Annotated in this window: 45 protein-coding genes, 4 tRNA genes, 3 rRNA genes, 2 pseudogenes and 1 riboswitch (2 of these 55 only partly in view); of the genes and pseudogenes, 18 read left to right on the forward strand and 36 right to left on the reverse strand. The window is 56.9% G+C overall.

Annotated features, from left to right (window positions below; genetic code table 11):
- Positions 1 to 2,809: the 3' portion of a CheR family methyltransferase gene (locus tag PFAS1_RS04190; protein WP_076028306.1), read on the forward strand. The gene continues 1,328 nt to the left of window position 1, outside the view; 2,809 of the gene's 4,137 nt are visible here — the last part of the coding sequence; its start codon lies beyond the left edge, outside the window; the stop codon is at positions 2,807 to 2,809.
- Between the two features lie 7 nt (positions 2,810 to 2,816).
- Here PFAS1_RS04190 and PFAS1_RS04195 read toward each other — a convergent pair whose 3' ends face one another.
- From PFAS1_RS04195 to PFAS1_RS04215, 5 genes are all read right to left on the reverse strand, one after another.
- Positions 2,817 to 3,356, reverse strand: coding sequence for a hypothetical protein (locus PFAS1_RS04195; protein WP_076028307.1), 540 nt, complete (start codon positions 3,354 to 3,356; stop codon positions 2,817 to 2,819).
- A gap of 190 nt (positions 3,357 to 3,546) precedes the next feature.
- Positions 3,547 to 3,662, reverse strand: a 5S ribosomal RNA gene (gene rrf / locus PFAS1_RS04200).
- A gap of 169 nt (positions 3,663 to 3,831) precedes the next feature.
- Positions 3,832 to 6,723 (reverse strand): 23S ribosomal RNA (locus PFAS1_RS04205).
- 314 nt (positions 6,724 to 7,037) lie between these two features.
- Positions 7,038 to 8,576: ribosomal RNA gene (locus PFAS1_RS04210) — 16S ribosomal RNA — on the reverse strand.
- Together the 16S, 23S and 5S rRNA genes form the textbook arrangement of a ribosomal RNA operon.
- A gap of 676 nt (positions 8,577 to 9,252) precedes the next feature.
- Positions 9,253 to 9,329, reverse strand: a tRNA-Arg gene (locus PFAS1_RS04215).
- Positions 9,330 to 9,615: 286 nt separating this feature from the next.
- Here PFAS1_RS04215 and PFAS1_RS04225 point away from each other — a divergent pair.
- The gene (locus PFAS1_RS04225; RefSeq protein ID WP_074879198.1) at positions 9,616 to 9,849 is read left to right on the forward strand and encodes a hypothetical protein; all 234 of its coding nucleotides are present in this window, start codon (positions 9,616 to 9,618) and stop codon (positions 9,847 to 9,849) included.
- Between the two features lie 22 nt (positions 9,850 to 9,871).
- Positions 9,872 to 10,051 (forward strand): PA3371 family protein, encoded by a 180-nt coding sequence (locus PFAS1_RS04230; protein WP_076028309.1) that lies wholly within the window; start codon positions 9,872 to 9,874, stop codon positions 10,049 to 10,051.
- On the opposite strand, the gene phnN is transcribed toward PFAS1_RS04230, so the two are convergent.
- Both phnN and PFAS1_RS29710 read right to left on the reverse strand, forming a co-directional pair.
- A complete protein-coding gene (phnN, locus tag PFAS1_RS04235) occupies positions 10,026 to 10,598 on the reverse strand; it encodes a phosphonate metabolism protein/1,5-bisphosphokinase (PRPP-forming) PhnN (RefSeq protein ID WP_076028310.1) in 573 nt (190 codons plus the stop codon). The genes PFAS1_RS04230 and phnN overlap by 26 nt on opposite strands.
- Positions 10,599 to 10,718: 120 nt before the next feature.
- Positions 10,719 to 10,874: a hypothetical protein gene (locus tag PFAS1_RS29710; RefSeq protein ID WP_198044951.1), complete on the reverse strand. Its 156-nt coding sequence runs from the start codon at positions 10,872 to 10,874 to the stop codon at positions 10,719 to 10,721.
- Positions 10,875 to 10,984: 110 nt separating this feature from the next.
- Here PFAS1_RS29710 and PFAS1_RS04240 point away from each other — a divergent pair, with 110 nt between their 5' ends.
- Entirely contained in the window at positions 10,985 to 11,311 is a 327-nt protein-coding gene (locus PFAS1_RS04240) for an Arc family DNA-binding protein (RefSeq protein ID WP_028620557.1), read from the forward strand.
- A 101-nt stretch (positions 11,312 to 11,412) separates the two neighbouring features.
- Here the strand turns inward: PFAS1_RS04240 and mgtE are convergent, their stop codons facing one another.
- Complete coding sequence (gene mgtE / locus PFAS1_RS04245) at positions 11,413 to 12,855, reverse strand: magnesium transporter (RefSeq protein WP_076028311.1); 1,443 nt, start codon at positions 12,853 to 12,855, stop codon at positions 11,413 to 11,415.
- 321 nt (positions 12,856 to 13,176) lie between these two features.
- Between mgtE and PFAS1_RS04250 the strand changes: the two genes are divergently transcribed.
- The gene (locus PFAS1_RS04250) at positions 13,177 to 13,695 is read left to right on the forward strand and encodes a cell envelope protein SmpA (RefSeq protein ID WP_076028312.1); all 519 of its coding nucleotides are present in this window, start codon (positions 13,177 to 13,179) and stop codon (positions 13,693 to 13,695) included.
- Positions 13,696 to 13,714: 19 nt separating this feature from the next.
- Here PFAS1_RS04250 and PFAS1_RS04255 read toward each other — a convergent pair.
- From PFAS1_RS04255 to ltaE, 7 genes are all read right to left on the reverse strand, one after another.
- Positions 13,715 to 13,791 (reverse strand) — tRNA-Arg (locus PFAS1_RS04255).
- Positions 13,792 to 13,862: 71 nt separating this feature from the next.
- Positions 13,863 to 13,939: transfer RNA gene (locus tag PFAS1_RS04260), tRNA-Arg, on the reverse strand.
- 107 nt (positions 13,940 to 14,046) lie between these two features.
- A tRNA-Ser gene (locus PFAS1_RS04265) sits at positions 14,047 to 14,137 on the reverse strand.
- A gap of 62 nt (positions 14,138 to 14,199) precedes the next feature.
- A complete protein-coding gene (gene csrA / locus PFAS1_RS04270) occupies positions 14,200 to 14,388 on the reverse strand; it encodes a carbon storage regulator CsrA (protein WP_002554426.1) in 189 nt (62 codons plus the stop codon).
- Between the two features lie 186 nt (positions 14,389 to 14,574).
- Positions 14,575 to 15,816 (reverse strand): aspartate kinase, encoded by a 1,242-nt coding sequence (locus tag PFAS1_RS04275; protein ID WP_074879205.1) that lies wholly within the window; start codon positions 15,814 to 15,816, stop codon positions 14,575 to 14,577.
- Positions 15,817 to 15,907: 91 nt separating this feature from the next.
- On the reverse strand, positions 15,908 to 18,532 hold the full coding sequence (gene alaS, locus PFAS1_RS04280) for an alanine--tRNA ligase (RefSeq protein WP_076028313.1): 2,625 nt from the start codon (positions 18,530 to 18,532) through the stop codon (positions 15,908 to 15,910).
- A 146-nt stretch (positions 18,533 to 18,678) separates the two neighbouring features.
- Complete coding sequence (ltaE, locus tag PFAS1_RS04285; protein WP_076028314.1) at positions 18,679 to 19,683, reverse strand: low-specificity L-threonine aldolase; 1,005 nt, start codon at positions 19,681 to 19,683, stop codon at positions 18,679 to 18,681.
- A 196-nt stretch (positions 19,684 to 19,879) separates the two neighbouring features.
- A riboswitch (FMN riboswitch) is annotated at positions 19,880 to 20,050 on the forward strand.
- Between the two features lie 114 nt (positions 20,051 to 20,164).
- Between ltaE and PFAS1_RS04290 the strand changes: the two genes are divergently transcribed.
- Positions 20,165 to 20,674 (forward strand): 6,7-dimethyl-8-ribityllumazine synthase, encoded by a 510-nt coding sequence (locus PFAS1_RS04290; RefSeq protein ID WP_076028315.1) that lies wholly within the window; start codon positions 20,165 to 20,167, stop codon positions 20,672 to 20,674.
- Positions 20,675 to 20,787: 113 nt separating this feature from the next.
- Here the strand turns inward: PFAS1_RS04290 and astE are convergent, their stop codons facing one another.
- The 7 genes from astE to PFAS1_RS04325 form a co-directional block, all read right to left on the reverse strand.
- A complete protein-coding gene (gene astE, locus PFAS1_RS04295) occupies positions 20,788 to 21,798 on the reverse strand; it encodes a succinylglutamate desuccinylase (protein ID WP_076028316.1) in 1,011 nt (336 codons plus the stop codon).
- Positions 21,799 to 21,810: 12 nt separating this feature from the next.
- Positions 21,811 to 22,098 (reverse strand): topoisomerase II, encoded by a 288-nt coding sequence (locus PFAS1_RS04300; protein ID WP_074879212.1) that lies wholly within the window; start codon positions 22,096 to 22,098, stop codon positions 21,811 to 21,813.
- 20 nt (positions 22,099 to 22,118) lie between these two features.
- Positions 22,119 to 23,465, reverse strand: a complete 1,347-nt coding sequence (gene astB / locus PFAS1_RS04305) for an N-succinylarginine dihydrolase (protein WP_076028317.1) — start codon at positions 23,463 to 23,465, stop codon at positions 22,119 to 22,121.
- Positions 23,466 to 23,558: 93 nt separating this feature from the next.
- A complete protein-coding gene (astD, locus tag PFAS1_RS04310) occupies positions 23,559 to 25,028 on the reverse strand; it encodes a succinylglutamate-semialdehyde dehydrogenase (RefSeq protein ID WP_198044970.1) in 1,470 nt (489 codons plus the stop codon).
- Positions 25,025 to 26,050, reverse strand: coding sequence for an arginine N-succinyltransferase (gene astA / locus PFAS1_RS04315; RefSeq protein WP_008154313.1), 1,026 nt, complete (start codon positions 26,048 to 26,050; stop codon positions 25,025 to 25,027). The genes astD and astA overlap by 4 nt, the downstream gene beginning before the upstream one ends.
- Before the next feature lie 74 nt (positions 26,051 to 26,124).
- Positions 26,125 to 27,144, reverse strand: coding sequence for an arginine/ornithine succinyltransferase subunit alpha (aruF, locus tag PFAS1_RS04320; protein WP_074879219.1), 1,020 nt, complete (start codon positions 27,142 to 27,144; stop codon positions 26,125 to 26,127).
- Between the two features lie 224 nt (positions 27,145 to 27,368).
- Positions 27,369 to 28,589: an aspartate aminotransferase family protein gene (locus PFAS1_RS04325; RefSeq protein WP_076028319.1), complete on the reverse strand. Its 1,221-nt coding sequence runs from the start codon at positions 28,587 to 28,589 to the stop codon at positions 27,369 to 27,371.
- A 288-nt stretch (positions 28,590 to 28,877) separates the two neighbouring features.
- On the opposite strand from PFAS1_RS04325, the pseudogene PFAS1_RS04330 reads away from it, so the two are divergent.
- Positions 28,878 to 33,742 (forward strand): annotated as a pseudogene (locus tag PFAS1_RS04330) (dermonecrotic toxin domain-containing protein).
- A gap of 30 nt (positions 33,743 to 33,772) precedes the next feature.
- Here PFAS1_RS04330 and argR read toward each other — a convergent pair.
- The 7 genes from argR to acs all read right to left on the reverse strand — a co-directional run bounded on the left by argR (position 33,773) and on the right by acs (position 41,811).
- Entirely contained in the window at positions 33,773 to 34,753 is a 981-nt protein-coding gene (gene argR / locus PFAS1_RS04335) for a transcriptional regulator ArgR (RefSeq protein ID WP_074879226.1), read from the reverse strand.
- A 245-nt stretch (positions 34,754 to 34,998) separates the two neighbouring features.
- The gene (locus PFAS1_RS04340; protein ID WP_074879228.1) at positions 34,999 to 35,763 is read right to left on the reverse strand and encodes an ABC transporter ATP-binding protein; all 765 of its coding nucleotides are present in this window, start codon (positions 35,761 to 35,763) and stop codon (positions 34,999 to 35,001) included.
- 27 nt (positions 35,764 to 35,790) lie between these two features.
- The gene (locus PFAS1_RS04345; RefSeq protein WP_076028320.1) at positions 35,791 to 36,903 is read right to left on the reverse strand and encodes a succinylglutamate desuccinylase/aspartoacylase family protein; all 1,113 of its coding nucleotides are present in this window, start codon (positions 36,901 to 36,903) and stop codon (positions 35,791 to 35,793) included.
- 1 nt (position 36,904) lies between these two features.
- The gene (locus tag PFAS1_RS04350) at positions 36,905 to 37,603 is read right to left on the reverse strand and encodes an ABC transporter permease (RefSeq protein WP_074879233.1); all 699 of its coding nucleotides are present in this window, start codon (positions 37,601 to 37,603) and stop codon (positions 36,905 to 36,907) included.
- Entirely contained in the window at positions 37,600 to 38,289 is a 690-nt protein-coding gene (locus tag PFAS1_RS04355) for an ABC transporter permease (RefSeq protein WP_008154330.1), read from the reverse strand. Before PFAS1_RS04355 ends, PFAS1_RS04350 begins: the two co-directional genes overlap by 4 nt.
- Before the next feature lie 91 nt (positions 38,290 to 38,380).
- The gene (locus PFAS1_RS04360; RefSeq protein WP_076028321.1) at positions 38,381 to 39,154 is read right to left on the reverse strand and encodes an ABC transporter substrate-binding protein; all 774 of its coding nucleotides are present in this window, start codon (positions 39,152 to 39,154) and stop codon (positions 38,381 to 38,383) included.
- Between the two features lie 701 nt (positions 39,155 to 39,855).
- Positions 39,856 to 41,811, reverse strand: a complete 1,956-nt coding sequence (gene acs, locus PFAS1_RS04365; RefSeq protein ID WP_076028322.1) for an acetate--CoA ligase — start codon at positions 41,809 to 41,811, stop codon at positions 39,856 to 39,858.
- A gap of 414 nt (positions 41,812 to 42,225) precedes the next feature.
- Here acs and PFAS1_RS04370 point away from each other — a divergent pair, with 414 nt between their 5' ends.
- The 3 genes from PFAS1_RS04370 to PFAS1_RS04380 all read left to right on the forward strand — a co-directional run bounded on the left by PFAS1_RS04370 (position 42,226) and on the right by PFAS1_RS04380 (position 44,760).
- Entirely contained in the window at positions 42,226 to 42,489 is a 264-nt protein-coding gene (locus PFAS1_RS04370) for a DUF2790 domain-containing protein (protein WP_008145979.1), read from the forward strand.
- Between the two features lie 188 nt (positions 42,490 to 42,677).
- Positions 42,678 to 42,992 carry a hypothetical protein gene (locus PFAS1_RS04375; RefSeq protein WP_076028323.1) on the forward strand — a complete coding sequence of 105 codons (315 nt, stop codon included), beginning with the start codon at positions 42,678 to 42,680 and terminating at the stop codon, positions 42,990 to 42,992.
- Positions 42,993 to 43,509: 517 nt separating this feature from the next.
- The gene (locus tag PFAS1_RS04380) at positions 43,510 to 44,760 is read left to right on the forward strand and encodes a ribonucleotide-diphosphate reductase subunit beta (RefSeq protein ID WP_008034875.1); all 1,251 of its coding nucleotides are present in this window, start codon (positions 43,510 to 43,512) and stop codon (positions 44,758 to 44,760) included.
- A gap of 516 nt (positions 44,761 to 45,276) precedes the next feature.
- Here PFAS1_RS04380 and PFAS1_RS04385 read toward each other — a convergent pair.
- The 4 genes from PFAS1_RS04385 to tnpA form a co-directional block, all read right to left on the reverse strand.
- The gene (locus tag PFAS1_RS04385) at positions 45,277 to 45,786 is read right to left on the reverse strand and encodes a GNAT family N-acetyltransferase (protein WP_076028324.1); all 510 of its coding nucleotides are present in this window, start codon (positions 45,784 to 45,786) and stop codon (positions 45,277 to 45,279) included.
- Positions 45,787 to 46,005: 219 nt separating this feature from the next.
- Positions 46,006 to 47,583, reverse strand: coding sequence for an IS66 family transposase (tnpC, locus tag PFAS1_RS04390; protein WP_076028325.1), 1,578 nt, complete (start codon positions 47,581 to 47,583; stop codon positions 46,006 to 46,008).
- A 61-nt stretch (positions 47,584 to 47,644) separates the two neighbouring features.
- A complete protein-coding gene (gene tnpB / locus PFAS1_RS29855; protein ID WP_076028326.1) occupies positions 47,645 to 47,980 on the reverse strand; it encodes an IS66 family insertion sequence element accessory protein TnpB in 336 nt (111 codons plus the stop codon).
- Positions 47,977 to 48,309 (reverse strand): IS66-like element accessory protein TnpA, encoded by a 333-nt coding sequence (gene tnpA / locus PFAS1_RS04400; protein WP_076028327.1) that lies wholly within the window; start codon positions 48,307 to 48,309, stop codon positions 47,977 to 47,979. Before tnpA ends, tnpB begins: the two co-directional genes overlap by 4 nt.
- Before the next feature lie 105 nt (positions 48,310 to 48,414).
- Between tnpA and PFAS1_RS04410 the strand changes: the two are divergent.
- Positions 48,415 to 48,947 (forward strand): annotated as a pseudogene (locus tag PFAS1_RS04410) (BRO-N domain-containing protein).
- Between the two features lie 205 nt (positions 48,948 to 49,152).
- Here the strand turns inward: PFAS1_RS04410 and PFAS1_RS04415 are convergent.
- Complete coding sequence (locus PFAS1_RS04415; RefSeq protein WP_076028328.1) at positions 49,153 to 49,974, reverse strand: HNH endonuclease; 822 nt, start codon at positions 49,972 to 49,974, stop codon at positions 49,153 to 49,155.
- Positions 49,975 to 50,233: 259 nt separating this feature from the next.
- On the opposite strand from PFAS1_RS04415, the gene PFAS1_RS04420 reads away from it, so the two are divergent.
- The 3 genes from PFAS1_RS04420 to PFAS1_RS04430 all read left to right on the forward strand — a co-directional run bounded on the left by PFAS1_RS04420 (position 50,234) and on the right by PFAS1_RS04430 (position 53,308).
- Entirely contained in the window at positions 50,234 to 51,223 is a 990-nt protein-coding gene (locus tag PFAS1_RS04420; protein ID WP_076028329.1) for a hypothetical protein, read from the forward strand.
- 168 nt (positions 51,224 to 51,391) lie between these two features.
- Positions 51,392 to 52,351, forward strand: a complete 960-nt coding sequence (locus PFAS1_RS04425; protein ID WP_232252203.1) for a response regulator — start codon at positions 51,392 to 51,394, stop codon at positions 52,349 to 52,351.
- A 3-nt stretch (positions 52,352 to 52,354) separates the two neighbouring features.
- The gene (locus tag PFAS1_RS04430; RefSeq protein ID WP_076028331.1) at positions 52,355 to 53,308 is read left to right on the forward strand and encodes a sensor domain-containing diguanylate cyclase; all 954 of its coding nucleotides are present in this window, start codon (positions 52,355 to 52,357) and stop codon (positions 53,306 to 53,308) included.
- A gap of 143 nt (positions 53,309 to 53,451) precedes the next feature.
- Here the strand turns inward: PFAS1_RS04430 and PFAS1_RS04435 are convergent, their stop codons facing one another.
- Positions 53,452 to 54,267: a sulfite exporter TauE/SafE family protein gene (locus tag PFAS1_RS04435; protein ID WP_076028332.1), complete on the reverse strand. Its 816-nt coding sequence runs from the start codon at positions 54,265 to 54,267 to the stop codon at positions 53,452 to 53,454.
- A gap of 110 nt (positions 54,268 to 54,377) precedes the next feature.
- Between PFAS1_RS04435 and PFAS1_RS04440 the strand changes: the two genes are divergently transcribed.
- Entirely contained in the window at positions 54,378 to 55,145 is a 768-nt protein-coding gene (locus tag PFAS1_RS04440) for an AraC family transcriptional regulator (RefSeq protein WP_076031488.1), read from the forward strand.
- A 93-nt stretch (positions 55,146 to 55,238) separates the two neighbouring features.
- A complete protein-coding gene (locus tag PFAS1_RS04445; protein WP_033056760.1) occupies positions 55,239 to 55,556 on the forward strand; it encodes a helix-turn-helix domain-containing protein in 318 nt (105 codons plus the stop codon).
- A gap of 48 nt (positions 55,557 to 55,604) precedes the next feature.
- Here PFAS1_RS04445 and PFAS1_RS04450 read toward each other — a convergent pair whose 3' ends face one another.
- Positions 55,605 to 56,663: an MBL fold metallo-hydrolase gene (locus PFAS1_RS04450; RefSeq protein ID WP_076028333.1), complete on the reverse strand. Its 1,059-nt coding sequence runs from the start codon at positions 56,661 to 56,663 to the stop codon at positions 55,605 to 55,607.
- A 213-nt stretch (positions 56,664 to 56,876) separates the two neighbouring features.
- Between PFAS1_RS04450 and PFAS1_RS04455 the strand changes: the two genes are divergently transcribed.
- Both PFAS1_RS04455 and PFAS1_RS04460 read left to right on the forward strand, forming a co-directional pair.
- Entirely contained in the window at positions 56,877 to 57,485 is a 609-nt protein-coding gene (locus PFAS1_RS04455) for a TetR/AcrR family transcriptional regulator (RefSeq protein WP_076028334.1), read from the forward strand.
- Between the two features lie 138 nt (positions 57,486 to 57,623).
- Positions 57,624 to 57,671, forward strand: the 5' end (the start) of a protein-coding gene (locus PFAS1_RS04460; protein ID WP_074879264.1) for a DUF1003 domain-containing protein. 495 nt of this gene lie beyond the right edge of the window; 48 of the gene's 543 nt are visible here — the first part of the coding sequence; the start codon lies at positions 57,624 to 57,626; its stop codon lies beyond the right edge, outside the window.

Here is a 57,671-nt window from a genome sequence, read left to right on the forward strand (position 1 = left end):
CCTGATCGTTTGCCGCAACCTGTTGATCTATCTGGATCGCGAAGTGCAACGCGAAATCCTCCAGATGTTCCACTTTGCCCTGCGTCCCGGCGGTTTCCTGTTCCTCGGTTCTTCCGAGAGCGCGGACGCCTGCCACGAATTGTTCGCACCGGTGGATAAACGCAACCGGATTTTCCGCGCCAAGACCGGCACGGCCAACAGTCGGCGCACACCAACCATGCCGCGTGGAGGCTATGTGCGGACCAACACTTCCCAACAGGTCCCGCAAAGCAGCGCGCCTCGCAAACTGTCATTCGCCGATATCCATCAACGCGCCCTCGAACAGTCCGCACCACCAAGCGTGATCGTCGATGCCAACGCCGACATCCTGCACATGAGCGAGAGTGCCGGGCGTTTCCTGCGTCATGTTGGCGGCGAGTTGTCGCGTAACTTGCTGACGCTGATTCTTCCGGAACTGCGCCTGGAAATCCGCACCACGCTGTTCCAGGTCCAGCAGAGTGGCTTGCCGGTCAAGTCCCGCGAGGTACCGATCAAGCGTGACAAGCGCAGTTACCTGATTGATCTGGTCGCACATCCCTACAAGGATGAAGATTCGGACGGCGAGTACGTCCTGGTGATTTTCGAGGAAGTCGAGGTCGACCCTGCCGAACGGGCGGCCACCACCGTGCTACAGACTGAAAGCCAAGTGCTGTCCAACCTTGAGCGCGAACTGCAACGCACCAAATTGCACCTGCAGGACACCATCGAACAATCGGAAGTCTCCAGCGAAGAGCTCAAGGCTTCCAATGAAGAAATGCAGGCCATCAACGAAGAACTGCGTTCGGCCACTGAAGAACTGGAAACCAGCAAGGAAGAGCTGCAGTCGATCAACGAAGAGCTGTTGACGGTCAACTACGAACTGAAAACCAAAGTCGAAGAAACCGACAAGATCAACGACTACCTGACCAACCTGATTGCCTCCACCGACATCGCCACGGTGTTTGTCGATCGCAGCATGCGCATCAAGTGGTTCACTCCGCGTGCCACTGACATCTTCAGCATGTTACCGGTGGATACCGGGCGCTCCTTGCTCGACATTACCCATCGCCTGCATTACGAGGAAATCGTCGCAGACGCGGCGCAAGTGTTCGAATCGCTGAACATGATCGAACGCGAAGTCAGCAGCACCGACAATCGCTGGTACATCGCCCGCCTGCTGCCCTATCGTTCCAGCGAAGACCACATCGACGGCACCGTGCTGACGTTCATCGACATCACCAAACGACGGGCGGCTGAAGAAGAGTTGCGGCTGGGCGAAGAACGCATGCGCCTGGTCGCTGAAAGCACTCGCGACTACGCCATCATTACCCTTGATGAGCAGGGTGTGATCACCACCTGGAACAAAGGCGCCGAATTGATCTTCGGCTACAGCAAGGCCGAGGCCGAGGGCGCCTATTACGACTTCATTTTCTCGCCTGAGGATCGTGCGTCCGGCGTGCCTGAAAACGAATTGCTGGCGGTGCGCACCCACGGTCGCAGCGAAGATGAGCGATGGCACGTGCGCAAGGATGGCAACCGCTTCTTTTGCAGCGGCGAGGTGACCTTGCTTAGCGGCGACAATCTCAAAGGCTACGTCAAAATCGCCCGCGACCTGACCGGCCATAAACGCCAGCATGAAGAACAGAGCCAACAACTGGCCGAAACGCGCAACACCAATTACCTCAAGGATGAATTCTTCGCGGTCATGTCCCACGAACTCAAGCATCCGTTGAACCTGATTCAGCTCAATGCAGAACTGCTGCGTCGCTTGCCGGTCACCAAATCGGTTGCGCCGGCCGCCAAGGCCGTCAACACCATCTGCGATGCCGTCAACAGCCAGGCAAGGATCATCGATGACCTGCTGGATGTCGCCCGGGTCCGAACCGGCAAACTCAAACTGAAATCCATCGCCGTCGATCTGGTCAGTGTCTTGCGCGACATTCATGCTGTCGTGCTCAGCGACCGACACGACGCCACAGTCGAACTGCACGTGCCTTCAGGCGCCTTGATGGTCCATGCCGACCCGACGCGCCTGGAGCAAATCATCTGGAACCTGGTGAATAACGCGCTGAAATTCACGCCCTCCAACGGCCACGTGCAATTGATCGCCAGCCAGGCTGGAAACATGGCGCGGCTGGACGTCAAAGACAACGGAGCAGGCATCGCACCCGAGAACCTCGATCACGTGTTTGACCTGTTCGGCCAGGCTGAAAAACAGCACATCAACCACAATCGTGAAGGGCTGGGGATCGGCCTGTCACTGGTCCGCCAACTGACCGAGGCCCAGCGGGGAACGGTTGAGGTGAGCTCTGCCGGGGTGGGAACAGGTTGTACCTTCACGGTTTACCTGCCCTTGGCCCATTCCAAGGATGAGCCGCAATCCCCGACTCAGATCGAAGAATCCTCTGGCAGGCTGAGCGGCTTGACGATCTTGCTGGTCGACGACTCCGCCGATGTACTGGAAACCTTGAAAATGCTGCTGGAAATGGAAGACGCGCAAGTGATTGCGTTCGACCGTCCGGTGGCGGCTTTGGATGCGGCAAAAAGCACGCGCTTCGACCTGATCATTTCTGACTTGGGCATGCCGATCATGAACGGTCACGAGCTGATGAGCGCATTGCGTCAGTTGCCGCTGGTCAAGGATGTGCCGGCCATTGCACTGACGGGCTATGGCGCTCACAGCGACATTCAAAAATCACGGCAATCGGGCTTTGACCAGCACATTGGAAAACCGGTGTCCTACGATGATCTGATCGAAACCATTGAGAATCTGCGACGCTCCCAGACCTGAGGCAGGGTCAGCGCAGATACGCCCGTTGCACGCAGGCTCGTCGATCGATGGCTTGCCTGAGCCGCTCCTTGTGATCAGCCCAGACCTTGGGGTCGACTTTGGTTGAACGCATCAGCTCCAGCATGGCTGCCTTGGCAGCCATGTACTCCGACCAGGCATCTGCGGACCTGAGTTTCAAAGACTCGCGCTCGGTCATTTCCATCCGTCGCAGAGCCAATTCCGGCTCATCGGTAATCACAGGACTCAAGGTCAACTGCACGCGATGCGGCGCAACAAACTCCTGGGTGTCCGCGACAATCTGCCTCGCCCGCTGAGCGCCCCACTTCAACGCCGTGCAGTAATGCTCCTCGGCGTGTCGGTCATGAAACTCCTCGCAAACCGCCCAACCATTGGTGCCGTAGACGCCTATAAACACCTGGACAACCCCTTCATGGCTGACACGCGTCTGCACCTCGATGTGCAGCCCATTGCTGAGTACCTCTTCATGCGTATGAAGGGGTAATTGCGTGTTGGTCCATAACCAGAATTTTGCGCCTCTTCGCCGCATCGACGTCGCCCCATGAGTTGTGTCTGGAGTAAGGCACAGCAATGTCAGACTTTCCATGTAGATCGTCGGGTGGTTAGGCCGTAGAAAGAGCAACCGATAGCTGGAGCAAAACCACTGGCACACTGGTGTTTTTTCGAGGACAAAAACAAAACCCCTACCTGCATACGCAGATAGGGGTTTCGGAATTTAATCTTGACGATGACCTACTCTCACATGGGGAAACCCCACACTACCATCGGCGATGCATCGTTTCACTGCTGAGTTCGGGATGGGATCAGGTGGTTCCAATGCTCTATGGTCGTCAAGAAATTCGGTAGCCAGGTCGTGGGCCTTTGCAGGTTCACGCTCCAGCGAATGGGTATGCGATAGATTTGTGTGTTTCGATTCGAACTTTCGACATGTATCGTCTTCACACACCGCAATCTGGTGCCCTTTCGCCTTTCAGCTCGAAGCATGCAAATTGCTTGGGTGTTATATGGTCAAGCCTCACGGGCAATTAGTATTGGTTAGCTCAACGCCTCACAGCGCTTACACACCCAACCTATCAACGTCGTAGTCTTCGACGGCCCTTCAGGGGACTCAAGGTCCCAGTGAGATCTCATCTTGAGGCTAGTTTCCCGCTTAGATGCTTTCAGCGGTTATCTATTCCGAACATAGCTACCCGGCAATGCCACTGGCGTGACAACCGGAACACCAGAGGTTCGTCCACTCCGGTCCTCTCGTACTAGGAGCAGCCCCTCTCAAATCTCAAACGTCCACGGCAGATAGGGACCGAACTGTCTCACGACGTTCTAAACCCAGCTCGCGTACCACTTTAAATGGCGAACAGCCATACCCTTGGGACCGGCTTCAGCCCCAGGATGTGATGAGCCGACATCGAGGTGCCAAACACCGCCGTCGATATGAACTCTTGGGCGGTATCAGCCTGTTATCCCCGGAGTACCTTTTATCCGTTGAGCGATGGCCCTTCCATACAGAACCACCGGATCACTAAGACCTACTTTCGTACCTGCTCGACGTGTCTGTCTCGCAGTCAAGCGCGCTTTTGCCTTTATACTCTACGACCGATTTCCGACCGGTCTGAGCGCACCTTCGTACTCCTCCGTTACTCTTTAGGAGGAGACCGCCCCAGTCAAACTACCCACCATACACTGTCCTCGATCCGGATAACGGACCTGAGTTAGAACCTCAAAGTTGCCAGGGTGGTATTTCAAGGTTGGCTCCACGCGAACTGGCGTCCACGCTTCAAAGCCTCCCACCTATCCTACACAAGCAAATTCAAAGTCCAGTGCAAAGCTATAGTAAAGGTTCACGGGGTCTTTCCGTCTAGCCGCGGATACACTGCATCTTCACAGCGATTTCAATTTCACTGAGTCTCGGGTGGAGACAGCGCCGCCATCGTTACGCCATTCGTGCAGGTCGGAACTTACCCGACAAGGAATTTCGCTACCTTAGGACCGTTATAGTTACGGCCGCCGTTTACCGGGGCTTCGATCAAGAGCTTCGCGTTAGCTAACCCCATCAATTAACCTTCCGGCACCGGGCAGGCGTCACACCCTATACGTCCACTTTCGTGTTTGCAGAGTGCTGTGTTTTTAATAAACAGTCGCAGCGGCCTGGTATCTTCGACCGGCATGGGCTTACGCAGTAAATGCTTCACCCTCACCGGCGCACCTTCTCCCGAAGTTACGGTGCCATTTTGCCTAGTTCCTTCACCCGAGTTCTCTCAAGCGCCTTGGTATTCTCTACCCAACCACCTGTGTCGGTTTGGGGTACGGTTCCTGGTTACCTGAAGCTTAGAAGCTTTTCTTGGAAGCATGGCATCAACCACTTCGTCACCCAAAGGGTAACTCGTCATCAGCTCTCGGCCTTGAAATCCCGGATTTACCTAAGATTCCAGCCTACCACCTTAAACTTGGACAACCAACGCCAAGCTGGCCTAGCCTTCTCCGTCCCTCCATCGCAATAACCAGAAGTACAGGAATATTAACCTGTTTTCCATCGACTACGCTTTTCAGCCTCGCCTTAGGGACCGACTAACCCTGCGTCGATTAACGTTGCGCAGGAAACCTTGGTCTTTCGGCGTGGGTGTTTTTCACACCCATTGTCGTTACTCATGTCAGCATTCGCACTTCTGATACCTCCAGCAAGCTTCTCAACTCACCTTCACAGGCTTACAGAACGCTCCTCTACCGCATCACCTAAGTGATACCCGTAGCTTCGGTGTATGGTTTGAGCCCCGTTACATCTTCCGCGCAGGCCGACTCGACTAGTGAGCTATTACGCTTTCTTTAAAGGGTGGCTGCTTCTAAGCCAACCTCCTAGCTGTCTAAGCCTTCCCACATCGTTTCCCACTTAACCATAACTTTGGGACCTTAGCTGACGGTCTGGGTTGTTTCCCTTTTCACGACGGACGTTAGCACCCGCCGTGTGTCTCCCATGCTCGGCACTTGTAGGTATTCGGAGTTTGCATCGGTTTGGTAAGTCGGGATGACCCCCTAGCCGAAACAGTGCTCTACCCCCTACAGTGATACATGAGGCGCTACCTAAATAGCTTTCGAGGAGAACCAGCTATCTCCGAGCTTGATTAGCCTTTCACTCCGATCCACAGGTCATCCGCTAACTTTTCAACGGTAGTCGGTTCGGTCCTCCAGTTAGTGTTACCCAACCTTCAACCTGCCCATGGATAGATCGCCCGGTTTCGGGTCTATTCCCAGCGACTAGACGCCCTATTAAGACTCGCTTTCGCTACGCCTCCCCTATTCGGTTAAGCTCGCCACTGAAAATAAGTCGCTGACCCATTATACAAAAGGTACGCAGTCACCCAACAAAGTGGGCTCCCACTGCTTGTACGCATACGGTTTCAGGATCTATTTCACTCCCCTCTCCGGGGTTCTTTTCGCCTTTCCCTCACGGTACTAGTTCACTATCGGTCAGTCAGTAGTATTTAGCCTTGGAGGATGGTCCCCCCATATTCAGACAAAGTTTCTCGTGCTCCGTCCTACTCGATTTCATGACTAAGAGATTTTCGCGTACAGGGCTATCACCCACTATGGCCGTACTTTCCAGAACGTTCCGCTAATCTCAAAGCCACTTAAGGGCTAGTCCCCGTTCGCTCGCCACTACTAAGGGAATCTCGGTTGATTTCTTTTCCTCAGGGTACTTAGATGTTTCAGTTCCCCTGGTTCGCCTCTTAAGCCTATGTATTCAGCTTAAGATAACCATCTTATGATGGCTGGGTTCCCCCATTCAGACATCTCCGGATCAAAGTCTGTTTGCCGACTCCCCGAAGCTTTTCGCAGGCTACCACGTCTTTCATCGCCTCTGACTGCCAAGGCATCCACCGTATGCGCTTCTTCACTTGACCATATAACCCCAAGCAATCTGGTTATACTGTGAAGACGACATTCGCCGAAAATTCGATTCTTGCTCCAAAGAGCAACTCACAAATTTTACCTTAGCCTGATCCGTTACCAGTGAAAGTAACGTCCAGTCTATCTTTCTATCACATACCCAAATTTTTAAAGAACGATCTAATCAAAGACTAGAAATCAATATTCACACCGGAATATTCATTTCTAAACTCTAACGACAACTGCCACCGTACTGGCTGGCTTCTCGTCTTCTTCAATGAATCAAGCAATTCGTGTGGGAACTTATGGAGCAGCTGATGTCGTCGATTAAGGAGGTGATCCAGCCGCAGGTTCCCCTACGGCTACCTTGTTACGACTTCACCCCAGTCATGAATCACACCGTGGTAACCGTCCTCCCGAAGGTTAGACTAGCTACTTCTGGTGCAACCCACTCCCATGGTGTGACGGGCGGTGTGTACAAGGCCCGGGAACGTATTCACCGCGACATTCTGATTCGCGATTACTAGCGATTCCGACTTCACGCAGTCGAGTTGCAGACTGCGATCCGGACTACGATCGGTTTTCTGGGATTAGCTCCACCTCGCGGCTTGGCAACCCTCTGTACCGACCATTGTAGCACGTGTGTAGCCCAGGCCGTAAGGGCCATGATGACTTGACGTCATCCCCACCTTCCTCCGGTTTGTCACCGGCAGTCTCCTTAGAGTGCCCACCTTAACGTGCTGGTAACTAAGGACAAGGGTTGCGCTCGTTACGGGACTTAACCCAACATCTCACGACACGAGCTGACGACAGCCATGCAGCACCTGTCTCAATGTTCCCGAAGGCACCAATCCATCTCTGGAAAGTTCATTGGATGTCAAGGCCTGGTAAGGTTCTTCGCGTTGCTTCGAATTAAACCACATGCTCCACCGCTTGTGCGGGCCCCCGTCAATTCATTTGAGTTTTAACCTTGCGGCCGTACTCCCCAGGCGGTCAACTTAATGCGTTAGCTGCGCCACTAAGAGCTCAAGGCTCCCAACGGCTAGTTGACATCGTTTACGGCGTGGACTACCAGGGTATCTAATCCTGTTTGCTCCCCACGCTTTCGCACCTCAGTGTCAGTATCAGTCCAGGTGGTCGCCTTCGCCACTGGTGTTCCTTCCTATATCTACGCATTTCACCGCTACACAGGAAATTCCACCACCCTCTACCATACTCTAGCTCGACAGTTTTGAATGCAGTTCCCAGGTTGAGCCCGGGGATTTCACATCCAACTTAACGAACCACCTACGCGCGCTTTACGCCCAGTAATTCCGATTAACGCTTGCACCCTCTGTATTACCGCGGCTGCTGGCACAGAGTTAGCCGGTGCTTATTCTGTCGGTAACGTCAAAACACTTACGTATTAGGTAAATGCCCTTCCTCCCAACTTAAAGTGCTTTACAATCCGAAGACCTTCTTCACACACGCGGCATGGCTGGATCAGGCTTTCGCCCATTGTCCAATATTCCCCACTGCTGCCTCCCGTAGGAGTCTGGACCGTGTCTCAGTTCCAGTGTGACTGATCATCCTCTCAGACCAGTTACGGATCGTCGCCTTGGTGAGCCATTACCTCACCAACTAGCTAATCCGACCTAGGCTCATCTGATAGCGCAAGGCCCGAAGGTCCCCTGCTTTCTCCCGTAGGACGTATGCGGTATTAGCGTCCGTTTCCGAGCGTTATCCCCCACTACCAGGCAGATTCCTAGGCATTACTCACCCGTCCGCCGCTCGCCACCAGGTACAAGTACCCGTGCTGCCGCTCGACTTGCATGTGTTAGGCCTGCCGCCAGCGTTCAATCTGAGCCATGATCAAACTCTTCAGTTCAAACATCTTTGGGTTTTTAAGAAACCCTAAACTTGGCTCAGCAATCGTTGGTTACATCTTTGATTTCTCGCGGAGTAACTTGTGATGCTGATAATCTTGTTGACTATCAGTCTGACTCCACAAGCACCCACACGAATTGCTTGATTCAGTTGTTAAAGAGCGGCTGGTTAAGATCTTTCGTCTCAACCGAGGTGCGCACTGTACAGCACACATCCTCAAGTAGCAACCTTAAAAGCTCATGATTTTTTAATCAAATCAATTACTTACGACTAAAAGCAACATCAAGCTGCTCGTTAGCGGGAGGCGAATAGTACAGGATTAAATTACTCGGTCAACCCCCACCCAAATTTTTTTATCAAATAGCTTGAGGCGTCGCCGTGACAACATCCAAGGCATGGTGCCAACGTTCAGGCGCCCTCCCTTTCCAGATCCAGAACAACCATTCAAGAGCATCTAAATAGAACAGCACCGCTCGCCGGTAAACGCAATTATGGTCAGAGCGAACCCATCAGCGCATTCATCCCCCTCCTTGATATGACAGAACGGTCATGAAAAAGCCCCGCCAGATATTAATCCAAGCGGGGCTTTTTATGTTCAAGCAATCCGTTCGTCCTTTCCTGCCCTCCATGAGGGTCTAGCAGAGGGATCTCATGAATGCCTGGAGACTTTCAATTATTGGTGTCCCAGGGCAGGTTCGAACTGCCAACCTTCCCCTTAGGAGGGGGATGCTCTATCCAATTGAGCTACTGAGACACAGATCGACCAGCACGGCGTGATGGACGGCGTGCATGTTAACGGGCAAGCCTGCTTTTGTCATGTCGTCCATTGGGCTTTTTAAGTGTAGGCAGACGCCTCCCAGGAACGTGGCTTTATTTACCGTGCAAATTGCATCACCGCTAAAGGCCATCATTGCAAAATGCAATGCATCGATCCTGAGGAAATTCTTTAAATCCTTGTTTTTAAAGAATTTAATTACCATTAGACTGTTGGCATGCGGGCTGCTTTAACCGTTCCTAGAAGAACAATGGAGGCCAGCCTCATGAACAGCACCCTTTTACTCTCGAACGCAATCGCTCTGGCGATTCTGCTGGGCTTTCATTTTGCCCCCGAAAGCGGTGGCGAGCCGGTTGCTCAACGGATACCTCATTACCTTCAGGTGCAAAGAACACCTCAATTGGCGGCAATGAGCGATCAGCGCAGCTTTATCAGCCAAGACGTGCGCCAGGAAGACATTCTGCTACCGGCTAAATCTTCAGAACGTTTGGTATTTTGAATCACCCCATCGGGAGCATCGCATGTCCAAATCAGCCGCAGGTTTTTTCATCCTCGCCTTACTGAGCGGCATTCTTCATCTGTCAGTGGTCCAGGATACAGGCGTCACCCTGCCTCTGATCGCCTGCGGCGTGTTCGGCGCGCTGTTTGTACTGGCGCTGATTGCCGGGCGCAAGATCAAGTTCGATCCGGTACTGCGTTGATCCTCAACAGGTCCAGAAAATTGGCAAATGTAGTGGACAATTCACCTGAATTGTCGAGTCGATGGATCTGTGTGTCGCCGATTGAATCCTCTGCCGCAAATACCCCATTGCGATGCAGCCTCGCTTCAATTTCAGCAAAACTTTCGCGACCACGGCGCAGCAGACGCTCTCGCAAGACTTCATCCTTGACCGTCAAAAGAGTCGGCAATAGCGTTGGATACCGATGCAGCGCCTCAATCAAATGGCCGCGCGAACCGTTGACCAAGACATTCCGACCATCATTGAGCCATTGATCTATTTCGATCGGAATACCGTACTCCAAGCCATTGGCGCTCCAGCACAACGCGAAGTCGCCCTCGACCCGGCGCTTCTCGAACTCTTCCCGGGAAACGCCTATTGCATCCTCGCCAACTGATTCGGCCGACCGCGTGATGACCCGACGGACCACTTCACAACCGAGCATCTGCAACGGCTTTCGAGCGGCTTCGATAAGGCTGTCCTTGCCGGACCCAGACGGCCCCATCAAGTAAATCAGCCTGCCATCCATCTTGAAATCACCTCCCACTGCATGTCTTCCCCTAGTAAATCGGCCAATTGCCACTATCCTGTACTAGTAAGGAACACTGATCGAATCTGCACAGCATGCACCTTCAGGCGTCTCAGAACATCACCTGTCGGGCAAAAGGAGGCGGTCAGTAATACGGACCACGGCAATCTTTTCAAACCAGTCCGCATTTCTGATGATTGGTGCTGGCATAACGCCTTTATCCAGTTCAATATTTGTCACAGAATTGACGCCAATGAACTGGCTACTTTGAGGCATGATGCGAGCCTCTATCAATTCAGGTTGAACATTTGGCCAGAGCGCTTGTCCTAAGAGACATCCTGCGGCCAATCCCGAGAACCGCTCCCCTGAACTAACCGGTTAAATATATGCGCCCATTGAAACAGGCAATTTATTCCAGCCGTACGGCTGACAAGTTCGTCGTACGTCTGCCAGACGGAATGCGTGAACGCATTGCCGAGGTGGCTCGCAATCATCATCGCAGCATGAACTCCGAAATCATCGCGCGCCTCGAGCAGAGCCTTATTCAGGAAGGCGCGCTGGGCGAAGAATTGAGCATGCGTTTGGACAGCCCGGAGCTGTCACTGCACGAACGCGAACTGCTGCAACGCTTCCGTCAACTCTCCCACCGTCAGCAGAACGCTCTTGTTTCGCTGATTGCGCATGATGCCGAATTGGCCGCAGACGCTTCCTGATTTCATCCGAAAGTTCAAGCCAGCTTAATCGCTGGCTTTTTTTTGCCTGAAATACGAGCATAAAAAAACCCGCCGATTGGCGGGTTTTTAATGTCGATAAGTCAGAGCAGGAAGATCGTCGCCAATCCGAGAAAGATGAAGAACCCACCACTGTCTGTCATGGCAGTGATCATCACACTGGCGCCCATCGCAGGATCGCGCCCAAGCCGCGCCAGGGTCATGGGAATCAAAACTCCCATCAACGCCGCAAGCAGCAGGTTTAGCGTCATGGCAGCAGTCATCACCACCCCCAGCGACCAACTGCCATACAGCAGATAAGCGACGACACCGATCACACCACCCCAGACCAGGCCATTGATCAGACCTACCGCCAATTCCTTGCGCATCAGGCGCGAAGTATTACCGGTGCTGACCTGATCCAGCGCCATCGCCCGAACGATCATGGTGATCGTCTGGTTACCCGAGTTGCCACCGATACCCGCCACGATCGGCATCAGTGCCGCCAGCGCCACCAGTTTCTCGATGGAGCCTTCGAAAAGACCGATCACCCGGGATGCAATGAATGCCGTGATCAGGTTAACTGCCAGCCAGGCCCAACGGTTACGCAGGGATTTCCAGACTGACGCAAAAATATCTTCCTCTTCGCGCAGACCCGCCATGTTGAGAACTTCGTTTTCGCTCTCTTCACGAATCAGGTCGACCATTTCATCGATGGTCAGACGGCCGATCAGCTTGCCGTTCTTGTCGACTACAGGCGCCGAGATCAAGTCGTAACGCTCGAACGCCTGAGCAGCGTCATAGGCGTCTTCGTCCGGGTGAAAACTCACCGGGTCACTGGCCATGACTTCAGAGACCTGCTTTTCCGGGTCGTTAACCAGCAAGCGCTTGATCGGCAATACGCCCTTGAGTACGCCGTCGTAATCGACCACAAACAGTTTGTCGGTGTGGCCGGGCAACTCTTTGAGGCGCCGCAGGTAACGCAAAACCACTTCGAGGCTGACATCCTCACGGATCGTCACCATCTCGAAGTCCATCAATGCACCGACCTGATCCTCGTCGTAAGACAACGCAGAGCGGACGCGCTCACGCTGCTGACCATCGAGGGTTTCCATCAGTTCGTGGACGACATCTCGCGGCAGCTCGGAGGCCAGGTCAGCAAGTTCGTCGGCATCCATGTCCTTGGCCGCAGCCAGGAGCTCGTGATCGTCCATGTCGGCGATCAGCGTTTCACGAACCGAATCGGATACTTCGAGCAGAATGTCGCCGTCGCGATCGGCCTTGACCAATTGCCAGAGCGTCAGACGATCGTCCAGCGGCAAGGCTTCAAGGATGTAGGCGACGTCGGCGGAGTGCAGATCATCGAGCTTGCGTTGCAACTCGACGAGGTTTTGCCGGTGAACCAGGTTCTCGACCCGGTCGTGATGCGGACCTTCCTGGCGGTGAGTCAGGTCTTCGACCACCCGCTGACGCTGCAGCAGCTCAACAACTTGAGCGAGGCGGTCCTGCAAGCTTTCCTGCGTTTTCTTTACTTCAACTTCAGACATAGGCGAACTCCACTCCCAGCAGCGGGGCACGCCGGAAGGATCAATCAGTCAATTCATGATTGGAAAAACGGGTTACTGAGTAACTACTGGGTAAGTCCATGGAGGTATTCCACAAGCCCCGGCGGGGCTGACGGGCGCAATGATACACCGCCCGACGGTTTTAAACGTTAAAAAATCGCGGCTGAAACAAGCGCTTGCAAGACAATCCTGAGCGCCGCCCTGATCCATGAAACTGCGACGACTCATCCTGAAAAGAAAACACACCACAGCCGAAAAATGTAACGACTACTCTTGGAATTGGACCGTCATGGAGGACGTTTAATGCCATCGAATGCACATTACTTCCTGTTGATCACTCTGCTCTGCCCTTCGCCCTGGGTGCTTGCGACAACCGTTCACCGCTGCGAGGCTGCTGATGGGCGCATCACCTTCACCACGCTGAGCTGTACCACCGGAGACAGCCTTTCGCTTCAGGACGTGCGCACCTTCACACCGGGCAGCACAACCGCTCTCATGCCGGAAGCCGGAATTCGCGAAACATCAGGTACGAAAATCAAAAGGAGAGATCCGACCGTCGTCGGCATGACCGAGGACAAATGTGGAAACCTCATCAGCGCCAAAGAACGCCGCAAAGCGATCATCAATCAACGGATTGTCGCCGGCATGAGTCAGCAGGATGTCGAGAGCGCCCTTGGCAAGCCAGACAAGATCAGTATTCGCAATTCGGCCACGAGCTACCGTTACGACACCCAGCGAGGTCGTAGCGCCCACATCGAGTTCGATGAGAAAGGATGCACCAAAGGAAAAGCCAAATCCCAGACGGCAAAAAGCCCGCGTTAAACGCGGGCTTTTTGGTGTTTGGTGCACTCGACAGGATTCGAACCTGTGACCGCTCGGTTCGTAGCCGAGTACTCTATCCAGCTGAGCTACGAGTGCATTTGTGTTTTTATACCAGATCACAACTGGTTGAAGCCAAGTCATTCACATTACTGCAGATGACTCTTAAATGGTGCACTCGACAGGATTCGAACCTGTGACCGCTCGGTTCGTAGCCGAGTACTCTATCCAGCTGAGCTACGAGTGCATTTGTTGCCGCGCATTATAGGCCGTCTAATCTCTATGTCAAACACTTTTTCTAGTAATTTCAAACACTTACCGAAGAAGCTAGATTACAACGTACTACGCAAATAATGGCGGAGAACGGGGGATTCGAACCCCCGACACCCTTTTGAGGTGTACTCCCTTAGCAGGGGAGCGCCTTCGGCCACTCGGCCAGCTCTCCGCAACACGGGGCGTATATTAACCAGCTTCTTCCCCGTTTGCAAACATAAAAAACGATAAAAATTAATGGCTTGGTTCTTCGTCCTTCTCTTTCTTTATACGCAGGTAAATTTCCTCACGGTGGACCGCAACCTCTTTCGGGGCGTTGACACCGATACGCACTTGATTTCCTTTGACGCCGAGCACGGTCACGGTGATTTCGCCATCACCAATAATCAGGCTTTCTGCGCACCGACGAGTCAGAATCAGCATACCTTTCTCCTCACGCATTTCATTTCAGGGACAACAGTCTGCAAAAAAAAGGCACTCGACCTACAACCGGAGCGATCGCAGCCCTACATGCCTGAGTATTGACCAGCGCGAGCAAAAGAACAGCCTCGGGTCGCGCCATTCAAAAAAACAAAGGGCGCGGTCAGACCGCGCCCTTCGGTTAACGCATCACTCGCCCTGTCGGGCCGGTGCGTCCAGTTCGAAAGCCGTGTGCAGAGCGCGCACAGCCAGTTCCAGGTACTTCTCTTCGATCACTACGGAGACTTTGATCTCCGAAGTCGAGATCATCTGGATGTTGATGCTTTCCTTGGCCAGGGATTCGAACATGCGGCTGGCCACGCCTGCGTGGGAGCGCATGCCGACACCGACGATCGACACCTTGGCAATCTTGATGTCGCCGACGACTTCGCGGGCACCGATCTCGCGAGCGGTGTTTTCCAGCACGGTTTGCGCCGCCTGGAAGTCATTGCGATGCACGGTGAAGGTGAAATCGGTGGTGTTATCGTGCGCAACGTTCTGCACGATCATGTCGACTTCGATGTTCGCGGCGCTGATCGGGCCGAGAATCTTGAATGCAACGCCCGGGGTGTCTGGCACGCCACGGATGGTCAGCTTGGCTTCATCGCGGTTGAAAGCGATGCCGGAAATGATCGGCTGTTCCATGGTTTCCTCTTCATCAATAGTAATGAGGGTGCCCGGACCCTCCTTGAAGCTGTGCAGTACGCGCAGCGGAACGTTGTACTTGCCGGCGAATTCCACCGCACGGATCTGCAACACCTTGGAACCGAGACTGGCCATTTCCAGCATCTCTTCGAAGGTAATCTTGTCCAGGCGCTGAGCCACGGACACCACACGCGGGTCGGTGGTGTAGACGCCGTCGACATCGGTGTAGATCTGGCATTCATCAGCCTTCAGGGCTGCTGCCAGCGCCACGCCGGTGGTGTCGGAACCGCCACGACCAAGAGTGGTGATGTTGCCGTGCTCGTCGACGCCCTGGAAACCGGCGACAACGACCACACGACCAGCCTTCAGATCGCCACGAATCTTCTGGTCATCAATCTGCAAGATACGCGCTTTATTGTGCGCACTGTCCGTCAGAATCCGCACCTGGTTGCCGGTGTAGGACACCGCTGGCACGCCGCGCTTGATCAGCGCCATGGCCAACAGTGCAATCGTCACCTGCTCACCGGTGGAGACGATCACATCCAGCTCACGAGGAACCGGCTGGCCATCGCCACTGATTTGCTTGGCCAGATCGATCAGACGGTTGGTTTCGCCGCTCATTGCAGACAGCACAATCACCAGGTCATCGCCGGCTTCGCGGAATTTCTTAACCTTGTCGGCGACCTGCTCGATTCTCTCGACAGTGCCGACCGAGGTGCCTCCAAATTTCTGTACGATCAAAGCCATTTCAAAGCCGCCTCTGCCCATGAAGGGCGCCCAAATAATCACTCAAACAGCGTTTCGGCCCGCCACTAGACTGCGGGCCGGACATACTGCCTTATAAACCCTGCTCTACAAATGGAACAGTCAGGGCCAATGCCGCATCCAGTGCGCCAGCGTCAGTACCACCACCTTGCGCCATGTCTGGACGACCACCGCCCTTCCCGCCCACTGCCGCAGCGGCTTGCTTCATCAAATCACCGGCTTTGAGTTGGCCAGTCAGGTCTTTGGTTACGCCTGCAACCAGAACGACCTTTTCCTCATGGACACTGCCGAGCAGGATCACTGCGCGGCCGAGTTTGTTTTTCAGTTGATCGACCAGCGCCAGCAGCGCCTTGCCATCCTGACCGTCCAGACGCACGGCCAGCACCTTCACGCCTTTGACATCCAGGGCAGAAGCCGACAGATCGTCGCCCGCTGCGCTGGCAGCCTTGGCCTGCAACTGCTCGAGCTGCTTCTCCAGCAGACGGTTGCGCTCCAGCACAGCCGACAGCTTGTCGATCAGGTTGTCGCGACTACCCTTGACCAGGTTGGCCGCTTCCTTGAGTTGTTCTTCAGCAGCGTTCAAGTATGCCAGCGCCGCGGCGCCAGTGACCGCTTCGATACGACGCACGCCGGAGGCCACACCGCCTTCGCTGATAATCTTCAACAGGCCGATGTCGCCAGTCCGGTTGGCGTGGATACCGCCACACAGCTCGACGGAGAAATCACCGCCCATGCTCAGTACGCGCACGCTGTCGCCGTATTTTTCGCCGAACAGCGCCATGGCGCCCTTCTGCTTGGCGGTTTCAATATCGGTTTCTTCGGTTTCAACTTCGGAGTTCTTGCGAATCTCGGCGTTGACGATGTCTTCCAGCGCCTTCAACTGCTCAGGCTTGATGGCTTCGAAGTGGCTGAAGTCAAAGCGCAGGCGCTGACTGTCGACCAACGAGCCTTTCTGCTGAACGTGATCGCCCAGCACCTGACGCAATGCGGCGTGCAGCAAGTGAGTGGCGGAGTGGTTCAGCGAAGTCGCGTGACGCACGTCGGCATCGACATGAGTCTCGACCGGAGCGCCAACGATCAGGCTGCCCGAATCCAGCACACCGTGGTGCAGGAACGCACCGCCGGTCTTGGTGGTGTCGCGCACGTCGAAACGCGCAGCGCCAGCCTGGAGGAAGCCGCAATCACCAATCTGACCACCAGATTCCGCATAGAACGGGGTCTGATTGAGAACGACCACGCCCTCTTCGCCTTCGCTCAGCACGTCAACCGATTGCCCGTCTTTATAGAGAGCAACGATTTTCGCGGAACCGCTGTGAGCGGTGTAACCGGTGAACTCAGTGGCCACATCAACCTTGACCAGGCTGTTGTAATCCATGCCGAAGGAGCTGGCGGAACGGGCACGGACGCGCTGGGCTTCCATTTCGCGCTCGAAGCCTTCTTCGTCGATGGTCAGGTTGCGTTCGCGAGCGATATCGCCGGTCAGGTCCATCGGGAAACCGTAGGTGTCGTAGAGTTTGAACACTACGTCGCCCGGAACCACGTCACCTTTGAGATCGGCCAGATCCTGCTCGAGGATTTTCAGGCCCTGCTCCAGGGTCTTGGCGAATTGCTCTTCTTCGGCTTTCAGGACGCGCTCGATATGCGCCTGTTGGGATTTCAGCTCAGGGAACGCTTCGCCCATCTCGGCGACCAGGGCAGCAACGATCTGATAGAAGAAGCTGCCCTTGGCGCCCAGCTTGTTGCCGTGTCGGCAGGCGCGACGAATGATCCGGCGCAGCACGTAGCCGCGGCCTTCGTTGGACGGCAGCACGCCGTCGGCAATCAGGAAACCGCACGAACGAATGTGGTCGGCGACGACTTTCAAGGAAGCCTGATTGTCGTTGGTGCAACCGATGGCCTTGGCCGATGCGCTCAGCAGGCTCTGGAACAGGTCGATTTCATAGTTCGAGTGAACGTGCTGCAGCACGGCACTGATCCGCTCCAGGCCCATACCGGTATCGACCGACGGTGCTGGTAGCGGGTGCAACACGCCATCGGCGGTGCGGTTGAACTGCATGAAAACGTTGTTCCAGATCTCGATGTAACGATCGCCGTCTTCTTCCGGCGAGCCCGGTGGGCCGCCCCAGATGTCGGCGCCGTGATCGTAGAAAATCTCGGTGCAAGGACCGCACGGGCCGGTATCGCCCATGGTCCAGAAGTTGTCGGACGCGTACGGCGCGCCTTTGTTGTCGCCGATACGAACCATGCGTTCAGCCGGAACGCCGATTTCCTTGGTCCAGATGTCGTAAGCCTCGTCATCGCTGGCGTAGACGGTGACCCAGAGCTTTTCTTTCGGCAGGTTCAGCCACTGGTCGGACGTCAGGAAGTTCCAGGCGTAGGTGATCGCATCGCGCTTGAAGTAATCACCGAAGCTGAAGTTACCCAGCATTTCGAAGAAGGTGTGGTGACGGGCGGTATAACCGACGTTTTCCAGGTCGTTGTGCTTGCCGCCGGCGCGCACGCATTTCTGGCTGCTGACCGCGCGGGTGTACGCGCGCTTTTCCTGGCCCAGGAAGCAGTCCTTGAACTGGTTCATCCCCGCGTTAGTGAACAGCAGGGTTGGGTCGTTGCCCGGAATCAAAGAGCTGGAGGCTACACGGGTGTGGCCTTGCTCTTCGAAGAAGCGAAGGAAGGCTTCACGGATTTCTGCGCTTTTCATTAGGTTCTTCCACGGAGGCTGCGGCCAAAGGCCTGTGCGAAACGTCAACAGACGAAGCGACGGCAAAGGGCCGCATTATATCGGCCCTGCGCGCGGGGTACAGCGTGTTTATACGATAGAAACGGTCAATTGGACCGCTAACGCTATCAGTTGCGCGAAAACTCGACGAATGTCGCGACGACCTGCTCGATTTGAGCGCGGCTGACGTCCATGTGCGTGACCATGCGCAGACGTCCGGCAGCGCTCAGCTTGATCCCGCGTTCGGCGGCAAACGCCTTGATGGCCTCGGCCTTGTTGCCCATCTGCACATAAACCATGTTGGTCTGCACCGGCTCGACCTCGTAACCCGCCGCTCTCAAGCCATCAGCCAGCAACTGTGCATTGGCATGGTCATCAGCCAGACGCTGAACATTGTTATCCAGCGCGTACAAACCTGCCGCCGCCAGTATCCCGGCCTGGCGCATGCCGCCGCCGACCATCTTGCGCAGGCGTCGCGCCTTGGCGATCAATTCGACCGAGCCGCACAGCACCGAACCGACCGGCGCGCCCAGGCCTTTGGACAGGCAGACCGAGACCGAATCGAAGTGCTGGGTAATTTCCCGGGCATCGACACCCAATTTGACCGCCGCGTTGTACAGCCGCGCGCCGTCCAGATGCAGTTGCAACCCATGCTCGTGAGTAAAGCTTCGAGCCCGCGCCAGATACTCCAACGGCAAAACCTTGCCCTGCATGGTGTTTTCCAGCGCCAGCAAACGGGTGCGGGCGAAGTGGAAGTCGTCCGGTTTGATCGCGGCCGCTACGTGGGCCAGGTCCAGCGAGCCGTCGGCCTGCACTTCCAGCGGTTGCGGCTGAATCGAACCGAGTACGGCCGCGCCGCCACCTTCGTACTTATAGGTGTGTGCCTGCTGACCGACGATGTATTCGTCACCGCGTTCGCAGTGGGCCATCAAGCCCAGCAGATTGCTCATGGTGCCCGTCGGGACAAACAGCGCCGCAGCAAAACCCAACCGTTTTGCCAGCTCGGCTTCCAGACGATTGACCGTCGGATCTTCGCCATAAACGTCGTCACCGGTGGCCGCGCTGGCCATCGCGTCGAGCATCCCGGCGGACGGTTGGGTGACGGTGTCGCTGCGAAGATCGATAACACTCATGAATCTGGCCTCGGTAAGCAGGGGAAAATCCCTTTCAAGTAGGAATTACTGCGGCCATGCCGACGAATAATCAACCCTTGGGTAGGAAAAGGCTTCCTGAACCGACGGAAAAGTCGATAGCAATCATCAGATAGCAGCAATGCACAGGTGAGAAATATGTGTTAAAAACGCTTCGCCGCCAAACAATCTGGCGGCAAAACGTTCTCAGGGCGGGGTGCAACTCCCCACCGGCGGTAATTGCGCGCAATGCGCATAGCCCGCGAGCGCTTGGCGACAGGCACGGCAATGGCTGTGATGGCGGCAAGGTCAGCAGACCCGGTGTGATCCCGGGGCCGACGGTCATAGTCCGGATGAAGAGAGAACGGGATTGGCGCCGCCTAGGCTCTATACCAAAGCGCCGTCCGCAGGCATTTGTGCCTGCGTGCCATTAAATCCCATTCGATTCATATGCCCTGTTTTTTACATAAACAGGAGTCAGAACATGCAACCCACCGCAATCGATAGCAAAAGCAAAAACCATCAGGGCGAGCGCGTTGCGTTCATCCAGGCCTGCTGGCACAAAGAAATCGTCGATCAGAGCCGTAAGGGCTTTGTGGCCGAAATGATTGCTCAGGGTTATCAGGAATCGGAGATCGATTTCTTCGAAGTCGGCGGCGCCTTTGAAATTCCGCTGCACGCCAAGCTGCTGGCCAAGTCCGGTCGTTATGCCGGCATCGTCGCCGCGGGTCTGGTCGTTGACGGCGGCATCTATCGCCACGAATTCGTCGCCCAGTCGGTGATCAGCGGCTTGATGCAAGTTCAGCTGGAAACCGAAGTGCCGGTGTTCTCCGTAGTTTTGACCCCGCACCACTTCCATACCGGCGAAGAACATCAGAAGTTTTTCTTCGAGCATTTCGTGCACAAAGGCCAGGAAGCGGCCAAGACATGCGCGGATACGCTGCACAAGATGCGCGCGTTGCGTCGTAGCGAGCCGCGTGCGGTAGCTGTCTAGTCTGATAATCGTTCCCACGCTCTGCGTGGGAATGCCTCAAGGGACGCTCCGCGTTCCAATGGGACGCAGAGCGTCCCGGGCTGCATTCCCACGCGGAGCGTGGGAATGATCAGTCAGGCGAGGTTTTCGTCGGTGGTCGGCACAACCAGGATGCCGGCACGCAGGCCGTTCTTGACCTTGGGGTTCGGGAAGATGATCCGGGCCCCCTCCTCCTCGATGACCCACCGGGTCTGGGCGATGTCTTCCGCCAGCAGGTAACCCACTTCCAACTCTGAAAAATTCTCGATGTCCGCTGGCAGGTTCAAGCGGAAGCTATCGCTGTGCTTGATGATTTCTCGCGCCACGCTAAACAACTGCAAACCGTCCAGCGCCTCTTCGGTCTGGGCCGGCTCGTTGCCTTCGATAATCTGTTTGAGGCGGGTTTCCAGCAGGTCGACGTTGACCCCGTCGTTCTGCCCGAATGGCCGCGCCTTGCCCAGTTCAAGGGTAAAAGCCTCAGCACCGAGTTTGTCGTAAGTGTAGGAGCTGAAAACGATGGAAGGCTTGTTTTGCAGCAGCACCGCTTCCATGCCGGCAGCGCGCAGACGCGCCAGTTCCAGGCGCGAATGCTGACGGCCTTCCTTCCAGGGATACAGCGCGAACTGTTCGATTTTCGAGCCACGAATGGCCGTGTGCAGGTCGTAGTGCAGACGGTTGCGATCCGGCAGGCTGAAGAAACTCGCCGCCAGCCGCTCCAGTTCACACGCGCGCAGGGCTTCGGAGCCGCTGCTTTGTTCGTGACGGCCGTTGAACAGCCGATTGACGTCCTGCTCGACGAAACGCTCGCCTTTGCGAATCGCTTCCGGGTTGCCGAACAGGAACAGAATACGTGCGCGGGGCTTGAGATCGCCGCGGGCAATATCGTGCAACAGGCGATCGAGCAACTCGATCGGCGCTGTTTCATTGCCATGGATGCCGGCCGACAGCAGCAGGTCCAGGCCGTTGTCGCGGGCTTCAGGTGGCCGGACTTCCAGCGCACCTTCGCTCAACCAGCGCATACGCACGCCTTCGACAGTCAGTTGAGTCTTCTCCGCCGGTTCGCGGCCGGCGAGGGTCAGTTCAAGTAATTTGCCGAGGGCGAGCATAGAGCGGTTTCCTTAGTGGTCGTGCTGGCAATCCGGGCCGTGCACGTGGTCTTCGTCACCGACTTCAGCCGGCTCCATTTCCAGTTGCAGACTTACCAGATTAGTCGCCAATGGGCGCAGCAGCAGGTTTGCGTATTCGGCGTCACCTTCTTCCACATCCACGCCGATCAGCAGTTGGCCGCGGCCGTCTTGCTGAATCCACAGCTCTTTGCCTTGCCACATGACCGCGACGCGGGTGCAGGAGGTTTCCAGTTGCGTGCCGTCGGTGTCTTCAAGGATCAGCTGCAGGGTATCGCTCATGTTTTTTACGCTCTCGACGTTCAATTGATCTGGAATGGATAAACCGCGCCCAGTTTAAGGATTTGCGTCAGTTCATCCAGTGCCGTCCGGCACTCAAGCAGCAATTGCGGGTCCGCGAGATCGTTTTCGGTCATGCGGTCGCGGTAGTGCTTGTCGACCCACTCGGTCAGCGTGCCGTACAACGGTGCCGTCATGATAACCCCTGGGTTGACGGCCGCCAGTTCGGTTTCGTTGAGCGCGACGCGCAGTCGCAGGCAAGCCGGGCCGCCGCCGTTCTGCATGCTTTGCTTCAAATCGAACACTTTCACTTCGCGGATCAGGCCACCGGAGCTGGTCAAACCTTGCAGGTACTGCCAGACACGCTCGTTGCCACGGCACTCTTCCGGCACGATCAACAGCATCGAGCCATCAGGACGCGACAGCAGTTGGCTATTGAACAGGTAGGAACGAACGGCGTCTTCCACGGTTACCGCGGAACGCGGTACGCAGACCGATTGAAATTTCCCACCGACTTTGGCGAGTTTGCTCTGCAATTCGGCCAGCATCTGCTCGGTGTCGAGGAACGCGTCCTCGTGATAGAACAGCACCTCGCCATTACCCACCGCGATCACATCGTTGTGGAATACGCCCTGATCGATCACCGAAGGGTTCTGCTGAGCGTAGACCACGCCGTCATCGCTCAAGCCGTGCAAGCGGGCAACCGCCTGGGAGGCTTCGAGGGTCTGGCGGGCCGGGTATTTCTGCGGTGCCGGGTAACGGGTGTCGAACGCGCTGCGACCGAACACGAAGAACTCGACGCCTGCTTCGCCGTATTCACGGCAGAAACGGGTGTGGTTGGCTGCGCCTTCGTCCCCGAACTGCGCCACGGCTGGCAATGCAGCGTGGTGCGCGAAGTGTTTCTGGTCAGCGAACATAGCCCCCAGCACGCGACTGGTGGTCGGGTGTTCGATGCTGCGGTGATATTTGCAGTTCAGGTTGGCCGCGGTGAAATGCACACGGCCATCCGCGGTGTCGGCGCTCGGGCTGACAGTGGCGGCGTTGGCCACCCACATGCTCGACGCCGAGCAACTGGCCACCAGCAACGGCATCGCATCTTTAGCCGCCTGTTCGATCACCTGAGCGTCGGTGCCGCTGAACCCCAATCGGCGCAGGGCTGCTACATCCGGGCGCTCCTGTGGTGCCAGCACGCCCTGTTGAAAGCCCATTTCCATCAGCGATTTCATCTTCGCCAGGCCTTGCAGCGCGGCTTCCTTCGGGTTCGAAGACTGCTGGCTGTTGCTCTGGGATGCGACGTTGCCGTAGGACAAACCGCCGTAGTTATGGGTCGGCCCCACTAGACCGTCAAAATTGACTTCATAGGATTTCATCAGCGAGGCTCCACGAGAATCTGTTGTTATGGCTTCAGTAACTATTCAGTAAGACCGCGGCGCGGCCATCGCCAGCAGGCTGGCGATGGGGCATCACGCCATTTTCACGCCAGGCGTAAGGGTCGCAGGCATTACCAGGCTCGGGGTTTCCAGCGAGGCGACCGGGTACGCGCAGTAATCTGCCGCGTAATAGGCGCTGGCGCGGTGGTTGCCCGAGGCGCCGACACCGCCGAATGGCGCGCTGCTCGCAGCACCGGTCAGCTGTTTGTTCCAGTTGACGATGCCCGCACGGCTTTCCAGCCAGAACTGCTGATAACGCGCTTCGGAGTCCGACAGCAGACCGGCCGCCAGGCCATAGTTGGTGTCGTTGGCTTCAACGATCGCCGCTTCAAAATCAGCGTAGCGGATCACTTGCAGCAGCGGACCGAACAGCTCTTCGTCCGGGCGATCGGCAACCGCCGTTACGTCCAGAATGCCCGGGGTCAGCAAGGCTGCCTGGGCCTGGGGCTGAGTCATTTCCAACAGCGCTACGGCGCCATTGGCCAGTAGATGTTCTTGCGCATCCATCAACGCTTTCGCAGCGCCGAGGGAAATCACCGAGCCCATGAACGGCGCCGGTTGCTGATCGAACGCACCGACTTCAATCGTCGAGCTGACCGCCACCAGACGCGCCAGCAGCGTATCGCCCCAGGCGCCTTGCGGCACCAGCAAGCGACGGGCACAGGTGCAACGCTGACCGGCGGAAATGAATGCCGACTGGATAATGGTGTAAACGGCGGCATCGAGGTCTGCGACCTGATCAACGACCAGCGGGTTGTTACCGCCCATTTCCAGGGCGAGGATCTTGTCCGGGCGACCGGCAAACTGCTGGTGCAGATGATTGCCCGTGCGGCTGGAACCAGTGAAGAACAAGCCGTCGATGCCCGGGTTCGCCGCCAGGGCGATACCGGTTTCACGGGCGCCTTGCAGCAGGTTCAGCACGCCTGCCGGCAGACCGGCTTCGATCCAGCACTTGACCGTCAGCTCAGCGACTTTCGGCGTCAGCTCGCTGGGTTTGAACAGCACGCTGTTACCGGCCAGCAGCGCCGGCACGATGTGACCGTTCGGCAGGTGACCAGGGAAGTTGTAAGGCCCGAACACCGCGACCACGCCGTGTGGTTTGTGGCGCAACACGGCGGTGGCGTCGCCCAGCGGGCCGCTCTTCTCGCCGGTACGTTCGCGGTAGCTCTGCACCGAGATCGCAATCTTGTTGACCATGCTGGTGACTTCGGTCGCGGCTTCCCACAACGGTTTGCCGGTTTCCTCACCGATGGTACGAGCCAGTTCGTCAGCATTGTTCTTCAGCGCGGCGGCAAAGGCCTCCAGCACGGCGATGCGTTCGTCCAGGGTACGACGGGCCCAGCTCGGGAATGCCTGGCGCGCGGCTTGCACGGCCGATTCAACCTGAGCAGTGGTGGCGCCTTCGCCGGCCCACAGCACCTGTTGGGTTACCGGGTTCAGCGACTGAAAGGCTTCACCCTGGCCGGCCAACCATTCACCTGCGATGTATAGCGAATTCATTATTTCGACTCCCTGGCAGCGGACAACGGAACGGCGCGCACTTGATCGCCGGCGTTGAGTTGAAGACGTTTGGCGGTCAGGGGATCGACCACCAGCGTACCGGCGGCGAAACGTGCAGGAGCAGCAGTGATCCGGCAGTCTTCGCGCTTGCGGTTATGAATCAGGAACGGAGTGGCGTCATCACCCGGCGTGCCGATGGCCAGCACCAGCGCCTGGCTGTCGCGAACTGCGCGGATCTTGCCGGTTTCGCACTCCACCGCAGGACCGGCGTCGAAGATGTCGACGTAGCCTTGATAGCTGAAACCTTCGCTTTTGAGCATGGCCAGCGCCGGCTCGGTGTCCGGATGGACCTGCCCGATCACGTTGCGCGCATCTTCCGAGAGGAAGCAGGTGTACAGCGGGAATTTCGGCATCAGTTCGGCGATGAACGCCTTGTTGCCCACGCCAGTCAGGTAGTCAGCCTGGCTGAATTCCATCTTGAAGAAGTGCCGACCCAGGCTTTCCCAGAACGGCGAACGCCCCGCTTCGTCGGACATGCCGCGCATCTCGGCGATGATCTTGTTGCCGAACAATTGCGGGAATTCGGCGATGAACAGCATCCGCGCCTTGGCCAGCATGCGACCGTTGAGGCCCGTGCGGTAGTCGGCGTGCAGGAACAGCGAGCACAGCTCGGAGTTACCGGTCAGGTCGTTGGCCAGGAACAGCGTCGGGATTTCGCGGTAGATGTTCAATTCTTGCGAAGCGCTGACGGTCAGGCCGACCCGGAAGTTGTACCAAGGCTCACGCAGGCCGACGGCGCCAGCGATGGCGGAAATACCCACCACTCGGCCGTCATCATCTTCGAGCACGAACAGGTAGTCCGCATCGCCCCGCCCGGCTTCGCCGCGAAAGGTCTTCTCGGCCCAACCGACCCGATGGGCCAGACGCTCTTCGTTGGCCGGCAAGGTGGTCAGGCCAGTGCCGGTGCTGCGGGCCAGGTCGATCAGAGCGGGTAAATCGCTGCTGCGTACGGGACGAACGATCATGCTATCTCCTCAAACGGGCCGCTTGCGCCACCCGTGAAACTCGCTGCTTTACTAAGCATTCTTCAAAGCAGGCGTTAAACCGCCACCAGGCGCACGCTGGCACCTTCACCGACGCCCAAGGCTTCGGCCGCTTCAAGATCCAGGGTCACGGGTTTGCCCGGCGCGTAATCGAGCTCAAGCAAAACGGCGCGATAATCCTGCAACTGGGCGTTGGCCACCAGGTACTGACGACCGACACCTTTGACCGGTTCGCCGATTTTCACCGGGACTACCCGGCTCTGGGCGATCGAACGGATCCCCGAGACACGGGCGTGCAAGGTCGGCCCGCCGTCGAAAATGTCGATGTAGTGATCGGTCTCGAAGCCTTCGCGCATCAGGATGTCGAAGGTGATCTGCGCCCGTGGGTGCACCTGGCCCATCGCCTCTTGAGCGGAGTCGGGCAGCAGCGGCACGTAGATCGGGTAATGCGGCATCAATTCGGCCAGGAACGTCCGGCTCTTCAGACCGCACAGACGCTCTGCTTCGGCGTAGTTGAGGTCGAAGAAGTTGCGACCGATGGCATCCCAGAACGGCGAATCGCCGTTTTCATCGCTGTAACCGACGATCTCGGTCACCACCGAATCGGCGAAGCGCTCCGGATGGCTGGCAACGAACAGCAAGCGACCCCGGGAGTTGAGTTCCGACCAGGCCGAACCCACCAGTTCCGGCAGTACGTAGAAACTGGTCAGCAAGCTGTTGCCGGTCAGGTCGTGGCACTGGGAGAGGACGTGGATCTTGTTATGAATCTTCAGCTCGCGAGAGGCGTGCACAAAGGTTTCATTACGGAAGCTGTAGAACGGCTCGGAATAACCGGCCGACGCAACGATGGCCGAGCAGCCCACCAGTTTGCCGGTGGCGGTGTCTTCGAGGACGAAGAAATAGCTCTCTTCACCGTTGAAACTCACTTCGGCGGCAAACGAGGCTTCGCTTGCCGCGATCTTGTCGCTCAGGCGTTCAACGTCATCCGGCAAGGAAGTGACACCAATCGGGCTGTCCGCAGCCAGACGCTGTACCTCGCCCAGATCAGCCATTTGCGCGGGGCGCATCACCAGCATGGTGTCACTCCTTTCTCGAAAATCTCTATGAGGAAAATAACCGGGAAGTCATTGCAGACACAGAGATCAGTGTGGGAGCGGGCTTGCTCGCGAAAGCGGTGCATCAGTCAACATCGTTGCTGTCTGACCCACCGCTTTCGCGAGCAAGCCCGCTCCCACATTTGATCCAGCCCGGTACAAAAATTTGGTTCGACGCCTGAAAATGTCAGGCGTCGAAGGGTCTATCAGGCTTGCGTCAGTTTCGCCGCGGCGCGCTCGAAACGGTCCAGACCGGCATCGATATCGGCGTCTTCAACCACCAGGCTTGGCGCGAAACGAACCACGTCCGGGCCGGCCTGCAGAATCATCAGGCCTTCTTTTTCAGCGGCGTTGAAGATGTCCTTGGCCTTGCCTTTCCAGGCATCGTTCAGCACGCAACCAATCAACAGGCCCATACCACGGACCTGGGTGAACAGGCCGTACTTCTCGCCGATCTGTTCCAGGCGCGCCTTGAACTTGTCGTGCTTGGCGTTGACGCCGGCCAGCACTTCAGGGGTGTTAACCACGTCGATCACGGCTTCCGCGACAGCGCACGCCAGCGGGTTGCCGCCGTAGGTGGTGCCGTGGGTGCCGACGACCAGGTGTTTGGCCAGGTCTTCGGTGGTCAGCATTGCCGCGATCGGGAAACCGCCGCCCAGGCTCTTGGCGGTGGTCAGGATGTCCGGAATCACGCCGTATTGCTGATAGGCGAACAGCTTGCCCGTGCGGCCCATACCGGTTTGCACTTCATCGAATACCAGCAGCGCTTTGTGCGCGTCGCACAGATCACGGGCACCTTGCAGGTACTTGAGTTCGGCCGGGATCACGCCGCTCTCGCCTTGAATCGGTTCGAGCACCACGGCACAAGTCTTGTCGGAAATGGCAGCTTTCAACGCGGCCAGATCGTTGTACGGCACATGGGTGATACCGGTGATCTTCGGACCGAAACCGTCGGAATACTTCGACTGACCGCCGACATTCACGGTGAACAGGGTACGACCGTGGAAGCTGTTGAGCGCAGCGATGATTTCGTACTTCTCGCTACCGAAACGATCGAAGCCGACGCGACGGGCCAGCTTGAAAGCGGCCTCGTTGGCTTCGGCGCCGGAGTTGCAGAAGAACGCGCGCTCGGCAAATGTGGCATTGATCAGCTTATGGGCCAGGCGCAAGGCCGGCTCATTGGTGAACACATTGGATACGTGCCACAGCTTGTTCGCCTGCTCGGTCAAGGCACCGACCAGCACCGGGTGCGCATGGCCCAATACGTTAACGGCAATCCCGCCGGCGAAGTCGATCAGCTCGCGGCCAGACTGGTCCCAGACGCGGGAACCGGCACCACGCACAGGGATGAATGCGGCAGGCGCGTAGTTGGGAACCATTACCTGGTCGAAATCGGCGCGTTGTACCGCAGCGTGCTCAACGGACATCGGAGTCTCCTGATGAGGAACACTCGCCTGAAACTGGCGAGCGATGAGGGGGATTGTAAGGACAGTTTTCAGCCCGGCCTTGCCGCCAAGCGACAACTTCTTATAGCGCAAACCCCGGTTTCAGCCGGGTTTACGGCAATGCGACATATAGCGTCGCAAAGGCGCAGTTTAAACTGCCGGCACAGGTTATAGGCAGGGTTGTCGAGCGGTGCGGTAAATATGTACCGCACGAAACCGATCATCGTCTGTTTTGCTGGCGGCTCATTCAAAACGCTAAGGGAATAGCGCATGAGCCGATACGAGAACGATCGTCTTTCCACTACGGGAAACAGCGAATCCGCTACGCAACCGGACGATCACTATCATCACCTGTTCAACAACCTGCCTGCCTGGGTATTAGAAGCATCGTCCAGTACACACAGCGCCCTCAAGAACGCCACGTTCATGACGCAGGACTGGATTGGCACCGCAACACCGTTGCAGCACCAGTCGCTGAAAAAGCTCAGCCATGAACACTGGACCCATCGAAATCGTCTGGACTCAATGCTGTCGAACCTGCAAAGCGCACAAGCCTTCGCCGAACCGCTGCTGAGCGACGCCCTGAAAACCCGATTTGACTTGGATCTGGACGTCAAAACAGCGTTCCTGCGCCTGTACATCCCTCAAACCGTGCCGCTTTTCGGAATCAAGACTGGCGCGGCGCGTACCTGGACCGTGTCGATGCTCGACGCCGCCCTGCATAACTTTCAGGAATCGGAAACTGCGGCAGGGGCTTACGAACCGGCCTCGACGTTCATCACCCAACCTTCGCCCACAGGGCAGTTCGATACGCTGCCGGCGATCAAGCAAAAGCTCTCTATCCCGGCCTTTACCCGGTTGTGCCGGGAACTGGATATCGGCGCCCGGTACACCGCTTACCTCAAGGACAATCTGGGGCTGTCCAACCCTGTAGCGGGCGCGGTGTTGAAATCAAAGGTGATCGGCTCGCACAAAACAGCACTCAAATCTGCGCTGCAGATAGCGCAAATCCGAAAGGACATTCCTGCGGATGCTCATCTCTCGATCCAGCGCATTCTGGAAGGGCGTTCGGGTGCTCGACTGGGTGGGCAGGCGCTGTATGGTCACGACCTGACAATGATGTCCTCCTCGCTGACCGGTATTGTCATTTTCGCGGCGAGCCTGGAGCGCGCACGCTCGGCAACACGGATCATCGCCTACATTCCCGATGATCCAGAGCATCCTCTCAAGGAATATCCGGACACATTGGCGTTCATGGCCGAGCTGACCCGCAAGCTGCGCTCGCCCGCTTATCAAACGTTTTTCAGCCGATTCGTCGACCACAAGGAAAGAGGACACTTTTTCGCGGACCTCAACCGTCGCCTCCAGAGCGTGACCTGGCAACAACACCGATACGGCGACCCACTGCCGAGCTGGCGCGAAACGCCCATCGACAAGCCTGATTTGCGATTTTCGGCGATCCCGTTCAGAGCGAACCTGTGGAACCATCTCTATCAGCGACAGCTGAACAAGATCCTCAACGATGCAAGCACGCTCGCCGTCTCCACCGCCTCTGTCGACAGCGATGCGCGCTGGGCCTTGTGGAATGCCTTTAGCAAAGTCGCCTCGACAATCCTTGAAATCGCGACGTTCGTTGCCTTGCCTTTCGTCCCGTTTCTCGGCGAATTGATGCTTGGCTACATGGCCTACCAGTTACTCGACGAAACCTTCGAAGGCATAGTGGACCTGGCCGAAGGGCTGAAAAAAGAAGCGCTCGAGCATCTGGTGACGTTCGTCGAAACGGTGGTTCAGGTGGGGACACTTGCAGTGGGCGGCGCCATCGCTACCCGGACCCTCAGCCCTCTGCTCTCTCGTGAAGCTATTGCCCTTGTCGACCCACTCAAACCCGTCACAACACCCGACGGGAAAACCCGTTACTGGAAGCCGGATCTCAAGCCTTACGAACAAGCACTCGTTTTGCCGGAAGGCGTAAAACCCGATCATCTCGGCCTCTATCAAAACGAAGGCAAGACGCTGCTGCCACTGGAGGGAAAACTGTATGCCGTGAAGCCCGACCGCGTGTCAGGCACGTTTCAGATTGAGCATCCGAACCGAACTGATGCTTATCAGCCACCTCTGCGGCATAACAACCACGGCGCCTGGCATACAGAACTGGAGCAACCCCTGAATTGGGACCGGGAAAAGGTCATGCGCCGCCTCGGCCATAACGTCGAGTCGTTCACCAATGCCGAGCGCGAACGGATCCTGCGAGTCAGCGGTTACCACGACGACGTCATGCGCGAAATGCATGTCGAACATTATCGTCCGCCTTCGCTGCTGACAGACACGATCAAGCGTTTCAGGATCAACCGGGACATCGAAACCTTTATCGAACAGATCGGCAGCGACCAACCCGAGCGCTATCGCAAGGCCGATGTAACCCTGCAACATCAACTGCTGAGCAGCTACGACTCGTGGCCCGTCGACACGCCAATGCCTGCACCGCAAAACCAAACGCAAGCCTTCAGAAAACAAACGGCCGAACTCGCCCGAAAGCACCACCAATCGCTGTTCGAGACCCGCTACCGCGCACAGGAAAAAACTGATGATCGGCACGTTCAGCGATTGCTCGACGATGTGAGGGGTTTGCCGACCGATATCGCGCAAGAGTTGATGAGCAACGCAACCGGGACCGAGTTACGCCTACTGCACAACGGTCGCACGCCCCCGCGGCTCAAGGAGGCAGCACTGAAAGCCATGGAGGCCGTACGCGCAACCCGAGCCTTCGAAGGGCTTTATTCCGACGTTCTGGACAACACCGATACCCACCGACTGGCCTTGCAAAGCCTGAATTCACTGCCCGGTTTTCCCGCCGAACTGCGGATTGAAGTGAGGGATTACACCGATAACGGACTCGTGCGCGACAGCATTGGCCTGGCCGATGCACCGATCCTGAAAACACTGGTGCGCGCCGAAGACGGCACCTACCAGGTTTATCAAGACAGCGAATCGGTGCCCGGTGATTTTTATCAGGGACTTTTTCAGGCCTTGTCGCAAGCGCAGCGCAATGCGTTGAGCCCATCGATCGCAAATGCCCAGGCACTCAAACTGCGCATCGCCGAACATGCATTAAACCAACCGGCACTTCGCAAGCTGTTCGCAAAAAATCCCAATCGCAAACCGTTCTATGATCCGACGACCATGCGCTTGCCTGGCGGCTCAGATGGATACCGGCGCATGCCCTCCCCGACGCCATCGCTCAACGAGCGTGTTCGCGAGGTTTACCCCAGCCTTTCCGAGGAGGAACTCCAGTCTGTTGTTCAGCAGTTACAAACGCATCCCGATGGCGCTGGCATAGAGATCTCACGCCTGTCCCGCGAGCTCTCGCGACTGCATCAGGAATTGAACACCTGGATAAATGACTCGCCCACTGTCCACCCGCAAACCCGGGCCCCGCTGAGCGAACTGGAACGACAGGCCGCTCGACACAATCGCAGGCTGCTGGCCCAGGAAATCCAGCGCAGCTGGCGTCGACAATCAGAACGGGACCTCGATGGCCCCAATGACACGCCGCGTTATGCGCTCAGATTTGCCGAGCCGATTCTTGGTGATCTACCCACGCTGACGGCCGATTTCTCCCACGTGTCGTCGCTAACCCTTGAAGGCAGTCGTGCTGCGCAGGGTGCCCCGAGTTTCTTCAGCGCTTCACCAACTTGCGCCGCCTCGAATTAAAACGCTTTTCCCTGACCGCCCTCCCCGAGGCCATTCCTCGGATGGCTAACCTTGATGCATTGGTGTTAAGCGACTGCGCAATCAGGTTCGATGCAGACAACTGGGCGAAACTGTCTTCATTGAACAAACTGGTCAAGCTGGATCTGTACCAGAACCCGTTCACTATGGTGCCCAGTGTCGAATCCATGCCTGAGCTTGTTTACCTGGACCTGAGCCGTACCGGCCTGACCGGCATTCCCGACAGCGTAGTTCGCCACCCCAAACTTGATACCGCCAAGCTGCTACACAACAAGATCAGTGAGCTGCCTTCGCAATTGTTCGAAAGCCCGGTGTACACCAAACGCGCAATACACCTGACGCACAATCCGCTCTCGGATAACGCCCGACAACTGATCAAGCATCACTACTTCAGCAGCTCATACGATTTGGGCGTCTATGCCCCAGAGGCGGACATCAACCGAGTCAGGGCGCTGTACCCGAACCTGGAGGTCGAACAGGCGAGCGAGTTTGTCTATGAATTGGCAGGCACTCTGGCTGACGGTCGGATCGAGCTGACACGCCTTGAAGCGGAGTTGGCTCAACTGAGCAACGACCTGGCGGTATGGACTTCCGACCTTCCGGCCCGACACCCGTTGACGGGTGAACCGTTCACCGCCCAACAACAGCTTGTCGAGCACATGAACCGCGACCAGTTCAAACAGACGCTGGAGCAGTGCTGGCGGCGTGAAAGCGAACTGGATGATTACAATGAGGCGCTGGAGCCCACCTATGAACTCCTTTTCGAGTCCGACATCAACGGTGAACTGCCGACCCTGAACGCCGACTTCAGTCATGTGACATCGCTGGAGTTGCGCAGCGCCGACGGAGTGACCCGCATCGGGCATTTTCTGGAGTCGTTCACCCACCTCAAAAGCCTGCGACTGCGCGACTGTAATCTGGGCAACATTCCCGATGCTGTGTTCAAGATGGGTCAACTGCGGTCGCTGTCACTTCCGGAGTGCCGCGTCAGCCTTTCAGCGGAATCGGCCAGCGCGCTGGCGGGTATGGAACAGCTCGATTATCTCGATCTGGCCCACAACCCCCTGGGGCAAACGCCAGACCTGAGCCAGATGACGGAGCTCGTTACCGTACTGCTGAATGACACCGGCATCACCGAAATACCGCCCGGCCTGCTGCAAATGGCAGAACTGGACTGGGCCGACGTCAGTGGCAACGCCATTACCGAAGTTCCCAGCGACGTAATGGAACTGCCGACGGAAGTCGCTGAAAACATCAGTTTTCGAGGTAATCGATTCTCCGAAGAGAGCCTGGTACGGTTGATCGGTTACTTCGAACGGACGGGCATAGACTTTGGTGTGGAAGAAGTGATCAATCGAGGAGAGATGGAGGTCTCGACGTCTGAAGGCTCGGAAACAGAGGAGTAAACCAGCCTCGGCAGGTGACGTGTTGCCCGGTCACCCACGCTCCGAGGGCACCGACGACAATTCGAACGGGCTGCTGCTGCGCCGCTGGTTGCGATCTTCCCGCGGTGTGGCACCGAAGAAATTGCGGTAGGCGCTGGAGAAGTGCGGCCCCGAGGAGAAGCCACACGACAGGCCGATCTGGATGATCGATTTGCTGGTTTGCATCAACATCTGCCGGGCCTTGTTCAGGCGCAGTTCCAGGTAGTACTGGCTCGGCACACGATTGAGGTATTGCTTGAAGATTCGCTCGAGCTGCCGACGGGACACGCACACATGCTGGGCGATTTCGTCGGTGGTCAACGGCTCTTCGATGTTGGCTTCCATCAGCAGCACGGCTTGCGTGAGCTTCGGATGGCTGGAACCGAGGCGGTTCTGCAGCGGAATGCGCTGGCGTTCGCCGCCCTCGCGGATGCGTTCGACCACCAATTCTTCGGATACTGCACCGGCCAGTTCGGCGCCGTGGTCGCGGGCCAGTACAGCCAACAGCAAGTCGAGTACCGACATGCCGCCGCACGCGGTCAGGCGATCACGATCCCAGTCGAACAGATGACTGGTAGCAATGACTTTCGGGAAACGTTCGGTGAAATCGTCCTGCCAACGCCAATGCACGGCAGCGCGATAACCGTCGAGCAAACCCAGCTGCGCCAATGGGTAAACACCGGCCGACAACCCGCCGATTACACACCCGGCGCGCACCAATTGTTTGAGTCCACTGCTGAGCGCCGGCGCGAGCGAGGTCGGCGGCTCGTCGGCGAGCAGGAACAGTTTCTGGAAGTTTTCGAGCTTGCCGGCCCACGGTTCACCGGGCAATTGCCAGGCGCCTTCGGTCGGCGGTTCGGCCTGCAAAAACGACAGTTCGTAGACAACGTCAGGATGCACACGCTGGGCAACACGCAAGGCCTCCTCAGCCAGCGCAAGCGTCAGTGCTTTAGTGCTGGGCCAAATCAGGAAACCAATTCGATGGGCAGTCATGGCGGGCAATCCGAAACAAAGAACAGAATGAAGGCATGGGCCAAGGCTAGCCTGTAAATGAACACAAATCTTGAAACCGATGGAGATCAAATTGTGGGAGCTGGCCTGCCAGCGATGGCGGTGTGTCTGTGCCAGAGATGCAAACTGACCCACCGCTATCGCTGGCAGGCCAGCTCCCACAGGGATCGGGGCCGGCCTCTAAATCGCGAAGCATGCACTATCGCGGTGCACAACGGCAGTCCTGATTATTTCAAGCTGCCGGATAAAAATTGTTGCAGGCGTTCGGACTGTGGATTGACCAACACCTCACGCGGATTGCCGCTTTCTTCAACGACACCTTTGTGCAGGAACACCAGCTGGTTCGACACTTCACGGGCGAAGCCCATTTCGTGCGTCACCACCACCATGGTCCGGCCTTCCTGCGCCAGGGCCTGCATGACCTTCAGCACATCACCGACCAACTCAGGGTCGAGAGCCGAAGTCGGTTCGTCGAACAGCATCACCTCAGGCTCCATCGCCAGCGCACGGGCAATCGCCACACGCTGCTGCTCGCCGCCGGACATGTGGCCGGGGTAAGCGTCTTTGCGATGGGCCACACCGACCTTGTTCAGGTAGTGCTCGGCCTTCTCGCGGGCTTCGGTCTTGGACATGCCGAGCACGTGGACCGGCGCTTCCATGATGTTTTCCATCGCGGTCATGTGCGACCACAGGTTGAAATGCTGGAACACCATCGACAGGCGCGAACGCATGCGTTGCAGCTGTTTCGGGTCGGCGGCTTTCAGCGCGCCTTCCTTGTTCGCGACCAGTTTCAGCTCTTCATTGTTGAGCAGAATCTTGCCGGCATGCGGCTGCTCGAGCAGGTTGATGCAGCGCAGGAAAGTACTTTTGCCGGAGCCACTGGAGCCGATGATGCTGATCACATCGCCAGCCGCCGCTTTCAGGGACACGCCCTTGAGCACTTCGTGACTGCCATAGCGTTTATGCAGGTCTTGGACTTCAAGCTTGTACATGCGGTCAGTTCTCACAAAAACAGTCAGTCAGTCGTTGAGCAAGCGCCCGTGACGCAGCGCTTCGCGCCCCGCCACCTTGGCCAGCCAGAAACCGGGTTGGGCATAACGCAGCCGTTCAATGGCAAACAGCACCCCGGACGTACCAGCACACACCGTGCTGACCCGATCCGATAACGGATCGATCACTTCGAAAATCTCATCGCCGGCTTCAATCCACTCACCGGGTTTACGCAAGTAACTGATCACGCCAGGGTGCGGCGCGAACAGCAATTCAGTGCCTTCGAACGGCATGCCTTCGCAAGCGTCTTGCGCAGGTTTTGGCCATTCGCCGCTGATCAAGCCTTGCTCGGCAAGGAACGCCAGAATGCCTTCGGCGTATGCGCTGGCTTCAGCGCGACCGGTATCGGCCTGACCACCCAGCTCAATGGTAGTCGCCAGGCAAGCCAGTGGAATCTGTGCATCCGGAAACAGACGCGACAGACGCAACCACGGCAGCGAGCAAGCTTCGTCAAACGAACTGCCACCGGAATCCTCCGCCAGCAGCCCCACCTTCACGTCCAGGTGCGCGGCCAACGAACGCCATTGCGGCCAGTGTTGCGGCAAGGCGTACATGTGCAGCGCCGCTTCGGCATCGCAATGCAGATCCAGCACCACGTCAGCGGTGCAGGCATGGCTGAGCAGAATGCACTGCATGCCTTGCAACTGACTGGCGGCGGGCGGCAATGCGGCGAGCACATCGCTCATGGCCTGACGGATCAGCTGAATATTGGCGTGCGGATCATCACCCAGGTGCCCGTCCAGCTCGGCGGCCACTGGCGCGCTCAGCTCGACGAAATCCCGGTTGAAGTTCTTGCCGCTGCCCGCCTCGAAACGCCCTTGATGATTGCCCTGAAGCAGTTGGCCGAGGCCCAATGGGTTGGCCACCGGCACCAGTTCGATCACACCGTTGAGCAAGCCTTGGGCTTCGAGTTCGGTCAGGCGCTTTTTCAGCTCCCAGGCCGTGCGCATCCCCGGCAGTTCATCGGCGTGCAGGCTGGCCTGGATGTAGGCCTTGCGCTCGCCACTGCCGAAGCGGAACACCGAAATCTGGCGTTCGCTGCCCAAGTGGCTCCACGGCAATGAATGATCGATGCGTTCCATATCAGTGCTTCCGCGGGGCCAGATAGCCCAGCCAGCGGCGCTCGGCCAGTTTGAACATCCGCACCAGAATGAACGTCAGGCACAGGTAGAACACGCCGGCGGTGATGTAGGCTTCGAACGGCAGGTAGTACTGAGCGTTGACCGTGCGCGCGGCACCGGTGATGTCGATCAGGGTCACGATGGACGCCAGACTGGTGGTCTGCAGCATCATGATCACTTCGTTGCTGTACTGCGGCAGCGCCCGGCGCAGGGCCGACGGCAGCAAGATGCGCTTGTACATCTTGTAGCGCGACATGCCCATCGCCTTGGCCGCTTCGATCTCACCATTGGGCGTGGCCCGCAGGCTGCCGGCGATGATTTCAGCGGTGTAGGCGCTGGTGTTGATCGCGAAGGCCAGGCACGCACAGAACGTCGCGCTGGACAGCCATGGCCAGAGGAAGCTTTCACGAACCGCTTCGAACTGCGCCAGGCCGTAGTAGATCAAAAACAGCTGCACCAGCATCGGCGTGCCGCGGATCACGTAGGTGTAGAGCCAGGCGCTCATGTTGACGGCCGCGTTTTTCGAGACGCGCATCAAGCCCAGCGGCAAGGCGCACAGCAAGCCGAAAAACAGCGACAGCGCGAGCAATTTGAGGGTGGTCAGCAGGCCGCCGAAGTACAGCGGCAGGGCCTCCCAAATGACGTTGTAGTCGAAGATCATAGATCAGCCGCCCTTACGCCTACCGAGTAGCGCTTCTCAAGGTGACGCAATGCGAGCAACGAGACGCTGGTGATCACCAGGTACATTGCCGCTACTGCGAGGAAGAAGGTGAAAGGCTCGCGGGTGGCATCTGCCGCCTGCTTGGCCTTGAACATCATGTCTTGCAGCCCCACCACCGAAATCAGCGCGGTGGCCTTGGTCAGTACCAGCCAGTTGTTGGTGAAACCGGGAATCGCCAGGCGAATCATCTGTGGCACCAACACCCGGAAGAACACCTGAAAACTGCTCATGCCGTACGCCATGCCCGCTTCTGCCTGACCTTTCGGGATTGCCATGAAGGCACCACGGAAGGTTTCCGACAGGTACGCACCGAAGATGAAGCCCAGGGTGCCGATACCGGCGGCCAACGGGTTCAGGTCGATGTAGTCGTCAAAACCGAGCATCGGCGCGACGCGGTTGAGCAGGTCCTGACCGCCGTAGAAAATCAGCAGGATCAGCACCAGGTCGGGAATCCCGCGGATCACCGTGGAATACAGGTCGCCCAGCCAGGCCAGCCAGCGAATCGGGGACAGACGCAGCGCAACGCCGATCAGACCCAGAACAATGGCCAGGACCATGGACGACAAGGCGAGCTGAAGCGTCAGCCATGCACCATCGAGGATGACAGCCCCGTAGCCTTTCAACATGATTCAGGTCCTCGAAAAGGGGGATGAAAAAATGGCGCAAACCTCAGAGATCCTGTTGCTTGCGCCATTTCGGACTTGTCGCCGGGACGTATTACTTGCCGTAGATATCGAAGGCGAAGTACTTGTCCTGGATTTGCTTGTACTTGCCGCTCTCACGAATGGCGGTGATCGCGGTGTTGATCTTGTCTTTCAGCGCGTCACCCTTGCGAACGGCGATACCTACGCCGTCGCCGAAGTATTTGACGTCGGTGAACGCCGGGCCAACGAAGGCGAAACCTTTGCCAGCGTCGGTTTTCAGGAAACCGTCATCCAGCAGCGTAGCGTCTGCCACGGTGCCGTCGAGGCGGCCAGCAGCCACGTCGAGGTAAATTTCGTTCTGCGAGCCGTAAGGCTTGATCTCGGCACCCAGCGGAGCCAGCACTTCACGGGCGAAACGCTCGTGGATCGAACCACGTTGCACGCCGATGTTCTTGCCCTTGAGCTCAGCCAGGCTGTCGCTGACTGGAGTGCCGGCCTTCATGACCAGGCGAGCCGGAGTGTTGTAGTACTTGTTGGTGAAGTCCACGGACTTCTTGCGGTCTTCAGTGATCGACATGGACGACAGGATCGCGTCGATCTTGCGCACTTTGAGTGCCGGGATCAGGCCGTCGAACTCTTGCTCGACCCATACGCACTTGACCTTCATCTCTTCGCACAGAGCATTGCCGATGTCGTAGTCGAAACCAACGATGCTGCCGTCCGGCGCCTTGGAGGCGAACGGAGGGTAAGCTGCTTCGATACCGATTTTTACGGGCTTGTCATCGGCGAAAGTCGGCAGGGACAGCACGGACAGTGCCAGGGCGCCAAGCAGCACGAGTTTCTTCATCTTGGGACTCCATCGGTAAAGGGCTAAAACGGCAGAGTGAGCGATAGCCCAATATGCGAATGAGTGGAACCGCAAAGCGGTGCTGCGTCGGAGCAATTGCGCGCTTTTTTCAACGCGAGCAACAACGAGCGAGTGATCGGCATTCTAACGACAGGCCCGAAGCCGATATTTCTTCAATGCGACAACTAATTACAGAAGCACCGAGAAAGCCGCTTGGGCGCGTTGACAGCCTTGCAAATTCATGCAAGAGCAAAAGACAGTGAACCGATCTATGCTGCAAATTGCGGGCCTATTATTGGCAAACCCTTCTAATCCGGCAAGCGCAGCGTTGTGTCTTATTTTTTATGGGTGATTAAGAGGACCTGAAACCGGGCTTTGCGTTTCCCAATGCCCCGTTGCCGGGCGGAAGGTTACACATTTAGTTACTTGAAGGCTTGCGGGTAACAATGGGAAATCGCCTACAGACGAAGCCGATAATTATTGGCCGTTGTTGATGTGGTGCCTGACAGGACGCCTTCGCGAGCAAGCCCGCTCCCACAGGGGATCTGCGCTTGGCAAAATCTTATGCTCACTGGAGATCAACTGTGGGAGCGGGCTTGCTCGCGAAGAGGCCCGAACTGCCACTGCAAAAACATCAGGCAACAAAAAAGCCCCGCCAAGCGCAATGCCGGGCGGGGCTTCGATGACTCAGGAACGGCGGCTTACGCGACGTTCATGATCTTGTGTTCATCAATCAAATGCTGCACCACACCCGGATCCGCCAGGGTGGAGATATCCCCCAACCCATCGTATTCGGCCGTGGCAATCTTGCGCAGAATGCGGCGCATGATTTTGCCCGAACGGGTTTTCGGCAGGCCTGGCGCCCACTGGATGACATCCGGCGAGGCAATCGGACCGATTTCCTTGCGCACCCAGTTTTTCAGCTCCAGTCGCAGCTGTTCGCTTGGCTCTTCGCCACCGATCAACGTGACATAGACATAGATACCCTGCCCCTTGATGTCGTGCGGCACACCGACCACGGCCGCTTCGGCGACTTTCGGGTGGGCGACCATCGCGCTCTCGATCTCGGCGGTGCCCATGCGGTGGCCGGACACGTTGAGCACGTCATCCACGCGACCGGTAATCCAGTAGTAACCGTCTTCGTCACGACGCGCACCGTCACCGGTGAAGTACATGCCGCTGAACGTCTTGAAGTAGGTGTCGACGAAGCGGTCATGGTCGCCATACAGCGTGCGCGCCTGGCCTGGCCACGAATCGAGAATCACCAGGTTGCCCTCGGCAACGCCTTCGAGGATGTTGCCCAGGTTGTCCACCAACGCCGGCACTACACCGAAGAACGGACGTGCCGCCGAACCCGGCTTGAGTGCGTGCGCACCCGGCAGCGGGCTCATCATGTTGCCGCCGGTTTCGGTCTGCCACCAGGTATCGACGATCGGGCAACGGGACTGGCCGACGTTCTTGTAGTACCAATCCCACGCTTCCGGGTTGATCGGCTCACCGACCGAACCCAACAGACGCAAGCTGCTGCCATCAGCGCCTTCAACGGCGGCCTTGCCCGACGCCATCATCGCGCGGATCGCGGTGGGCGCGGTGTAGAGGATATTGACCTTGTGCTTGTCGACGATTTTCGCCACCCGGGTGATGTCCGGGTAGTTCGGCACACCTTCGAACAGCAGCGTGGTCGCGCCATTGGCCAGCGGGCCGTAGACGATGTAACTGTGGCCGGTGACCCAACCGACGTCGGCGGTGCACCAGTAGACTTCGCCCGGACGGTAGTCGAACACGCGTTCGTGAGTCATCGCCGCGTACAACAGGTAGCCGGCGGTGGTGTGCTGCACGCCCTTCGGCTTGCCGGTCGAACCGGAGGTATAAAGGATGAACAGCGCTTCTTCAGCGCCCATTTCTTTCGGTGCGCAGACACTGCCTGCCACCTTCATCAGGTCTTCGTACCAGATGTCGCGATGCTGGTTCCACTTGATGTCGCCACCGGTGCGCTTGCACACAATGACTTTCTGGATGCTGCTGGTTTCCGGGTTAGTCAGCGCATCGTCGACGTTGGTCTTGAGCGAAATCTTCTTACCGGCACGAATGCCTTCGTCGGCGGTGATCACCACTTTGGATTTGCAGTCGATGATCCGACCCGCCAGGGCTTCCGGTGAGAAACCACCGAACACCACCGAGTGAATCGCGCCGATCCGGGCACACGCCAGCATGGCGACCACGGCTTCGGGGATCATCGGCATATAGATAGTCACCACGTCGCCGCGGTGCACATCCTGGCCGCGCAAGGCGTTGGCGAACTTGCAGACTTGTTCGTGCAGCTCGCGATAGGTGATGTTGCGGCTTTCGGCAGGGTCATCCCCTTCCCAAATAATCGCCACTTGATCGCCGCGCTCGGCCAGATGACGGTCGAGGCAGTTGTAGGAAACGTTCAGGGTGCCGTCGGCGAACCATTTGATGTCGACATGGTGATCGTCGAAGGAAGTCTGTTTCACCGTGGTGAAAGGCTTGATCCAGTCGAGGCGCTTGGCTTGCTCGCGCCAGAAGCCGTCCGGGTTAACGACGGACTGCTGGTACATGGCCTTGTAGGTCGCCTCGTCAGTCAGCGTGTTGGCCAGAACCTCGGGACGAACGGGATACAGAGAAGCCGCACTCATCTTTTTTACCTCGGTGGAATAGTTGTTTTTGTATGACCCCAGTTGTAGCCGGGCCGGGCCTATAGAACCATTCGACGATGGTAGTAACAAGCCCCTACAAAATGTGGCTATACCTCGCCGATGCGCTCAAGAGCGGTGATTTCAGGGGCTTTGGGCATTTATTAAATTGGCTTCATCAGCGAACCAAAGGTCGCTTTTCGAGGATTGTTACAGGATCTGCCAATAGTGTTTATCAAAAGCACGCCTATATGAATCTAAACCCCACGCCTAAAATCAGCCTCGCCAACCAGGCAACGTGATTAACCAAGTTGCAGCCCCCACGAAGGCAGTTAATCCAAAACCAGTACTTAAGTTCTACACGCAACCCCAAAAAGGTTGCGTGACCCCACTCGACCTCTAAAAGGTAAATCTGAAATGAAAGCTTTATTAGTTCTGGCCCTCAGCAGCCTGTGCGCAACCGCCATGGCAGACGAGGTCCCGACTGATGTCGCACAGCAGCAACCCGCCGTTGAGGAATACACTTACTCCACTCACCTGGACATCGCCAAAGTTATCTCCATGAGCGAAATCCCGAACGTCTGCGAAGTTGTTCCGGCGAAAATGGAATACGACGACTCCAAAGGCCAACGCCACATTCTTCGCTACAGCGTCATGGGTAACGGCTGCTCAAACGGCTAATCACCCGCTCTCACCATCCCAAGGTTCGACCCACCCGCCCGCTATTAAGGCAGATGAAGCGCCGAACCTTATGTATCGATTTATACGATTGGTTTAAGCGCTTATTTGCGCTTTTTAATCAAATTAGCTGGCGTAGTATGAATTCCACACCCAAGGCACAAAACGCCAACGAACCTGGAGCCACTACCATGAAAACCAAATTGATCCTCGCCCTGACCCTCTCCGTCCTGGCCGCTAACACCTTCGCCGCTGACGGCTACGACCGTACCGGCTCGGCAGCTTTCACTACCGAAGCGGCTGTCGCTTCTGATGGTTACGACCATACCGGCTCGGCGTCTTTCGCTGCCGATGGTGCCGATCACGTCGGTGCAGGCAAACTCGCTTCTGACGGTTTTGATCACACCGGCGCCGCCAAAGTCGCTGCGGATGGCTTCGATCACACCGGTGCAGCCAAGGTCGCAGCGGATGGTTCCGACCACGTGGGTGCTGCCCGCCTCAGCTGATCCTGGATGCGAACTCGCAGCCCGGCTTCGGTCGGGCTTAGTTGTGTCTGGGAGCATCGAAAAGTGACTCAAAACACAACATGTAGTGAAAAACGCAGTTTTCTGGCTGTTTTTTGAACAAAAAAATAGTTGGCCAAAATTTATGAAAAAAAATCTTCACGCCCGACATCCAGCCAAAGCCCTATAAACCCTCGCTCCGACCGAAAAACCCGCCTTCTCGACCGCTGCATGCGCGGATTCGCCCCACCACGACCGCAAAAATTTCCCTATAATGCCGCCTTAAACGGGCCTGCAATATTCCCTTACAGGGATAACAGCCAGTCTGAAGCCCACGCCGAAGTCTTCACCGATTTCTGCGCCCCTCAGAGGCTCTCGGAACCCCGTACAAAATTTATGTTTATTTGCCTGCGTGTACCGCTGCAAAAAACGCTATCCAACGCGGCCAGTACGGCCGTGTGAAAAACAACCAATCAGTTTTCACACGGGCATCTGGCCCTCACGCAGGAGACGACACGTCATGCTGAGCTGGGACGAATTCGACAAAGAAGACAGCGGCGAAACCGTTGTAAAAGGCGCCAACGCCGGGCACGCAACTGAAGCCAACATGGACCGCCTCGACACCGCTGGTGGCGTCGCGGCTCAAGAAGCCCGCGCTGTCACCGCGTCCGACTCCGCCGCAATCGCCCGAGCAAAAGCTGCCCTGGACAACCTCGACATCGCCGAAGGCCTCGCCGAACTCGAAGGCGCCTCCGCCCGTGTGGCTGTCGACGAAAAGCGCATGATCAACTGCCGCGCCGACCTTAACCAACTCGTACCCTTCAAGTACGACTGGGCCTGGCAGAAGTACCTGGACGGTTGCGCAAACCACTGGATGCCGCAAGAAGTCAACATGACCGCCGACATCGCCCTCTGGAAAGACCCGGAAGGCCTGACCGACGACGAGCGCCGCATCGTCATGCGTAACCTCGGCTTCTTCTCCACCGCCGACTCCCTGGTTGCCAACAACCTGGTCCTGGCCGTGTACCGCCTGATCACCAACCCGGAATGCCGCCAGTACATCCTGCGCCAGGCGTTCGAAGAGGCGATCCACACCCACGCCTACCAGTACTGCATCGAATCGTTGGCCATGGATGAAGGCGAGATCTTCAACATGTACCACGAGATCCCATCGGTCGCGAAAAAAGCCACCTGGGGCCTCAAATACACCCGTTCGATCTCCGATCCGAAGTTCGAAACCGGCACCGTCGAAACCGACAAAGAGCTGCTGCGCAACCTGATCGCCTACTACTGCGTTCTGGAAGGCATCTTCTTCTACTGCGGCTTCACCCAGATCCTCTCCATGGGCCGTCGCAACAAAATGACCGGCGTCGCCGAGCAGTTCCAATACATCCTGCGCGACGAATCCATGCACCTGAACTTCGGCATCGACGTGATCAACCAGATCAAAATCGAAAACCCACACCTGTGGGATGCTGAAATGAAGGAAGAAGCTTCGCAGATGATTCTGCAGGGCACTCAGCTGGAAATCGAATACGCTCGCGACACCATGCCTCGCGGCGTGTTGGGCATGAACGCGGCGATGATGGAGGACTACCTGAAGTTCATCGCGAACCGTCGCCTGTCGCAGATCGGTTTGAAAGAAGAGTATCCAGGGACGACTAACCCGTTCCCTTGGATGAGCGAGATTATGGACTTGAAGAAAGAGAAGAATTTCTTTGAGACTCGGGTTATTGAGTATCAGACTGGTGGGGCGTTGAGCTGGGATTGATTCTCGAGCTAACCGCGATTTGACGATTGCCGTCTGAATCGACAATTCGAAAAAGCAAAAGCCCCGATCTGATCGTCGATCTGATCGGGGCTTTTTTATGAGCGATGGGTAGTCCTTTTCCATCCCTACGCGACAACGCTAAATCTCCTACAGCACTTACAGTCGTATCCGCATTGATGCCCGCTCAAAGCACCTCTAAGCTCCATTGCAGGTGCCTAAGAAACGCCCAACGTAGAAGCTTGGCCAATCACACAGACGCACAATTCACCTTTGGGTGATTTGTCGCTCGACAGTGACGGCTTTGCTCGTTGGGATTTCTTAAATCCACTCTACGTTGGGGTCAGGCCCTCCAAAATCTAAACGTAGAGGTCATGGATATGTCCGTAAGCGTCCAGCGAAGTCACCTTCCTAACGCCTGCGCAGCGGGCATGAGTGCCTAGCTACATAAATGCGTCATCTGTCGACCGAAGGCGACTGGACTACCAATCGCCAAGGGTCGATTTTTCGCAGATGCAGCTAGCGAAGCGCACGACACTCAAGATCCTTGAGGTCGGTCAGATCTACCAACTGCTTGCGCATAGGCACGCATGCCAATTGGAGCCCGGAGGGGGAGTTGTAAACAGCTTGGGCGCTTCCGGTGAAGCCACAGCGCTGATAAAAATTTTCAGCATTCAGCGTGGCTTCAAGGTGGATCTCAGCAAGTCCCGCCTTTCGTGCTAAATGCTCAAGATGAGTGACCATCTTTTTACCTATGCCTTGGCCCATGAACTTGGGTAACACGAAGATTGCCTCCAGTTCCCCGCTCTGGAGATTTATCAGCCCTGTAGCCACAGGAAGTCCATTGACGCACGCCAAGTGATAATCTTCTTCCACCCAGGATCTGTATTTATCCGTGAGTGGAACGCAAGTCCAAGCCACCACTTGAGCATTCGTGTAAACGGTGCTGCATTGGTTCTGAATTGCCTGAAAGCGGATATCGAATGCTGCCTCAGCATCACAACGCTCGGCTCGACGAATCTGCAACATCTTCACTCTCCTGAGATAGGCCATTCTGAACGGAGAATGAAAAAGCCCCGTCCATTCCTGGCGGGGCTTTAGTCAATGCACCTAGTACCTACGCGCGCATCACCTTATGGCCCGCCAAAGGCGGTCATCAAGGTGTGCATCATGTTCAGTCGGTAGGTAATAGTCATTGATTTATAGTCGGGGGATTTATCTCGACTGTCAATATTGGCGCCTATAAACCTATGCATGCTGTCGAGCAGGCGTCCACCGGTGTGGCAGCAACTCTGTAATTTCACTCGCCCGATGCGTCGGCAGTCGCATCAGCACATCTTTGAGATAGGCATACGGATCATGCCCATTCATGCGTGCCGACTGGATCAGGCTCATGATGGCCGCCGCCCGTTTGCCGCTTCGTAGCGACCCTGCGAAGAGCCAGTTCTTGCGTCCAAGAGCCCATGGCCGAATCTGATTCTCGGCCCAATTGTTGTCAATGGGTACGGCCCCGTCATCGAGGTAGCGCGATAGCGCTGCCCAGCGTTTCAGGCTGTAATCCAGTGCTTTGCTGATAGCCGAACCTTCGGGCACAAGATCACGCTGGGCGATCATCCAGGCATGCAGCATATCCATCACCGGCACCGCCTTTTCTTGCCGTATTCGACGGCGTAAATCCGGTTTCTGGTATCGGACTTCACTTTCGATTTCGTAAAGCAACTGGATGTAGCGCAGCGCCTGTTCGGCGAGCATGCTCTTGTTGGTGGCATGCAATTCGAAGAACTTGCGCCGTGCATGGGCCATGCAGCCGATCTCGGTCACGCCGAGTTCAAAGCTGGCCTTGTAACCGCCAAAATCATCACACACCAGCTTGCCCTTCCAGTCTTGCAGGAAGTTGCGAGCATGCTCACCGGCGCGGCTGGGGCTGAAGTCGTAGACGACAGCTGCTGTTTCGCAGAATTGGCTGGTGGCGTAGGCCCAGACATAAGAACGGTGGGTTTTCTTCGAGCCTGGCGCGAGCATCTGCACCGGTGTTTCATCCGCGTGGACGACCTCCTGGCCGAGCACTACGTCGCGCAGCGCATCGAACAGAGGCTGCAACTGCACGCCAGTAACGCCAACCCATTGAGCCAACGTTGAACGTGGAATCGCCAAGCCAGCTCGACCAAAGATCGACTCCTGCCGGTAAAGCGGCAGATGGTCAGCAAACTTCGCGATCATGACGTGAGCAAGTAGCCCAGCAGTCGGGATGCCCTTGTCGATGACCTGCGCCGGAACCGGCGCCTGGATCAGCGTTTCGCAGTCATCGCAGACCCACTTGCCACGAACATGACGCTCGACGATGAATACGCCGGGCGTGTAGTCGAGTTTCTCGCTGACGTCCTCACCGATGCGCTTGAGTGCGCAGCCACATGGGCAGTGAGTATTGCCCGGTTCGTGATGGATCAATGTGCGTGGAAACTCTGCCGGCAACGCAGTGCGCTTAGGCTTCCGCTTTTGCTCGGTCGGCGACGGAGCGGCTTGCAAGGCTTGAAGCTCTGCTTCAATCGCCGCGATATCGGTATCGATCAGGTCATCGAGCAAGCTGGCCTGCTGCGGATTCAGCTGCTCGCTGCGCTTGGCAAACTTCAAACGCTTGAGTTGTGCGATCTCGTGGGTCAGCTTCTCGATCACCGTTTGGTCACGGTTGATCTTCTGGCCCATCGTATCAACCGTCTTACCCAGCGTGTCGACTTGATGATCGAGAGTCTCGACACGCTGCATCAACTGCGCCGCCAACGCGCGCAGTTGTTCAGGATTCAGGTGGTCGAGATAGGGGAAAATCATGGTGCCGATTTTGCCAGAGCAGACAATTCGCGGCGATAGAGCGATAGGCTAATGGCAGCCGTTAAAGCAGTGTGATCGCGCTGCCGGAACCCGCGCGCTGCCATGGCAGGCCCAATACCAGGGCATGTAGTTGCTCGGTATCCAACTCCATTTCAGAGCCATGGCGAATGCCTGGCCAGTGGAACTTACCTTGGTTCAACCGGCGAGCAGCCAGCCAGATACCGAAGCCGTCATGCACCAGAACTTTCATACGAGTGGCGCGGCGGTTGGCGAACAGATAAGCACAGTGCGGTTTCGCCGCACCGAACACCGCGATCACTCTGGCCAGCGCAGTCTCGGTGCCTGCGCGCATGTCCATCGGCTCGGTGGCAAGCCAAATGGAGTCAATGCGGATCATCGCAGCAGGTCTCGAAGAAAGTTTGCGCAGGCAGCAGCACTTTCGGTCGGCCAATTCACTTTGACGGCGCCGCGCGGGTGTGGAATTTCGAGACAGATCATGGCTGAGGTGACATCCAGTCGTGACGCCGACGACGGCAATGTCATCGGAATAAAGGCAGGTTGCACGACAACACTATTTTGCGATTGCAGCCGAATCCACTTATGGACGAGATTCGCGTTGAGGCTATGGCTCAGTGCGACATTGGCAATTGAAGCGCCAGGCTGGGCACACTCTTGAATGACCTGGGTCTTGAAGGACTTGGAGTAGGAACGGCGTTGTGGCTGCATGAAATACCCGCTTAAAAGGCTGGAACTGGTGCCCACTTAAATTTAAGTGCACACCATGTCCTGGCTTCGAGGGGCTGGGTAGATGACTTGGCCGGACGCATACATATGTCCCATCCTTTTTCTATAACAGTCTTCTCTCGTCACAAACTCGCCCTACATGCCCTTCTACTCGAAAACCAGGCTTGGTTTTGCGCTCGCGATATCGGGCGCTTGATGGGTATCCATCTGAGCGAACGCATGGTCAACAAACTCGACAAGGATCAGCGTCACGTTTTGTGGATTGAGTATTTCCGGCAACCTGAGAAGCAACTGATGCTCAGCGAATCCGGCGTGTATGCACTGCTGGTGTATCACTACGTTCCGGGGAATCGATTGTTGCGTGAGTGGTTGACTCATCAGGTGGTGCCGGCCCTGCGCGACGCAGAACATTCAGGACATTCAGATCGCCCGATGCTGAGTTTGTTGGATTGGCCGGAAATGTCGTTGAGTTTGTTGCACTGGCAGGATGAAGGTTGGATTCGGCTTCGGGATATGCCGTACCTGTTGCACGATCAGCCGCAACGAATGGTGACGACAGTTAAGCCTTGGTGGCTGTGGTTAGTGCGAGGGTTCAGTCGTCGAAGCGTTCGATGGGTTAGGTGCTTTAGGTGCTGGGTTCATAGGATAGCTTGCGAGATCCGGAGCTATTCGTAGACCATCTTCGTAATCACTCAATATCGTCCGAGGGTTTCAACCCTCGGCAATTGTATGGATATCCAAATGTTGAGTGGTCAGGTACTAGAGGCTTCGGTCGTCTCACAAGTGAATCTCCCTAACTTTCCCGAAGACCTCCTTTTACACCACCTAGCTGACGTTAACTAAATCGTCGAAAACCCAACGCCCATTGAGAAGGACCCTCAGTTGCTCAACGCTCAGTAACTGTTCGGATTTCCTATGAACAACAGCGTGGCAATTTGCACAGAGTGGGATCAAGTCTGTCGCAGGATCCACAACCTGATCCTCGTCAAATTCTGAAATTGGCTTCACGTGATGTACGTGGATAAATCCTTTTGCATGCGAGCCATATGCTTTCTCAAAGTCGAAATCACAGGCTTTGCATCGAAGCCCATGAATTGCGATTGCCTGACGCCTAAGCTTTGGACAGCGCTCATACCTCACACCGTAATAGGTGATTTTTTTCCCTTCAGTCCCAATAATTCTCGTCTCAAACTCGTGTGTAATATCGATTGGGCTGAAGTCGTCGATCTGCTCTGGCTTCAGCACCGCATGAGAGGAGATGCCGTCAAACACCGCCTGGTCAATTAACCGGACCCCGTTACGCCAGTAATTGCTCTTCAGCTTTACAGGAATGTGCTCGAGGTATTCCCCGTTTAGCTTGATCGGAACTGCAGATTCAAAACGTCTGTAGCCATCAATAACAGCGAACAAATCACCTTGCGTGCTGTTCTCATCCGCATAAACCTTTCCTATTCGAGCAACGCCAAAATAATGAGGGTTGGTACTCAGACGCTGATCCGAAAAAGCCTTGTTTGTCATCTTCCCTTTGTAATACAGCACCGCCGTTCCTTCGGTAAGAATCGCTCGGTACTGCTTCGGGAAGTGGTAACAGACTCCGGTTTCGTCGGCCCACTTCGATTCATCATTTTCGGCAATGACAGCTGGCATCCCACTCATCCTCTTATCAGAGGCTGAAGACTACCAAATTTAAAGAAAACTCCTACATGATTGACGGTAAGGTCTCACAGCGAGCTCGAATCAGAAATTTGAGAGCGGTGTTGGCACATGCATCATGCCTCCCCCCTCACAAGGCTATGACGCTGTCTGGAAAATGAAAACGTAGGCGCGACTGATCAGAATTACCAGGTGCGCCATCACGCGCCTCCCGCTATTAATACCCTTCCCCACTCAAGGACCCGAGCACACCATGAAATTCGACCTCGCCTACTGCCTCAGCCTCGACGACAAGCTGTCGATCTATGACGTGCGCGATCTCAATTTCGACGAAACCATGGATTTCGACTCCGCCAAAGAACACTTCCAATGCCCCAACGATGCCTGCCGTTTGGCCTTCGATGCGGCGAATGTGTTGACAACGTTCAACGCCAAAAACGTGAACTACGTGCGCACGCCGCACTTCAAGAACACGCCCAGCACCCGGCATGTTGTGGATTGTCCTTATGTCAGTCTCAAGGCGTCGGCGTCAGGTGTTGACGCGGACGGTGCGGAAACGGATGACAGTCGCGAGGAGCATTTCCCGTCGGAGTTGTTGCTGACGCGACGCGAGTATGTGCGTAAGCCGTCGAACCCGGCGGTGGCGGCTGATGTGATGCGGGACGATCCGAAACCGCCTTCAACGGCCAGTGATGTCGAACACCCGAGTCGCGAATCGGCACCGGACAAGACCAGTGTCTTCGCCCATCCGGTGGAGTGTTTTGTGTCGAACTTCGAGGACAAGGAGTTGCTCAAGCGCATGCCGCTTAAGATTGGCGAGCACACGGCGCCTTATGGGTCGTTCTTCAAGAAGATCGAGTATCTGCAGGACAACAAGGGGCTGATTTACTGGGGCAAGATCAAGGAGATCAAGGATTACACCCAGAGCTTTCGCATCGATTTCGAACAGAAGGTCTGGTTCAAGCAAGCGGACGAGGCGAAGAAGAAGCCTTATTCAGTCAACGTTTACTTGAGCAAGAAGCTGATCGACAACTACCGCAAGCGCAAAGCGTTTCTGGAAGAGATCAAGCACGCCAGTGAGAGCGGGAAAGAGTTGTATTGCTTCTTTTATGGCGTGACGCCGGAGTTGAAACAGGTACCGAGCAAGAAAAACCCCGAGCAGACGTTCGGGGTGTTCAGCGCGAATATTGAGAACCTGGATCACTTTATTATTCGTGAGGCGCCAGGGTTGGCGAGTCAATAGTCATTGGCTCACCCTGCTGGACGTCATTCTGAATTAAACCCTGTTTATAAGGTGGTCTTTGTAAGCTTATGGGGCATGATGGGCCGTAGTGCTTTCCCTGATGTCCAACACCGATGAGTGCCTTATCTTGTGTCAGTGATTCCCCTACTGGTCTGTGACGACTCCAACATGGCCCGCAAGCAGGTGTTACGGGCGCTGCCGGCGGACTGGCCGGTTTCGGTTACCGAGGCAGGTAATGGTCGCGAGGCAATGGAGGCCATACGCCGGGGTTTGGGGCAGGTGGTGCTGCTCGACCTGACCATGCCGGAGATGGATGGTTATCAGGTGTTGAGCGCCCTGCGCACCGAAGGGTTGAAGGCGCAAGTCATCGTGATCTCTGGTGACATTCAGGAAGAAGCGGTGCGCCGCGTGCGTGAGCTGGGCGCGCTGGCGTTCCTGAAAAAGCCTTTCGACGAACACGAGCTGCGCCAGACACTCAGTCAGCTGGGGCTACTGACGGAACCCGGCCAGGCGTCGCTGGGGAGTCGTCCGGCCGCGAACACGGTCATCAGTTTTCACGATGCGTTCCGCGAAACGGTCAACGTTGCCATGGGCGGGGCGGCCGCCCTGATAGCCCAGGTGTTGGGAGTCTTTGTGCAGTTGCCGGTCCCGAACGTGAACATCCTCGAAGTCGGCGAATTGCACATGGCCCTGACCGATGCCAGTAGCAGCCAGCAACTCACGGCCATCTGCCAAGGGTTTATCGGCAGTGGCATCGCCGGCGAAGCCCTGCTGATGTTTCACGACGCGGAAATCGCCGACATCGCGCAGTTGATGCAGCGTCAGAGCAGCGATTATTCGGACCTGGAAATGCTGCTGGACCTCTCCAGCGTTCTGATCGGTGCTTGCCTGTGCAGCATTGCCGAACAGATCGATGTGGTGTTTTCTCAAGGCCATCCGCAGATCCTCGGCCAGCACGCGGCCATCGATGAGCTGATCCGGGTCAATCACAAGCGCTGGAAAAAGACCCTGGCGGTGGAAATCAGCTACAGCCTGGAAGGGCATGATATTCGTTTCGACCTATTGTTGCTGTTCACGGAAGACTCCATCGAGCGGTTAACCCACAAACTCGCCTACTTGATGAACTGAGCCATGAACGAGCCTATCGATCTGAACGAGTTTCACTGGTTGCTGGCGATCGTCCAGAGCATCGATGTCGGTGTGGTGGTGCTCGACCGCGACTACCACGTGCAGGTCTGGAACACCTTCATGGAGAACCGCTCCGGGGTGCAGCCCAAGGATTCCCACAATCAGAATTTCTTCAGTCTGTTTCCTGAAATCGACCGCCAATGGTTCAGCCGCAAGGTGGAAAGCGTCGCTACCCTGGGCACGCCAGCGTTCACTGTCTGGGAGCAGCGCCCGTATCTGGTGCGGTTCAAGAACTATCAGCCGATCACCGGCCAGGAAGAGTTCATGTACCAGAACACCACGCTGTTACCGCTGCGCTCCACCGACGGCAAAATCAACCATATCTGTCTGGTGATCTATGACGTCACCGACGTCGCCACCAACCGGCATCAGCTCCTGGCCGCCAATGCGCAATTGCAGCAACTCTCCAGCACCGATCGGCTGACGGGCCTGTACAACCGCGGTCATTGGGAAGAAAGCCTGAAAGTCGCTTATGCCCGGCACCAGCGTTATGGCAATGCCACCAGCCTGGTGATGCTGGATATCGATCACTTCAAGCGGGTCAACGACACCTATGGTCACCAGGCGGGCGACAAGGTCATCGAGGAAGTCTCCAGGCTGATCCGCGAACATGTGCGCGAAACCGATGTGGCTGGGCGTTATGGCGGTGAAGAGTTCGGCGTGGTGCTTTCGGACACCGACAAGACCGGTGCACAGGTTTTCGCCGAGCGTCTGCGTGAGGCAGTCGAAGGGCTGGAAGTTCAGCACAACGACCAGAGCATCCGTTTCACCATCAGCCTGGGGGTGGCCGACCTGAGCCAGCCCTCGACCAACTACGCCGACCTGATCGCCTGGGCGGACCACGCGCTGTTTGCGTCGAAGAAGGCCGGGCGCAATCGGGTGACGGTGTATGAGTAGATAACATCCTCAACTCTGCGAAAGCGCCCGGCAGATAAGTAATTCAGCGTGGTGGTGAGAAACGAGCGCCTGCTCGCGGTAAAGAGCCGCGGAATATGGCGAAGCATCGTCCGGGAATCGATGAAAAACTACGTCGCCAGCACTCAACTCAGGCACAGGCTGATCATTAGCAGCACCAACAAACCGAAATACACCCGCGCATGCATTCGGTCCGGTATCCGCCCAATCCACGGCGTGGCCAACCGAATCCCCACCAGCGACCCGACCGTCAACACTGCAAACGCCAGCAGATCCACATAACCGACAAACCACCGCCCAAGATCAAACTCGGTAAACCCAGCCATGGCCATGTAAGTCAGTGTCCCGGCCAGCGCCACGGGCAAACTTAGCGGGTTGGCCATGGACGTCGCCTGGGACATGCTCAACCCACAACGCCGCAACAACGGCACGGTCATGACGCTGCCGCCTACGCCGAGAAACGTGGCGATGGTGCCGATTCCTACACCGCCGCCAGACACTTCTGCCCTTCCCAATCGCCGTGGGATGGCGGTGTCTGGCGCTGTAAGAAAGCCGCGTCGCAACAGGCAATCCGCGATGGTCACGCCCAGGTACGCGATGAAGGCATAGCGGATCATCTCGCCACTGGCCCACATCGCCGCGACGGCGCCGACTACCGCGCCCACGCCGATAAACCCGCCCAACGGCCACAGGTAATGACGAATGAGATTACCGGCGCGGCGGTGTTTTCCGGTGGCGATCGCTGCGTTGACGATCATCACGCAGGTCGAGGTTGCCACAGCAATGTGCATCGCCGATTGGCTGACGGGGTCGTCTGTGCCGTGGCTGGTCATGAGCATGCGGTACAGCAATGGCACGACGACGAAACCGCCGCCGAAGCCGAACAGCACGGCGGTGATGCCGGTCATGCAGCCGAAGAGTGCCAGCAGAAGATAGAACATGGAGGTCGTCCGTTGGTTGAGAGCGGTCGACGATAGAGCGATGCGCCTTGGCCTGCTTCAGCAAGTCAGCCAATAATGCTCGCGTTTACGCCAACCGCCGGGGCTGCTCGATGCGCAATGTTTCGATTGATCTGCTGGACCACACGCCACGGCCGGTGGTGGCCATCGGTACGGATTATTCCCACGGCCATTTGTTGCCTCGTCATACACATCGGCGGGCGCAATTGTTATACGGCGCCACCGGGGTGATGCAGGTCAGCACCCACGACGGCAATTGGGTGGTGCCGCCGCAGCGGGCGGTATGGATTCCGGCGGGAGTGGCGCATGAGGTGCTGATGCTGGGGGTGAGCACGCGCAGTTTGTATATCGAGCCGGGGGCGGTGGATCTGGGGGATCGTTGTCAGGTAATCAGCGTTTCGCCGTTGATGCGGCATTTATTGATGGAGGCGGTGGAGATCCCGCTGGCGTATGACGAGTGCGGGCGCGACGGTACGCTGATCGGCTTGCTGCTGCACGAACTGGCGCGCAGCACTCACCTGCCGTTGCACATTCCCCTGCCCGTCGATGCGCGTCTACTAACGTTGTGCCAGGGCTTTGTGCAGCGGCCCGACGCTCATCAGTCGCCACAGCAATGGGCCGATCAGTTGCATATCAGCCTGCGAACTTTCAATCGCCTGTTCCGCCAACAGACGGACCTGAGCTTCAGCCAATGGCGGCAGCGGGCCTGCGTGGTGCTGGCGCTGGCGCGGCTGGTGGTGGGCGAACCGGTGACGCGCATTGCCCTGGATTTTGGCTATGACAGCCCGGCCGCGTTTTCCACGATGTTCCGCCGCGTGCTGGGACAGGCGCCAACGACCTGGCTGGACGGGACGCGATAGAACCGATCAAAAAATGAGTTTGATTCCGGCTCAAAACAACTGTACAAAAACACAGTACATTTTGAATCAGCACTCTTGAGCCCGGAGAACACCATGGCCTCTCTTGCGATGAAAATCACCCTGGAACGTATCGCCCTTTTCCAGTTCACCCCCGCGCATAGCGTTCAGGCCCGAGCGATGCTGGGTTGGAGTGTGGAGGAATTGTCTCGGGAATCCGGGGTTTCGGTGGACGCTATTCAGCGATTTGAGGATGAACGCGATGTGCTGGATGTTACGCGGCTGGCGTTGGCTTATCGGTTTGAATCGGAGGGGTTGGTGTTCTTCCCGGGGTTCGCGCCGGGGCGAGGGATGAATGTGAAAGGGTCGACACCTGATCCGGTGGGGCGGGCGGATTATGCGATGGTTGAGTGAGGTGTCGGCCCGGGCTGCTTGCAAGGAAAGCAGCCCGGCTTCATAACGCTATGCGTTCTGAGGCTCCACCTGATCGCCAACGTTTTCCATCTCCGACCACCAAGCACAACCCCGCTGCGGATACATCAGATTAAACGCCTGCCCCATCTGCGGCGTAGTAATCGACACATTCCGCTCCCAGGCCAACGCCAGAATGCGGTCGAAAGGTTCGTACCAGGCGTGCATCGACAAATCGAACGTGCCGTTGTGGATCGGCAATAACCAGCGACCTTTAAGGTCGATGTGCGCTTGCAAGGTTTGCTCTGGCTGCATGTGCACATGCGGCCACTCAACGTTGTAGGCACCGGTTTCCATGAGTGTCAGGTCGAACGGGCCGTACTGTTCGCCGATGCGTTTGAAGCCGTCGAAATAACCGCTGTCGCCGCTGAAGAAGATTCGCGTGTCACCATCGATCATTACCCACGAGGCCCACAGCGTGCTGTTGCCATCGAACAGACCTCGACCGGAAAAGTGCTGCGAAGGTGTGGCGATGAACTGAATACCGTCGACCTCAGTACCCTGCCACCAGTCCAGTTGCCGGATTTTGCTGGCGTCGATGCCCCATTTGATCAAGGTGTCTCCTACGCCCAGTGGTGTGAGGAAGTACTTGGCCTTGTCCGCCAGTTTGAGCACCGCTTGATAATCGAGGTGGTCGTAGTGATCGTGGGACAGGATCACCGCTTCAATCGGCGGCAGTTCTTCGAGGCTGATCGGCGGCTGGTGAAAGCGCTTGGGGCCGGCCCATTGCACCGGTGAGGCGCGCTCGGCGAAAACCGGGTCGGTGATCCAGAATTTGTCCCGCAGTTTCAGCAGTACGGTGGAATGGCCGAGGCGGTAGACGCTGTGGTTGGGTGCAGCGATCAATGCGGCCTGAGTCAGGGTTTGCACCGGGACAGGCGCCGTCGGGCGGGTGTTACGCGGTTTGTGGAAGATCATGTTCCACATGATGCGCAGGGTTTTGCGAAAGCCTTCGCGCTTTACCAGCGCATGGTTTCGAAAGAGCCCTTCTACCTGGCGGGAAGCTTGCGGCGTAGAGGCGTTATCCGATGGGGAAATTGAAGTGGCCATGACTGAATGACTCCAGGAAAACCACCTGATTCGCAGTTTTCCGCTTGGGACGATAAATGGCCAAGGCACGCACGCATCAGCCGGAGATCTATTGTTCGCTGCGCAGGGTTAACAAAACATTACACTGCACAGTGTAGTTTCAAGGTTGCATCAAAGCCGATCGCAAGTAAACTCCCAAGTGTAATTCTTACCTCTTTCTGCCGAAGCGTACTTATGACAGCTCCACAGCGCCTCACTGACCGAAAACGCGAAGCCATCATTCAGGCGGCGATTGCCGAATTCCGTGCCAACGGCTTCGACATCACCAGCATGGACAAGATCGCCGCCACCGCCGGCGTGTCGAAGCGTACGGTGTACAACCATTTCCCCAGCAAGGAAGAGTTGTTCGCCGAAATCCTCAATCAATTGTGGGCGCGGGTGACGGCAGAACAGGAAACGCCCTACCGCCCTGACCTGCCGCTGCGCGAGCAGATGCGCCGAATGCTGATGGCGAAAATGCAGATGCTGGGCGATGACAATTTTCTCGACCTGGCGCGGGTGGCCATCGCCGCCACCATCCATTCCCCCGAGCGCGCCCAGAATATGGTGTGCCGAATGGGTGAGCGCGAAGAAGGCCTGACCGTGTGGATCCGCGCCGCTCAGGCCGATGGCCGTCTGAAACCGGTCGCCCCCGAATTCGCCGCACAGCAGATTCAGGGGATGCTCAAATCCTTCGCGTTCTGGCCACAGATTTCCATGGGTCTGCCCGGCTTGTCAGCCGAGATGCAGACCACGGTGGTGGAGTCGGCACTGGACATGTTTCTGGCCTGCTATCAGCTCTAATCGCGTTGCAATAAATGACAATGTCCGCTGCCTCGGCGGTGATCGGTGGCGCTGAATAAAACACCGCAATGTGTTTCAGAATGAAACTGGCGCTGGGGCTATAGTGGGCCTCAGTCCCAGCGCCATGCAGAGAGCACCATGACCACCACGACTTCCGGCACCAAACCCGCCCCCGCCCCAGTTGAC

Origin of the sequence: Pseudomonas frederiksbergensis, from assembly GCF_001952935.1 — a bacterium.
Lineage (GTDB): Bacteria > Pseudomonadota > Gammaproteobacteria > Pseudomonadales > Pseudomonadaceae > Aquipseudomonas > Aquipseudomonas frederiksbergensis.

Coding starts and splice junctions, on each gene's coding strand:
- PFAS1_RS04195 (WP_076028307.1), bottom strand. CDS start 3,356: ATGCGGCGAAGAGGCGCAAAATTCTGGTTATGGACCAACACGCAATTA.
- PFAS1_RS04225 (WP_074879198.1), top strand. CDS start 9,616: ATGAACAGCACCCTTTTACTCTCGAACGCAATCGCTCTGGCGATTCTG.
- PFAS1_RS04230 (WP_076028309.1), top strand. CDS start 9,872: ATGTCCAAATCAGCCGCAGGTTTTTTCATCCTCGCCTTACTGAGCGGC.
- phnN (WP_076028310.1), bottom strand. CDS start 10,598: ATGGATGGCAGGCTGATTTACTTGATGGGGCCGTCTGGGTCCGGCAAG.
- PFAS1_RS29710 (WP_198044951.1), bottom strand. CDS start 10,874: ATGCCTCAAAGTAGCCAGTTCATTGGCGTCAATTCTGTGACAAATATT.
- PFAS1_RS04240 (WP_028620557.1), top strand. CDS start 10,985: ATGCGCCCATTGAAACAGGCAATTTATTCCAGCCGTACGGCTGACAAG.
- mgtE (WP_076028311.1), bottom strand. CDS start 12,855: ATGTCTGAAGTTGAAGTAAAGAAAACGCAGGAAAGCTTGCAGGACCGC.
- PFAS1_RS04250 (WP_076028312.1), top strand. CDS start 13,177: ATGCCATCGAATGCACATTACTTCCTGTTGATCACTCTGCTCTGCCCT.
- csrA (WP_002554426.1), bottom strand. CDS start 14,388: ATGCTGATTCTGACTCGTCGGTGCGCAGAAAGCCTGATTATTGGTGAT.
- PFAS1_RS04275 (WP_074879205.1), bottom strand. CDS start 15,816: ATGGCTTTGATCGTACAGAAATTTGGAGGCACCTCGGTCGGCACTGTC.
- alaS (WP_076028313.1), bottom strand. CDS start 18,532: ATGAAAAGCGCAGAAATCCGTGAAGCCTTCCTTCGCTTCTTCGAAGAG.
- ltaE (WP_076028314.1), bottom strand. CDS start 19,683: ATGAGTGTTATCGATCTTCGCAGCGACACCGTCACCCAACCGTCCGCC.
- PFAS1_RS04290 (WP_076028315.1), top strand. CDS start 20,165: ATGCAACCCACCGCAATCGATAGCAAAAGCAAAAACCATCAGGGCGAG.
- astE (WP_076028316.1), bottom strand. CDS start 21,798: ATGCTCGCCCTCGGCAAATTACTTGAACTGACCCTCGCCGGCCGCGAA.
- PFAS1_RS04300 (WP_074879212.1), bottom strand. CDS start 22,098: ATGAGCGATACCCTGCAGCTGATCCTTGAAGACACCGACGGCACGCAA.
- astB (WP_076028317.1), bottom strand. CDS start 23,465: ATGAAATCCTATGAAGTCAATTTTGACGGTCTAGTGGGGCCGACCCAT.
- astA (WP_008154313.1), bottom strand. CDS start 26,050: ATGATCGTTCGTCCCGTACGCAGCAGCGATTTACCCGCTCTGATCGAC.
- aruF (WP_074879219.1), bottom strand. CDS start 27,144: ATGCTGGTGATGCGCCCCGCGCAAATGGCTGATCTGGGCGAGGTACAG.
- PFAS1_RS04325 (WP_076028319.1), bottom strand. CDS start 28,589: ATGTCCGTTGAGCACGCTGCGGTACAACGCGCCGATTTCGACCAGGTA.
- argR (WP_074879226.1), bottom strand. CDS start 34,753: ATGACTGCCCATCGAATTGGTTTCCTGATTTGGCCCAGCACTAAAGCA.
- PFAS1_RS04340 (WP_074879228.1), bottom strand. CDS start 35,763: ATGTACAAGCTTGAAGTCCAAGACCTGCATAAACGCTATGGCAGTCAC.
- PFAS1_RS04345 (WP_076028320.1), bottom strand. CDS start 36,903: ATGGAACGCATCGATCATTCATTGCCGTGGAGCCACTTGGGCAGCGAA.
- PFAS1_RS04350 (WP_074879233.1), bottom strand. CDS start 37,603: ATGATCTTCGACTACAACGTCATTTGGGAGGCCCTGCCGCTGTACTTC.
- PFAS1_RS04355 (WP_008154330.1), bottom strand. CDS start 38,289: ATGTTGAAAGGCTACGGGGCTGTCATCCTCGATGGTGCATGGCTGACG.
- PFAS1_RS04360 (WP_076028321.1), bottom strand. CDS start 39,154: ATGAAGAAACTCGTGCTGCTTGGCGCCCTGGCACTGTCCGTGCTGTCC.
- acs (WP_076028322.1), bottom strand. CDS start 41,811: ATGAGTGCGGCTTCTCTGTATCCCGTTCGTCCCGAGGTTCTGGCCAAC.
- PFAS1_RS04370 (WP_008145979.1), top strand. CDS start 42,226: ATGAAAGCTTTATTAGTTCTGGCCCTCAGCAGCCTGTGCGCAACCGCC.
- PFAS1_RS04375 (WP_076028323.1), top strand. CDS start 42,678: ATGAAAACCAAATTGATCCTCGCCCTGACCCTCTCCGTCCTGGCCGCT.
- PFAS1_RS04380 (WP_008034875.1), top strand. CDS start 43,510: ATGCTGAGCTGGGACGAATTCGACAAAGAAGACAGCGGCGAAACCGTT.
- PFAS1_RS04385 (WP_076028324.1), bottom strand. CDS start 45,786: ATGTTGCAGATTCGTCGAGCCGAGCGTTGTGATGCTGAGGCAGCATTC.
- tnpC (WP_076028325.1), bottom strand. CDS start 47,583: ATGATTTTCCCCTATCTCGACCACCTGAATCCTGAACAACTGCGCGCG.
- tnpB (WP_076028326.1), bottom strand. CDS start 47,980: ATGATCCGCATTGACTCCATTTGGCTTGCCACCGAGCCGATGGACATG.
- tnpA (WP_076028327.1), bottom strand. CDS start 48,309: ATGCAGCCACAACGCCGTTCCTACTCCAAGTCCTTCAAGACCCAGGTC.
- PFAS1_RS04415 (WP_076028328.1), bottom strand. CDS start 49,974: ATGCCAGCTGTCATTGCCGAAAATGATGAATCGAAGTGGGCCGACGAA.
- PFAS1_RS04420 (WP_076028329.1), top strand. CDS start 50,234: ATGAAATTCGACCTCGCCTACTGCCTCAGCCTCGACGACAAGCTGTCG.
- PFAS1_RS04425 (WP_232252203.1), top strand. CDS start 51,392: ATGGCCCGCAAGCAGGTGTTACGGGCGCTGCCGGCGGACTGGCCGGTT.
- PFAS1_RS04430 (WP_076028331.1), top strand. CDS start 52,355: ATGAACGAGCCTATCGATCTGAACGAGTTTCACTGGTTGCTGGCGATC.
- PFAS1_RS04435 (WP_076028332.1), bottom strand. CDS start 54,267: ATGTTCTATCTTCTGCTGGCACTCTTCGGCTGCATGACCGGCATCACC.
- PFAS1_RS04440 (WP_076031488.1), top strand. CDS start 54,378: ATGCGCAATGTTTCGATTGATCTGCTGGACCACACGCCACGGCCGGTG.
- PFAS1_RS04445 (WP_033056760.1), top strand. CDS start 55,239: ATGGCCTCTCTTGCGATGAAAATCACCCTGGAACGTATCGCCCTTTTC.
- PFAS1_RS04450 (WP_076028333.1), bottom strand. CDS start 56,663: ATGGCCACTTCAATTTCCCCATCGGATAACGCCTCTACGCCGCAAGCT.
- PFAS1_RS04455 (WP_076028334.1), top strand. CDS start 56,877: ATGACAGCTCCACAGCGCCTCACTGACCGAAAACGCGAAGCCATCATT.